General features: G+C 48.7%; 51 protein-coding genes and 2 tRNA genes. 20 read left to right on the top strand and 33 right to left on the bottom strand.

Features of this window, described 5'->3' with window-relative positions:
* Positions 1 to 284 precede the first annotated feature (284 nt).
* Together B0475_RS16275 and B0475_RS16270 are read left to right on the top strand one after the other, a co-directional pair.
* The gene (locus B0475_RS16275; RefSeq protein ID WP_077412950.1) at positions 285 to 2,891 is read left to right on the top strand and encodes a TonB-dependent receptor plug domain-containing protein; all 2,607 of its coding nucleotides are present in this window, start codon (positions 285 to 287) and stop codon (positions 2,889 to 2,891) included.
* Between the two features lie 286 nt (positions 2,892 to 3,177).
* Positions 3,178 to 4,131 (top strand): winged helix-turn-helix domain-containing protein, encoded by a 954-nt coding sequence (locus B0475_RS16270; protein ID WP_077412949.1) that lies wholly within the window; start codon positions 3,178 to 3,180, stop codon positions 4,129 to 4,131.
* A 150-nt stretch (positions 4,132 to 4,281) separates the two neighbouring features.
* On the opposite strand, the gene B0475_RS16265 is transcribed toward B0475_RS16270, so the two are convergent.
* The 4 genes from B0475_RS16265 to B0475_RS16250 all read right to left on the bottom strand — a co-directional run bounded on the left by B0475_RS16265 (position 4,282) and on the right by B0475_RS16250 (position 9,522).
* Positions 4,282 to 6,177 (bottom strand): DUF885 domain-containing protein, encoded by a 1,896-nt coding sequence (locus B0475_RS16265; protein WP_077412948.1) that lies wholly within the window; start codon positions 6,175 to 6,177, stop codon positions 4,282 to 4,284.
* 71 nt (positions 6,178 to 6,248) lie between these two features.
* Complete coding sequence (locus B0475_RS16260; protein WP_077412947.1) at positions 6,249 to 7,547, bottom strand: NCS2 family permease; 1,299 nt, start codon at positions 7,545 to 7,547, stop codon at positions 6,249 to 6,251.
* Positions 7,548 to 7,561: 14 nt separating this feature from the next.
* Positions 7,562 to 8,914 carry an MATE family efflux transporter gene (locus B0475_RS16255; protein WP_077412946.1) on the bottom strand — a complete coding sequence of 451 codons (1,353 nt, stop codon included), beginning with the start codon at positions 8,912 to 8,914 and terminating at the stop codon, positions 7,562 to 7,564.
* Between the two features lie 77 nt (positions 8,915 to 8,991).
* On the bottom strand, positions 8,992 to 9,522 hold the full coding sequence (locus tag B0475_RS16250; protein ID WP_077412945.1) for a hypothetical protein: 531 nt from the start codon (positions 9,520 to 9,522) through the stop codon (positions 8,992 to 8,994).
* A gap of 101 nt (positions 9,523 to 9,623) precedes the next feature.
* Here B0475_RS16250 and B0475_RS16245 point away from each other — a divergent pair, with 101 nt between their 5' ends.
* Complete coding sequence (locus B0475_RS16245) at positions 9,624 to 9,908, top strand: DUF1244 domain-containing protein (protein WP_077412944.1); 285 nt, start codon at positions 9,624 to 9,626, stop codon at positions 9,906 to 9,908.
* Between the two features lie 352 nt (positions 9,909 to 10,260).
* Here B0475_RS16245 and B0475_RS16240 read toward each other — a convergent pair whose 3' ends face one another.
* From B0475_RS16240 to B0475_RS16220, 3 genes are all read right to left on the bottom strand, one after another.
* Positions 10,261 to 11,451 (bottom strand): slipin family protein, encoded by a 1,191-nt coding sequence (locus B0475_RS16240; RefSeq protein WP_077412943.1) that lies wholly within the window; start codon positions 11,449 to 11,451, stop codon positions 10,261 to 10,263.
* Positions 11,452 to 12,642: 1,191 nt separating this feature from the next.
* Positions 12,643 to 12,715, bottom strand: a tRNA-Ile gene (locus B0475_RS16225).
* 566 nt (positions 12,716 to 13,281) lie between these two features.
* Entirely contained in the window at positions 13,282 to 14,490 is a 1,209-nt protein-coding gene (locus B0475_RS16220) for an FG-GAP repeat protein (RefSeq protein ID WP_077412940.1), read from the bottom strand.
* Positions 14,491 to 14,647: 157 nt separating this feature from the next.
* On the opposite strand from B0475_RS16220, the gene B0475_RS16215 reads away from it, so the two are divergent.
* From B0475_RS16215 to B0475_RS16205, 3 genes are read left to right on the top strand one after another with little or no spacing between them, the layout of a single operon-like run.
* Positions 14,648 to 15,514, top strand: a complete 867-nt coding sequence (locus B0475_RS16215; RefSeq protein ID WP_077412939.1) for an alpha/beta fold hydrolase — start codon at positions 14,648 to 14,650, stop codon at positions 15,512 to 15,514.
* Positions 15,515 to 15,519: 5 nt separating this feature from the next.
* Positions 15,520 to 16,572, top strand: coding sequence for a sensor histidine kinase (locus B0475_RS16210; protein ID WP_157893031.1), 1,053 nt, complete (start codon positions 15,520 to 15,522; stop codon positions 16,570 to 16,572).
* On the top strand, positions 16,565 to 17,278 hold the full coding sequence (locus B0475_RS16205; RefSeq protein ID WP_077412937.1) for a LytR/AlgR family response regulator transcription factor: 714 nt from the start codon (positions 16,565 to 16,567) through the stop codon (positions 17,276 to 17,278). Before B0475_RS16210 ends, B0475_RS16205 begins: the two co-directional genes overlap by 8 nt.
* A gap of 3 nt (positions 17,279 to 17,281) precedes the next feature.
* Here the strand turns inward: B0475_RS16205 and B0475_RS16200 are convergent, their stop codons facing one another.
* The 3 genes from B0475_RS16200 to B0475_RS16190 all read right to left on the bottom strand — a co-directional run bounded on the left by B0475_RS16200 (position 17,282) and on the right by B0475_RS16190 (position 19,999).
* The gene (locus tag B0475_RS16200; protein WP_077412967.1) at positions 17,282 to 17,749 is read right to left on the bottom strand and encodes a GNAT family N-acetyltransferase; all 468 of its coding nucleotides are present in this window, start codon (positions 17,747 to 17,749) and stop codon (positions 17,282 to 17,284) included.
* Positions 17,742 to 18,494 carry a TerC family protein gene (locus B0475_RS16195; RefSeq protein ID WP_077412936.1) on the bottom strand — a complete coding sequence of 251 codons (753 nt, stop codon included), beginning with the start codon at positions 18,492 to 18,494 and terminating at the stop codon, positions 17,742 to 17,744. The genes B0475_RS16200 and B0475_RS16195 overlap by 8 nt, the downstream gene beginning before the upstream one ends.
* 62 nt (positions 18,495 to 18,556) lie before the next feature.
* On the bottom strand, positions 18,557 to 19,999 hold the full coding sequence (locus B0475_RS16190; protein WP_157893030.1) for a right-handed parallel beta-helix repeat-containing protein: 1,443 nt from the start codon (positions 19,997 to 19,999) through the stop codon (positions 18,557 to 18,559).
* 240 nt (positions 20,000 to 20,239) lie between these two features.
* Here B0475_RS16190 and B0475_RS16185 point away from each other — a divergent pair, with 240 nt between their 5' ends.
* On the top strand, positions 20,240 to 20,710 hold the full coding sequence (locus B0475_RS16185) for an SET domain-containing protein-lysine N-methyltransferase (RefSeq protein ID WP_077412934.1): 471 nt from the start codon (positions 20,240 to 20,242) through the stop codon (positions 20,708 to 20,710).
* Here the strand turns inward: B0475_RS16185 and B0475_RS16180 are convergent.
* Together B0475_RS16180 and B0475_RS16175 are read right to left on the bottom strand one after the other, a co-directional pair.
* Complete coding sequence (locus B0475_RS16180; protein ID WP_157893029.1) at positions 20,704 to 21,192, bottom strand: GrpB family protein; 489 nt, start codon at positions 21,190 to 21,192, stop codon at positions 20,704 to 20,706. The genes B0475_RS16185 and B0475_RS16180 overlap by 7 nt on opposite strands.
* Entirely contained in the window at positions 21,189 to 21,761 is a 573-nt protein-coding gene (locus tag B0475_RS16175; RefSeq protein ID WP_077412932.1) for a PhnA domain-containing protein, read from the bottom strand. Before B0475_RS16175 ends, B0475_RS16180 begins: the two co-directional genes overlap by 4 nt.
* Before the next feature lie 131 nt (positions 21,762 to 21,892).
* On the opposite strand from B0475_RS16175, the gene B0475_RS16170 reads away from it, so the two are divergent.
* Both B0475_RS16170 and B0475_RS16165 read left to right on the top strand, forming a co-directional pair.
* Complete coding sequence (locus tag B0475_RS16170; RefSeq protein ID WP_077412966.1) at positions 21,893 to 24,304, top strand: zinc-dependent metalloprotease; 2,412 nt, start codon at positions 21,893 to 21,895, stop codon at positions 24,302 to 24,304.
* Between the two features lie 24 nt (positions 24,305 to 24,328).
* A complete protein-coding gene (locus tag B0475_RS16165; protein WP_232781902.1) occupies positions 24,329 to 25,213 on the top strand; it encodes a GNAT family N-acetyltransferase in 885 nt (294 codons plus the stop codon).
* Between the two features lie 35 nt (positions 25,214 to 25,248).
* Here B0475_RS16165 and B0475_RS16160 read toward each other — a convergent pair whose 3' ends face one another.
* Positions 25,249 to 25,731, bottom strand: a complete 483-nt coding sequence (locus B0475_RS16160; protein ID WP_077412931.1) for a glutathione peroxidase — start codon at positions 25,729 to 25,731, stop codon at positions 25,249 to 25,251.
* A 137-nt stretch (positions 25,732 to 25,868) separates the two neighbouring features.
* Between B0475_RS16160 and B0475_RS16155 the strand changes: the two genes are divergently transcribed.
* The 5 genes from B0475_RS16155 to fghA all read left to right on the top strand — a co-directional run bounded on the left by B0475_RS16155 (position 25,869) and on the right by fghA (position 30,029).
* Entirely contained in the window at positions 25,869 to 26,459 is a 591-nt protein-coding gene (locus B0475_RS16155; protein ID WP_077412930.1) for a carboxymuconolactone decarboxylase family protein, read from the top strand.
* 6 nt (positions 26,460 to 26,465) lie between these two features.
* Entirely contained in the window at positions 26,466 to 27,404 is a 939-nt protein-coding gene (locus B0475_RS16150) for a cation diffusion facilitator family transporter (RefSeq protein ID WP_077412929.1), read from the top strand.
* Positions 27,401 to 27,976 carry a GNAT family N-acetyltransferase gene (locus B0475_RS16145; protein ID WP_077412928.1) on the top strand — a complete coding sequence of 192 codons (576 nt, stop codon included), beginning with the start codon at positions 27,401 to 27,403 and terminating at the stop codon, positions 27,974 to 27,976. Before B0475_RS16150 ends, B0475_RS16145 begins: the two co-directional genes overlap by 4 nt.
* Before the next feature lie 73 nt (positions 27,977 to 28,049).
* On the top strand, positions 28,050 to 29,162 hold the full coding sequence (locus tag B0475_RS16140) for an S-(hydroxymethyl)glutathione dehydrogenase/class III alcohol dehydrogenase (protein ID WP_077412927.1): 1,113 nt from the start codon (positions 28,050 to 28,052) through the stop codon (positions 29,160 to 29,162).
* A 27-nt stretch (positions 29,163 to 29,189) separates the two neighbouring features.
* The gene (fghA, locus tag B0475_RS16135) at positions 29,190 to 30,029 is read left to right on the top strand and encodes an S-formylglutathione hydrolase (RefSeq protein WP_077412926.1); all 840 of its coding nucleotides are present in this window, start codon (positions 29,190 to 29,192) and stop codon (positions 30,027 to 30,029) included.
* Here fghA and B0475_RS16130 read toward each other — a convergent pair.
* Positions 30,020 to 30,436: a hypothetical protein gene (locus tag B0475_RS16130; protein ID WP_077412925.1), complete on the bottom strand. Its 417-nt coding sequence runs from the start codon at positions 30,434 to 30,436 to the stop codon at positions 30,020 to 30,022. The genes fghA and B0475_RS16130 overlap by 10 nt on opposite strands.
* A 332-nt stretch (positions 30,437 to 30,768) precedes the next feature.
* Here B0475_RS16130 and B0475_RS16125 point away from each other — a divergent pair, with 332 nt between their 5' ends.
* Positions 30,769 to 31,776 carry a DUF11 domain-containing protein gene (locus tag B0475_RS16125; protein ID WP_157893028.1) on the top strand — a complete coding sequence of 336 codons (1,008 nt, stop codon included), beginning with the start codon at positions 30,769 to 30,771 and terminating at the stop codon, positions 31,774 to 31,776.
* A 90-nt stretch (positions 31,777 to 31,866) separates the two neighbouring features.
* Here the strand turns inward: B0475_RS16125 and katG are convergent, their stop codons facing one another.
* The 7 genes from katG to B0475_RS16090 all read right to left on the bottom strand — a co-directional run bounded on the left by katG (position 31,867) and on the right by B0475_RS16090 (position 39,167).
* The gene (katG, locus tag B0475_RS16120) at positions 31,867 to 34,083 is read right to left on the bottom strand and encodes a catalase/peroxidase HPI (protein WP_077412923.1); all 2,217 of its coding nucleotides are present in this window, start codon (positions 34,081 to 34,083) and stop codon (positions 31,867 to 31,869) included.
* Positions 34,084 to 34,205: 122 nt separating this feature from the next.
* Positions 34,206 to 35,003 (bottom strand): DUF817 domain-containing protein, encoded by a 798-nt coding sequence (locus tag B0475_RS16115; protein WP_077412922.1) that lies wholly within the window; start codon positions 35,001 to 35,003, stop codon positions 34,206 to 34,208.
* Positions 35,004 to 35,042: 39 nt separating this feature from the next.
* On the bottom strand, positions 35,043 to 35,489 hold the full coding sequence (gene ybeY / locus B0475_RS16110; protein WP_077412921.1) for an rRNA maturation RNase YbeY: 447 nt from the start codon (positions 35,487 to 35,489) through the stop codon (positions 35,043 to 35,045).
* A gap of 13 nt (positions 35,490 to 35,502) precedes the next feature.
* Entirely contained in the window at positions 35,503 to 36,426 is a 924-nt protein-coding gene (locus B0475_RS16105; RefSeq protein WP_198538356.1) for a PhoH family protein, read from the bottom strand.
* A gap of 34 nt (positions 36,427 to 36,460) precedes the next feature.
* The gene (gene miaB / locus B0475_RS16100) at positions 36,461 to 37,792 is read right to left on the bottom strand and encodes a tRNA (N6-isopentenyl adenosine(37)-C2)-methylthiotransferase MiaB (protein ID WP_077412919.1); all 1,332 of its coding nucleotides are present in this window, start codon (positions 37,790 to 37,792) and stop codon (positions 36,461 to 36,463) included.
* Complete coding sequence (locus tag B0475_RS16095) at positions 37,782 to 38,375, bottom strand: NUDIX hydrolase (protein WP_077412918.1); 594 nt, start codon at positions 38,373 to 38,375, stop codon at positions 37,782 to 37,784. Before B0475_RS16095 ends, miaB begins: the two co-directional genes overlap by 11 nt.
* Before the next feature lie 63 nt (positions 38,376 to 38,438).
* Positions 38,439 to 39,167, bottom strand: coding sequence for an FKBP-type peptidyl-prolyl cis-trans isomerase (locus tag B0475_RS16090; RefSeq protein WP_198538348.1), 729 nt, complete (start codon positions 39,165 to 39,167; stop codon positions 38,439 to 38,441).
* 278 nt (positions 39,168 to 39,445) lie between these two features.
* Between B0475_RS16090 and B0475_RS16085 the strand changes: the two genes are divergently transcribed.
* Positions 39,446 to 40,222 (top strand): enoyl-CoA hydratase/isomerase family protein, encoded by a 777-nt coding sequence (locus tag B0475_RS16085; protein WP_077412916.1) that lies wholly within the window; start codon positions 39,446 to 39,448, stop codon positions 40,220 to 40,222.
* A gap of 86 nt (positions 40,223 to 40,308) precedes the next feature.
* Positions 40,309 to 42,261, top strand: a complete 1,953-nt coding sequence (locus B0475_RS16080; protein WP_456298905.1) for a propionyl-CoA synthetase — start codon at positions 40,309 to 40,311, stop codon at positions 42,259 to 42,261.
* A 2-nt stretch (positions 42,262 to 42,263) separates the two neighbouring features.
* Here the strand turns inward: B0475_RS16080 and B0475_RS16075 are convergent, their stop codons facing one another.
* Together B0475_RS16075 and B0475_RS17740 are read right to left on the bottom strand one after the other, a co-directional pair.
* Positions 42,264 to 43,316 (bottom strand): hypothetical protein, encoded by a 1,053-nt coding sequence (locus tag B0475_RS16075; RefSeq protein WP_077412915.1) that lies wholly within the window; start codon positions 43,314 to 43,316, stop codon positions 42,264 to 42,266.
* A complete protein-coding gene (locus tag B0475_RS17740; protein ID WP_157893027.1) occupies positions 43,316 to 43,492 on the bottom strand; it encodes a hypothetical protein in 177 nt (58 codons plus the stop codon). The genes B0475_RS16075 and B0475_RS17740 overlap by 1 nt, the downstream gene beginning before the upstream one ends.
* Before the next feature lie 157 nt (positions 43,493 to 43,649).
* Between B0475_RS17740 and uvrA the strand changes: the two genes are divergently transcribed.
* From uvrA to B0475_RS16060, 3 genes are all read left to right on the top strand, one after another.
* Positions 43,650 to 46,487: an excinuclease ABC subunit UvrA gene (gene uvrA, locus B0475_RS16070; protein WP_077412914.1), complete on the top strand. Its 2,838-nt coding sequence runs from the start codon at positions 43,650 to 43,652 to the stop codon at positions 46,485 to 46,487.
* Complete coding sequence (locus B0475_RS16065) at positions 46,474 to 47,232, top strand: TMEM175 family protein (protein WP_077412913.1); 759 nt, start codon at positions 46,474 to 46,476, stop codon at positions 47,230 to 47,232. The genes uvrA and B0475_RS16065 overlap by 14 nt, the downstream gene beginning before the upstream one ends.
* 78 nt (positions 47,233 to 47,310) lie before the next feature.
* Positions 47,311 to 48,543: a hypothetical protein gene (locus B0475_RS16060; RefSeq protein ID WP_077412912.1), complete on the top strand. Its 1,233-nt coding sequence runs from the start codon at positions 47,311 to 47,313 to the stop codon at positions 48,541 to 48,543.
* 73 nt (positions 48,544 to 48,616) lie between these two features.
* On the opposite strand, the gene pruA is transcribed toward B0475_RS16060, so the two are convergent.
* From pruA to rpmI, 10 genes are all read right to left on the bottom strand, one after another.
* Positions 48,617 to 50,245: an L-glutamate gamma-semialdehyde dehydrogenase gene (pruA, locus tag B0475_RS16055; RefSeq protein WP_109862416.1), complete on the bottom strand. Its 1,629-nt coding sequence runs from the start codon at positions 50,243 to 50,245 to the stop codon at positions 48,617 to 48,619.
* 82 nt (positions 50,246 to 50,327) lie between these two features.
* Positions 50,328 to 51,416: a GGDEF domain-containing protein gene (locus B0475_RS16050; protein ID WP_157893025.1), complete on the bottom strand. Its 1,089-nt coding sequence runs from the start codon at positions 51,414 to 51,416 to the stop codon at positions 50,328 to 50,330.
* A gap of 127 nt (positions 51,417 to 51,543) precedes the next feature.
* Positions 51,544 to 52,518 carry a malate dehydrogenase gene (locus B0475_RS16045; protein WP_077412910.1) on the bottom strand — a complete coding sequence of 325 codons (975 nt, stop codon included), beginning with the start codon at positions 52,516 to 52,518 and terminating at the stop codon, positions 51,544 to 51,546.
* Between the two features lie 75 nt (positions 52,519 to 52,593).
* A tRNA-Pro gene (locus B0475_RS16040) sits at positions 52,594 to 52,670 on the bottom strand.
* Between the two features lie 83 nt (positions 52,671 to 52,753).
* Positions 52,754 to 53,107: a MerR family transcriptional regulator gene (locus B0475_RS16035; protein ID WP_077412909.1), complete on the bottom strand. Its 354-nt coding sequence runs from the start codon at positions 53,105 to 53,107 to the stop codon at positions 52,754 to 52,756.
* Positions 53,088 to 53,393, bottom strand: a complete 306-nt coding sequence (locus B0475_RS16030) for an integration host factor subunit alpha (RefSeq protein WP_077412908.1) — start codon at positions 53,391 to 53,393, stop codon at positions 53,088 to 53,090. The genes B0475_RS16035 and B0475_RS16030 overlap by 20 nt, the downstream gene beginning before the upstream one ends.
* A complete protein-coding gene (gene pheT, locus B0475_RS16025) occupies positions 53,390 to 55,765 on the bottom strand; it encodes a phenylalanine--tRNA ligase subunit beta (protein ID WP_077412907.1) in 2,376 nt (791 codons plus the stop codon). The genes B0475_RS16030 and pheT overlap by 4 nt, the downstream gene beginning before the upstream one ends.
* Before the next feature lie 12 nt (positions 55,766 to 55,777).
* Complete coding sequence (pheS, locus tag B0475_RS16020; RefSeq protein WP_077412906.1) at positions 55,778 to 56,776, bottom strand: phenylalanine--tRNA ligase subunit alpha; 999 nt, start codon at positions 56,774 to 56,776, stop codon at positions 55,778 to 55,780.
* A gap of 117 nt (positions 56,777 to 56,893) precedes the next feature.
* The gene (gene rplT, locus B0475_RS16015; protein ID WP_077412905.1) at positions 56,894 to 57,250 is read right to left on the bottom strand and encodes a 50S ribosomal protein L20; all 357 of its coding nucleotides are present in this window, start codon (positions 57,248 to 57,250) and stop codon (positions 56,894 to 56,896) included.
* 16 nt (positions 57,251 to 57,266) lie between these two features.
* Positions 57,267 to 57,461 (bottom strand): 50S ribosomal protein L35, encoded by a 195-nt coding sequence (gene rpmI, locus B0475_RS16010; RefSeq protein ID WP_077412962.1) that lies wholly within the window; start codon positions 57,459 to 57,461, stop codon positions 57,267 to 57,269.
* Positions 57,462 to 57,671 lie beyond the last annotated feature (210 nt).

The following is a 57,671-nucleotide window of genomic DNA, read 5'->3' as shown; positions in this document are numbered from 1 at the left end:
AATCTGATTCAGAGGCTTTTAACCTGCTCTTTTTTAATAGAAAAATTAATTTTTATTAACATTTTCTTGATCTACTACAATTTTAGTACTAAACTTTTACTACTTGTTGGATTATTCAGTTTGTCGCCATTCTGAATATCAGACCCCTGCTTGCAGAGTCCTTAAACAAGTATGAGTATAAATGAACGAGCCAATCTACGAAACATGTAATAGGTAATGGATTAGGCCACTCAAATAACATCAGCCGATGGCAAAAGACCATTAAAAAAATTGGAGAACCATAAATGACATTTAAATACAACCCAATGACCCTGGCAGTGAAAAGAGCCTTGATTACAGGTGCCGTCATCACCCTCGGATTCGGGCCACAGGCTTCGGCCCAGGAAAACAATAGCGATGCCATTGAAGAACAAAGTAAACTGGTGGTCACTGGATCCAGAATCAAACGTTCTGACGTTGAGGGTGCCCTGCCTGTCACCGTTTATTCCCGTGAAGACCTCGAACTCAGTGGCGAAAGCAACGCTGCAGACTTTTTAAGAAACACCACTTTTAACAGTTTTGGCTCATTCAGACCACAGTCGGGCAGTTCACAACAAGGGGTATCAACCTTATCATTGAGAGGGCTTGGAGCTGCCCGTACCCTGGTACTGATTGATGGTCGCAGATTACCCAAATCACCTTCAACCGGATCTTCACAGGATTTGAATACATTACCCATGGGAGCCATTGAACGCATTGAAGTCCTGTCAGACGGGGCATCAGCAATATACGGCTCAGATGCCATTGGTGGCGTGATCAACATCATCACCCGTTCTGATTATCAGGGTGCTGAAGTGATGATAGGCGGAGCAGAAGTAAGCATACCCGCCAATGGTGGAGAACGTGAAGAAGGTTATGTGTTATTTGGTTCAGCCGGTGACACCACCAGCATCATTGCAGGCATATCCTGGAATGACCGGGAAATCATATATCAAAATGACCTGCCATGGAAAGTAGCCGGTGCATCCACCTTCAGTAATAATTTTCGTGCGGTCTCTCCTTCCGGCAATGAAACTGGCAGCTATTTCCCAGTGGCTGATGGATGTGCCTTTCCGGACACAGGATTTTACATCCTCCAATCCACAGGTCGATGCGCCTATGACTTTGACCTGGCAGCTGCAGATGAAGCTTCTACCGAGAATAAATCATTTTTTGCCAGAGCAAAACATGAAATCAATAATGACTGGATGTTTTGGGCAAACGCTGGTTTTTATCAAACCGAATCATTTGGTCGGTATGCACCTGTTCCAGATGGCAGTGTCAGAGCTGCCGGCGGTCCTGCACCACTGACTCTGGACAGCCCCAATAACCCCAGTAACCCTTTGAGCCCGGTTTATGACCCGGTGAACTTCCCTGAACCACAACTGGTACACTGGAGACATCGCTTTGATGCGCTGGGAAACCGCGACAGCAACGTCACCAACCAAAGAACCAATTTTGAAATTGGTGTGACTGGACAAATCGGTCGGGCCGAAGTGGAATTGGGTATGAATACGTCAGATAACCGCACATCTGATGTGGGCCGCAATTACCTGCTCAGATCTGCAGCTTTTGATGCCATACAAAATGGCACTTACAACCTCCAGGACCCATACAATGCAGACCCCAGTGTACTGAATGCCATGCGCATCACAATTTTCCGTGATGGCCGGTACGATCAGGACGAGGTTTTTGGTTCAGTGTCATTTGATTTATTTGACATGGCCAATGGGCCGGTTTCGGCATACGTTGGAACAGAGTACCGCAAAGAGAAATTTGCCGACCTGTATGATCCGCAATCAGAAGCCGGTCAGGTTGGCGGGTCTTCCGGAAACAGTGCGGTGGGAACCCGGGATGTGACCTCCCTGTTCTTTGAAACCCTGATTCCATTGATGGATAACCTGGAAATGAGCCTGGCTGGAAGGTACGATGATTATTCAGATTACGGCAATGATTTTTCACCCAAATTGTCCTTCCGCTATCAGCCAATGGATAACCTGACTTTACGGGCATCTTATGGTGAAGGGTTCAGGGCGCCATCATTGGATATCCTTAACCAGAAACCATCCACATCAGCGGACACCATCACCGACGCACAAACCTGTCAGGCAGAAGGTTTGGCTGCAAATTGCCGGACTCAGGTTCAGGCCATCGTCATCGCCAATCCAAATCTGGAATCTGAGCAATCACAACAATTTTCATTCGGCCTTGCATACGAACCTGTTGATTGGTTTAACTTCACAGTTGATTACTACAACATTGAGATTGAAAACCGCATCCGTTCATTTCTGACGCAGTTTCTGATCAATCGCGACATCAGCGGAGATCCGGTACCGGCCGGGCTGGGATGTCAACGGGATTCAGCCACAGGTGGCATCATTCAATGCACCAGGGGCTTTGGTAACGAAGGGGTGATTGAAACATCTGGCCTGGACCTGAATGCCCGCTTCAATTATGCGGCGCTGGGCGGCAGGTTTACACACAATCTGCAGTGGAGTCACGTACTTGATCAGTCTGTTGATGGCGGAAGAAACCAGATCGGTGACCCTGGGGCACCCGCTGATCGCATGGTTGTGTCCAATTTATATACCCTGGGAAATTGGTCACTGGGTTACAACCTGAATGTGATTGGCGACCAGGCCAATTCGGTGGTTGATGGCCAGCAGCAAGGGCATGTACCCACTTGGGTTACGCATGACTTCCAGGCCAATTACCACACATCCTGGGACGGTAGATTTACCCTGGGCGTGCGCAATGCCGGAGAAAAATACCCTCCATTGGGTCTGGGTAACATTGGCAGCCGGCAATATGACTTTAATTTGTATGACGGGTATGGCCGGGTAACGTATTTTCGATATACCCAGTCTTTCTGATAAACCCTCAACCGATGGGGCCTGATTGACCTGACACACACTCAGGCTTCATTAAACTAGACAGGAAAACAGTTGTTCCGCCCACTTATGTTGTAAATAAACACATCGTTCTCTGAACTGAATTGCATCTATATAGTGAACGACAAAGGGATTGGACAACTCCTCGCCACCAGGGAAGGTGGCTTTTTTTTTACCTGATGTTAAATTTTTGCCCCGTATTTCATTTAAAATTGTTGTTACTTTGGCATCCTGCATGCAAAACACACCAATTTGACCGGAGCAACAGATGGACAACACCACATATCAGCTCAAACACCTGAACATCAATTTCAATGACCACACCATCACTTCCAATGGGGTCGGGCTCAGCATCGATCACAAAGCCGTTGAAGTGTTACAATTTTTAATCAGCCAGGAAGGTCAGACTGTTTCCACAGAATCTTTCATGAATCAAGTCTGGCGGGACAAACCCAGTGCCCCGGAAGTCGTTCCTGCAGCCGTGGCACGATTGCGTAAACTGTTCAAAATGGCAGGCATCACAGACGAGTTGATAGTGACCGTCCATAAAGTGGGTTATCGCTTTGAACCACCCAACAAAGAAACAGCAGAAACGGGTCACTACACGATTCGCAAAAGTCGCATCAACCCAAAAGTTGAAATCGGTTTGATTGTGCTCTTTGGAATAATGGTGATCAGTCTATTGATCAATTGGATTAACCAACCCAAATCCAGTAAACCATCAACTGAACTGACACAACTGTCATCAATAAAACCGAAATCAAACACTGAAGTGACACAGATTTATATCCTCAGACATGCAGAGAAAGTGGATGATTCAGCGGATCCTGATTTATCAGCAGCGGGTATAGAGCGAGCTAAATACTGGAAAAAGGTACTGCAACACACTGAATTTGATCAGGTTTTCACCACTGACTTCAAGCGAAACATACAAACCGCTGAACTCATCGCAGATGAATCGTCTGTCAAACCCGAACTGTATCACCCGATGTCATTTGAAGTGCTGAAATTTTTGCAGTTGATTCAGGGGCAGAAGGTATTGATCATAGGCCACAGCAACACCATCCCTGACATGGTCAACCGACTGATCAATGACACCCGGTTCCCACCGATGAGTCACGAAAACTATAACATCCTCTATGTGGTAACCCTCGACAAGAACGGTGCAGCCAGCACGGTGAAACTGCACATAGAAAAACCTGAGAAACTGATGCCGGAATGACTTTCAGATCACCAGCAAAAACGATCAGAAAAACATCACCTGGTAAACCAACAACATACGTAAACATTCAATCTGATCAACAGTGACGATGAAAAGACCCGGGTAATACCTAACGGCAACCCGGGCACTGTTCTTATGCAATGATTCAATTCACTGGCTGACCGGGCTGACCGGATAGTCTGCAATCCACTGCTCAATTTTATCTTCCAGCACCGACATGGGTACGGCACCACCCAACAACACCAGGTCATGGAATGCTTTGATGTCAAATCGCTCGCCCAGGGCCTGACGAGCACGGTCACGCAATTCAACCAGCTTGATCATACCCAGTTTATAGCCAAGCGCCTGGCCTGGCCACACCATGTAACGTTCAATTTCAGCAACCACATCGGATTCAACGGTGCCAGTGGACCCGGCCATGTATTCAATGGCCTCCTCACGGGTCCAACGCTTGTGGTGCAAGCCGGTATCAACCACCAGTCTGACCGCCCTGAACAATTCCGCTTTCAACCGCCCCAGATCACTGTAAGGGTCATTTTCATACATCCCCATCTCTTTGGCCACCAGCTCTGAATACAAGGCCCAACCTTCCACATAGGCATTGTAAGGAGCGATCCTTCTGACCATTGGCAAACTGTCCTGGGCCAGATTCAAAGCCACTTGCCAATGATGACCGGGATTGGCCTCATGATAAGTCAGGGTTTTCAAATCAAACTTTGGATTGGCTTTGATGTCACGCAAGTTGATCCAGTAAATACCAGGTTGTGAACCATCCAATTTGGGTGATGAATACATGCCGCCGGGTGCCGATGCCTGTCTGGCTTTGGGAAACGCTCGAACCTCCACCTCATAAGGCGGTTTTGTGGCGAATTGCTCAGGCATGCGAACATTGATCTCATCGATGTAGCGGTTGAGGTCAGCGATCAGCGCAGCGCGGCCCGCTTCAGAATCTTCATACAGAAACTGTGGATCATCATTGATGGCCAACATGCGTTCACCAACGGTTCCATCGGTGTGCCCATTGGCCACCAGAATGGCATCCATTTCAGCACTGATGCGTTCCACTTCGGACAGCCCCAGGTTGTGTATCTGCTCAGGAGTTAAATCCGTATCACCCAGCATCTTCACTGCATCGGCATAAAAAGCTTCACCATTGGGTTGGGCCCAGATACCGGATGATTCTGTGGCCTTGGGCAACAATTGATTCATCGCGTCAATGAATAAACCATAACCACTGTATACCCCGTCTTTGATGTGGGTGGCAGCTTCCTGAACCATACGCTTCTTGTCTTCTTCCGACACCCCTTCAAGGACATTGAGTTGTTGTTCGAACTGTTGATACAACGGATGTTCACTGACTTCAGGCGCAATGAATGCCTCAAGTCCGGCAATGGTCTTTTCAATGATCACTTTGGGTGGAATCCAACCCTTGCCGGTATCGGCCGATAGTTTGGCCATCACTCCTTGCAGAAAGGCATCATAACCATCCAGTCTGGCCAGATAATCTTCGGCGTCTTTCAGGTTGTTGATCTTTTGGTTACTGACCATGTAATTCGGCACATCAATCAATGGGCCGTTGATTTGATTGACCACAAAAGGTGACAAACCCATCCACAGATCGATGTAACCAATGTCAAAGTCTTCATGACCGCTGAAGTAGCGGTTCAGATTCATCATCACCAGCTGATTAGCAGCATCGACCTTATTGGCGGTTTCCAGAGTGGTCAGCTGGGCATTGATTTGCCGCATGCGGTTGCGCATTTGTGCCTCAGATTCTGGTGAATAATCATCCAGGCGGTGGTTGTAAGCGCCGCCTGCCAGTTCCTCATCCACCCCCAACACGGTGGCGTAATGCGGCCTGGCATGAAACAGCACCTGGGCACTGGCTTTGAAATTGGCATCCAGCGGAGATACCGGGATGGCGGTATCGGTCACCACCACCTCAGGTTCAGCAACCGATGTTTGGCTGCTGTCTGCAGGTGGTTGTTCCTGACAGGCAGTCAGAACGGTGAGTAAGGACAGGGTTAACAGGGTTTTGTTTGGCATCGGGTCTTTCCAAATGAAAACCTACATGATACTGATCCGCGCAACAAAATGCACCTGCCAGATGCTCTGGCTTATAAAAAGCTGTACTTCAGTACGAAGCAGCTGGCAATCACCCAGACACTCAATGGTACATGCTGGTGCTGACCCGTGAGGATTTTGATCAGTACATAGCTGATAAAACCAACCGCAATGCCGTCAGAAATGGAAAAACTCAGCGGCATGATGATTGCGGTGAGTACCACAGGTGCATATTCTGTGAGGTCATCCCAAGGCACTGATTTCAAGGCTGATAGCATCATCACCGCCACGAACAACAAGGCCGGCGCAGTGGCATATGGGGGGATCATTTGTGCCAGGGGTGAAAAAAATAAAGCCAGTACAAACAAAACCGCGGTGGTCAGTGCGGTCAGACCGGTTTTGCCACCCACCGCCACCCCGGCACCACTTTCGATGTAGCTGGTGGTGGTTGAGGTGCCCATCACCGCACCTGCAATGGTGGCCGAAGAATCAGCCAACATGGCTTGGTCGGCCCTGGGCAAATGGCCTTGTTCATCCAGTAAACCGGCTTGCCGTGACACCGCGATCAACGTGCCAGAGGTATCAAACAGATCCACCAGCACAAACGACAGGATCACCGGCAGTAAAGTCAGGTCCAGAATGGCCCGCCATTCCAGTTGTGCCAGCGTCGGCGCCAATGATGGTGGTGTTGACAACACTCCCTGGAACTGTACTTTTCCAAGCATCCAGGCCACCACCGTGACCAGCAACACCCCGATGATGATCGCCGCGGGCAATTGACGGTGGTACAAAGCAATGATCACCAGAAAGCCCAGTAAAGTAAGCAACACTTCAGTGGAGCCAACCGAGCCAAGAGACACCAGGGTCGCCTCATTGTTAACAATCACCCCGGCATTCTGTAAAGCAATCATGGCCAGAAACAAGCCGATCCCGGCCGCAATGGCGGTTTTCAGGCTGGTCGGCATGGTATTGATCAGCCAGCTGCGTAAGCGACACAGGGACAACAGGAAAAAAATCACCCCAGACCACAACACACAGCCCAATGCCACCTGCCAGGTATACCCCATGGTACCAACCACCGTGAAGGTGAAAAAAGCATTCAGCCCCATCCCAGGAGCCATGGCGATTGGATAATTGGCCAACAAACCCATCAGTGCAGAACCCAAAGCAGCAGCCAAACAGGTCGCAACAAACACCGCCCCGGCATCCATGCCGCTGATGGCCAGGATGTTGGGGTTAACCACAATGATGTAGGCCATCGCCAGAAATGTGGTCAGTCCGGCTACCAATTCCTGTTTGACGGAGGTCTGGTGTTGTTCCAGTTGAAACCAACGGTTAAGGAAATCACTCATATCAAAAAGCCTGGTTATTCTGAATCATCGGATAAAGGAACTGTGAGGCGGGTCAATTGTCTGCGGGTATAGAAAAAGGCCAGTATGGCACTGAGCAATACGATACAAACAATGCTCCAAAAAATGGCATACAAGCCATAATCAAACACATGAATCAACACATAAAATGCGACCCCCGGCAACACCATCTGTCTGAGGATACCAATGACCATGGGAAAAATGGGCTGTTTGACCGCTTGCAACACTGCATTGGAACAAAACAGCGTCATGTAGCCGAAAAAAGCCAGGGCGTCCACCCGTAAATAATACACACCCACATCGATGATGGCTGAAGTGTCGGTAAATTGGGTCATCATCAGTGGCGACAAAAAGATCATCGTGGGTATAAACAACAGGGAAACCAACAAAGCCAGGGTCAGTGATTTCTGATAGGTTTCCCTCACCCGGTTCAACTTCCCTGCCCCAAAATTTTGCCCAACCACTGCCATCACCGAAGCATTCAACCCCAATGCTGGCATCAATAATAATTGTTCGATGCGGATTCCAACTGAGTAACCGGCCACCGGATCATCACCGAATTGAGAAATGAAGTAAATGGTGATGAATCCTCCGATGATGATGGTCAGCATGTTCATACTGGCTGGCAGAATTTGCTGCAACAATTGTTTCCAGTGATCCAGGTTGTATTGAGGGACCGACCAAGCCCTGACCTCATTTTTCAGCACCATCAGCAGATACAACGATGAAGCCAGTTTGATCACCAGGGTGGAATACGCCAGACCGGCAACCCCCAGATCCAAAACATAAATAAACAAGGGGTTAAGCACCCAATTGGCAAAAAAGCCTGCCATCAGCACATTGCGGTAACTGCGGGTATTGCCATGAGCGATTAATGCCCCTGCTGCCATTGATGTGAGGTTAAAAAACACATTGCCATACAGAATCACTGAGGTGTAATCCCAGGCCATTGCCACCACCTGTGAATCATCACTGAGGGTGTTCAGTAAATCATCAGCAAACAACAGTCCCAAAACCAAAATCAACAACGAAAAAAACCAGGTGATGCCGTGGGAACAATTGATCCATGCCCTGACCTTTGCCGGCTTACGGGTCCCTAAATCAGTTGCCACCATGGCCGATGTGCCGCTTTGCAGGCCCATACCCAGTGCCAGGAATAAGGCAAACACAATGCTGGCTATGGACAACCCAGATAAAGCCACATCGGATATGCGTCCGGCAAACCAATTATCAGTGAGGTTATACAAAGTGTTGAACACCATGCCCAGAGCGGCCGGAATGCCAATGCGGATCATTTGTTTGTAGACCGATCCTTTGGTCAGGTCCCGGTCATCAGCAGCTGCTTGCATGGTGTCAATTTAATTGGTAAACAGGCATTGTATCAAACCCGACCATGCTACAGCTGAACAGAATGGTGCCGCCGGCTTCAGCGGTGGCGATACCAATCTATGATGCGCAAAGCTGATTGTTGCGCTGATAAGCGGCCACTGTCCAGGGACAGCACTGGCTGACAAAACCGGGGGAAACTAAACCCGCCATCGGCTTTGATCTGTTGATAAAGCGCCTCATCAGTGAGTTTTCCAAAACGCCTCCGACTTTCATTATTCAGGCGCTGAATCAAATGCTTATCATTACAAATCAACTCAATATAATGCACTTCGCCACCTTGTGAGGTGATGGCCTGTTCAAGCTCAGAAATAAGCTCCGGATCAACCGTGCGCTCAGGGCTAAAGGTAAAGACAAAAGACTGCTGGTGTTCAGCAGCGGTTTGAAAAGCACTTTGCCATAACTCAGCCCGCAATTGACAAAATCCCGGTGTCCCGAAATCAAACAATGCCCGCACCGCATCCACCACCAGATGGTTGTGAAACAGCGGCATATTCAGTATTTCGCCGACCCGATGTCCGATGGTGTATTTGCCGGCTGCAGCCGGGCCATAAATAAACAACACATCCATACTCCGATTGTCATGGTAAAAGCACATAAATACAAGACATCTGAGGGATGGATTGCCTGCGATGACGTGTTAAAATATTCTCCTTTTAACCCACATTTACCATGGAAAAAGAAACCGAAATCAAAGCCCGTGTACTGGACCGCCTGATAGAACATTTTGATAACCACAAAGAAGTGCAGAACATTGATTTAATGATCCTGGCCCGTTTTTGCCGCAACTGTCTGTCAAAATGGACCGTACAGGAGGGTCAGGAATTGGGTGTGGATATCGATATTGATGAAGCCCGCCGGATGATCTACAAAATGGATTACCCAGAATGGAAAGCCGAGCACCAACCAGAAGCAACCCCCGAACAACTGGAACGGTTTAAGCAGCTCAGCCAATAAGCCCCTGGCAGAACCAGCTTCAGGAGATCCCTCGGCTGTGCCCGGGATGATAGACTTGTCCAGTCATTGCGAGGGAGCAACGATCGTGGTCATTCCCGCCCGATGACCCCAAATGCAAACCAAAAAAAACCCACGACATCAAAGACACCGTGGGCCACAGGTGGACACGCATCAAACGTTCAGTTTGATGCTGTCTTAATTGGAATGCATCAACCATCTCAGTATCACCGTTGGCTCACACCTCTAAGAGCCAGTCTGAGGTCATTCACTGCTTTGTTGTCATCGTTGCCAAGGACCTGGCCATTGGCTGCCAATGACGTCGCGCATTGAATGACCTCAGAACAGGCAACGGTCACACTGATTTGGTCAATGCATTCCGCAAGCCTTCCAAACCACCGAACACGGTGATGTTGTCGACTTTGTCGGCCACTTTTTCCAAAGTTTCCAACTCTTTCAATCGTCTTAAGGTGGCGCTTTCGTCCATCAACTTCGCGGTGTTCAGCAAAGAGCGGGTCGCAGCGGTTTCCTCACGGCGTTTGATGATGTTGGCTTTGGCGGCTTTTTCCGCTTCAACCACTTGATTCAAAATGGTTTTCATCTCGCCAGGCAAGATGATGTCTTTGACACCCACTTCGATCAGGGTTAAACCAAAAGCAGCCACTTTTTTCGCCACAAAGTTCATCACAAATGTGTCAATGGCTTCTTTGTCAGCCAGCAAAGCATCCAGCACTTTGGTACCGATGGCTTTACGCAAGGCCAGCTGCAGGGCGTTGTACAGGAACTCCCTGAAGTTCGCCAGTTCGGTGACGGCTTTAACCGCATCGGCCACTTTAAATGTGGCAGACAGGTTCACCCGCAGGCTGACTTTGTCTTTGGTCAGGATTTCCTGACCAGCCACTTCCAGTTGTTGCGCGCGGGTCTCAACCACCTGCACTTCGATGCTTTGGTTGAAGTTCCAGAAACCGAATTTACCGGCTTTCAAAACCCGTACCAATTGGCCATCGATGAACAACAGGCCGACCTGTTGGTTGGCCACTTCCTTGATCACCAAACCCTGATCCAAAGCAGAAGCCCTGGCGGCTTTGGCCAGCACATTGATGTCTTTGGCAGACACTTCGACCTGCTCGGTGACATTGATGCGTCTGACCGTGACTTTGGCCTGGGTGTTCCAGAACCATTTTTCAGCTTGTGGGTTCACCAGGCCATCAAACTGACCATCCACAAAGATCAGTGCCACCTCGTTTTCGTCGGTACTGATCACGGTGTAATGCGCGTTGCTACGAAAGTCACTTGCTTCCCTTCTTTCATCCTGCGGCTGAAAACCGGCTTCGCAAGTGTTATTTGATTTCATGTTGCGCAGTAATGCTTTGACGTCTTTCTGTACAATTTCAGTGTTGGTGATGTCAAACACCCGAACTTTCAGGCGGTTACCGACATCCCAGAACTGGTGTACACCAGCAGTCAAAACATCAATCAATTGTCTGTCGCGAAACAACAAAGCCCGTTCGTTGTCCGCCACCACGATTCTTTTTCTTAAAATCATTTTCTTTCGTCCTGTGCAATCCTTACTTGCACCGTTATGTGAACTCAGTCATTAAAACCTCGTTGATTAAAATTACCCCGAAGGGCGTTAAATAGGGTTGGCTCATGAGCCAGATACCGGCGCCAGGACCTCCTGACACCGGTTTTTAGCTTCCTTTCTCTTACTTACCTGTAAACCTGCACCAGGCCATCCTGGTACAAGCGATCCTTTTCTCTCTTCCCTGCCGCAGCCGCACAAGCCATCCTGTGGCGGCCTGGTCACCCATCAGCAGCGAGACACCGCCTTTGAATGACCCTGTGGTGACCAATCCTTGTCACCGTATCCACTGCCGCGTGAGTACCGCAACGGACACCTTCCTTGTCTGATTCACCAACAAACAACCATCCTGGCTGCTGTCGGCAATAAAATGAATGATCTTGGGACTTCATTCACTTTTGTTCATGACAAAAGTGAAAGCGGCCACGGCGATCATGTCGAGGGTTCAAACGCATGACTTTCTGATTCGCTATGCGCTCACCAACCAAGTCAGCGGGTCGAGCTGATCATCAGCTCTCCACCGATTCAGCACACGGCTCAACCGCACTGAATGGTGCAAACCTGCCACTCCACAATGGAGCAGCTGGTTTGACCTCCTGATGAGTCTGAGCCTTTGAAAAAAGAATTGCGGGGCTGAAGTTCAAGGCAGTGAACGTAATTAATAGCACCGCTATTGATTCAGTTCACTCACGCAGAAATTCAGTCACTCAAACTTTTTTTTCTTGGCTCAAGACCCGTCAAGAGGTCAAGAATAAATAAGGTCAATCTCACGGCCACCCAGTGGCCTGTGTGGGGTTGCTCCGGTTCCGCCGGATCGGCCCCTGCTCCACCTGCCTGTGGAAAAGGCACATCCTGTGCCGGCAAAGGCGTCATCGGTTTCTCAGCCTGTTTTTTACCCCAAACAGACTGCGGACCAATGCCACACGGGCATAAAGGTGGGTGCGTCCCTGCTTCCGGGCCTGGGCCCGGAATTCGGGTGGATGTTGCCATCCATCCAAACGCCACCTTCCTGCGCGGCCGCTGTGCGCCAACTGCCTTGTCGCTGCCACCGATTGCTGACAGGGAGCCTTGCTCCACGCACAGAGACTGACCTGTGATGTTTAAAGACGTCACGCGTCTTGCATTAAAAGGGGCTTTCGCCCGGTACCTTTCGGCTGGTTTCTTGAGCAGGAGTCGAACCTGCGACCGACAAATTATGAGTTTGCTGCTCTACCTCTGAGCTATCAATCTTAGAGAAGGACTCGAACCTTCATGTACTTACGTACGGTCATACCTAAAATGACTGCCTATACCAATTTGGCCATCTAATGCATCCAATCACCAGGCATACACGCCAGCAATGCTGGGGGCACCGGCCTGCCATGCAGAGACAGGACCCCTTGGGATTTGGATTCGGTTGCCTGATTGTCTTGTGAACAATCAAAGCTGTTTATTTCGGGCATAAAAAAACCCGATGTGGATAACCAATCGGGCTTTACGAGAAAGTTTCCTGAAAGGCCATCCAATGCCTTCCAGAATAAAAAGGCATTAAATCAACGCAGACTGCGCAGCACGTTCGAGTCATGACCCGGACATGTCGCTTGTGTGTTTATGTTGAAATAAAGTTGTTTCATGTGCTTGTTTTTGCTTTCGGCCCAGGGGCCTGTTTCAATAAAGGTGTCGCATTCTACGCCGATGTTTTTCAGAGTCAAGCATTTATTAATGTTTTTTTAACAATAAGGTTTGTTCACTGTGTGTGGAAATTTGTAATGAGTCGTGCATTAAATATTTTTTTTAAACATCAATGAAAAAAACTTATGGTTCATTTAACTGGTTGAAACCACTAGCAAAAATAAAATCATTATCAAAAAAATAAGCCGCAAATGCTTGTTCATCCTCATCAAATGCACCTGTGGCTGTTACCAATACCTCACTTCCTCTTTGGGTAACTTTTGTACCAAATCTGTCTTGTGGGTCCACATTACTGCTTTGGTAAACAGCAGTCTGAATCCATGTCGAATCCACTAAATGAAACTCAAATACGTAACTGTTAGCATCCTCTATTGCGTTACCAGGCGCACCAACCAATAATTTATTTTCATCCAAAAACAGGGAAAAGCCAAAAAACATGTGTTCTTCAGGAACTGCAGGGTGAATGATATTAGTCTCAACCCAATTACCGTTTACTTTCTCAAATATGTAGACTGATCCTGATTCAGGACCATTGATATAACTCCTTATGGCACCAACCGCAATTCTGTCTCCATCAAAAGCTACACTGTAACCAAAACTAATATCTTCTTGCATTACACTTGGAAACAACTGCTCTGTATTGACCCAACTATCATTCTTTAATTCAAATAAATAAACAGAACCATTCCTATATCCCAAAGTTGAGTCAGACATATCAGCAGTTACCATTACATTATCTTTGGCGTCAAATGAAAAAAAATAGGAATCAGATGGGTTTGATGATGACAAAAAATCACTCATAGTCCAAACACCATCATTGACTCTAAATTCGTAAATACCTTTGGTACTTCCAACCATGATACGATCATTATTCTCATGCACAGTATGCCCAAAAAACTCATATCTAATAGGCAATTCTGACTTTAATTTCGAAATCTGAATCCATTCATTTCCATTGTGCTGAAAAACATAGGCAGCTCCGGAAAAGACTTCCACATTACTTTCTTGGGGCGCCCCAACTATCATCAAATCAGAAATTTTGCTGATTGAATAACCAAAAAAATCACCTCTTTGAACATCAGATGGCCAAAAATGATCTGTTTGCACCCATTGTTCATTCAATTTATTGAAAACATAAACCGCACCAGTATTGATTGAGCTATCTGTATTTGATCTGATTGAGCCCATGAATAATGTATTCTCTTCCCATAAAACAGAATACCCAAAAGTTGGTAAAGTGCCCACTTCGTATAAATATAGCTTGGATCGCTCAGTAACGACACCAGAGACAGTGTTAATTACTAAGACCAGAATTGAAACAATAATTTTCATATCCCTCTGACAATTAATTAGTTGTTTGGATTATACAACACTGCCATATCTCAATGGAAAAACCACTCATCATCCGATCTGACCGCTCATACAAAACCACCACCCATTTTTCAGCCCATCCGTACACTGGAACCATTCACACAACACAGGAAACAGCATGAAACACCGAACTTTTACCCTAATGGCTTTTTTATTCACCAGCTTGACGGCCCTGGCCGGGGACTTTGATTTCAAAGTCACGGTGCACGGCGAAGGGCAACCCATGCTGCTGATCCCCGGACTGAGTAACGCTGCTGAAGTCTGGGACAGCACCGTTGAGCAATTCAAAGGCCAATATGAAATGCACACCGTGACCCTGCCGGGTTTTGCCGGTCAGCCACCCTTACAAAACACCGAGGGCTTCCTTAACCAGGTGCGTGATCAATTGTTGGCCTACATTGATCAGCACGGCTGGCAACAACCGGTGATCGTGGGCCACAGCCTGGGCGGTTATGTGTCTATGCTGATGGCCATCGAACAACCGAACCTGTTTGAGAAAATCATCATCGTTGATGCGGTGCCCTTCATTCCGGCTCTGACCATGCCAGGTGCCACTGAAGAAAATTCCAAAGCCATGGCCAATGGCATGAAGGCCCAAATGTCATCTCAATCCGAACAGATGCGTGCGGCTTCACTGGACATGATCCTGGCTTCCATGATCACCAATCCTGAACACATCAAACTGGCCAAACAGTGGGGCATGGACTCGGATCCTGCATCGGTTAATCAGGCCATGTATGAGATGATGACCCGTGACATCCGTGATGAAATCGCGGTGATCCAAACCCCCACCCTGGTGATGGGCTCCTGGGTCGCTTACAAAATATATGGCATGAGCCGCGAGCGGTTACAACAATCCTACGGAGCCCAGTATGCAGCCATGCCAGATCAAAGGCTGGCGGTGACCGACACCGGTAAACATTTCATTATGTGGGATGATCCTGAATTTTATTTTGCTACAATGACTGACTTTCTGAATCAGTGATCATCATGCGCACAGGCACCCTCTTCTGGATCGTTAACACAGCAGGTTGGTTTACCTTCCTGCTGTTAACCGGTGTGTTCTTTGGCTGGATGAGCGGTCAGCTGAACCAGAACACCCTGGTCCTGCAAATGACGGCATTTATGTATTACCTGCCGGCTTCCGGCTTGTTGCGCCACCTGATTCACCGCCTGGGCTGGTTTGAACAACAAAAACATGGCTGGCTGATGCTGCAATTGTTGCTGATCACCTTTCTGCTGGCCCTGACCGGTCAGTTCATCGTCTCAATGGTGATGATGTATGGTTTGAACATGATGAACTGGGCGGCTTATTCGGTGCCCATTTTGTTGATGACCACGGTGCAAAACTGGATTGTGCTGTGCCTGTGGACCCTGTTGTATCTGGTGCTTAAACAATTTCGCATCAACCGCCGGCAACGCATCCGCGAACTGGAACTCGAGCGTTCGGTCAAAGAAGCTGAACTGATGGCCCTCAAAGCCCAGTTGAACCCGCACTTCATTTTTAACTGCCTGAACAACATGCGCGCCCTGGCATTGGATGATGGACCCACCACCCGGCAAATGATCACCCACCTGTCGGAGATCCTCAAATACTCCTTTCAGTATGAGCAACAAACCCAGGTCACAGTAGAACGGGAGATCCAGCACGTCAACAACTACCTGGCCCTGGAAGCCATTCATTTTGAACAGCGACTGCAGACCAATATCGAGGTCGAGCCGGCAGTGGCCCATACGATGATACCGCCCTTGTCGGTTCAATTGCTGGTAGAAAACGCCATCAAACACGGCATCAGCCTGTTGCCCGGCGGTGGAGAGCTGTCCATCTGTGTGGATCAACATGACAACCAACTGCGCATCCGGGTGGGTAACCACGGACGCATACAACCAGACAATGACAGCACCGGTATCGGCCTGAACAACCTGCGTCAACGCTTGCAGTTGTTGTATGGTACCGATGCTCAATTTCAGCTTGAACAGGTCAAAGACAACTGGGTCGCAGCCACCATCACCATGCCCCTGGAGAACAATCAACATGAGTAAACACCTCAAAGCCCTGATCATTGATGATTCCAGGCTGGCCCGCAAGGAACTACAGCATTTACTCAGCGCCCATCCACAGATCATGGTGGCTGGTGAAGCCGAATCCGGGCAACAGGCACTGGAATGGCTGCAACAACAATCAGCCGATGTGCTGTTCCTCGACATTCAGATGCCGGGCATGGATGGCTTTGAACTGCTGCAACAACTGGACCGGGTGCCACAGGTGGTGTTTGTCACTGCTTTTGACCAGTATGCCATCCGTGCCTTTGAACACAATGCCCTGGATTACCTGCAAAAACCCATTGAACCATCGGACCTGTCAAGGGCCGTCGAGCGCATCAACCAGCAGATCAGCGAGGCACCGGCCAAACGCTTGACCGCCGGTGACCGGGTTTTTCTCAAGGATGGTGATGACTGTTGGTTTGTGGATGTGGCCGAAATCGAGCACATGGAGGTGGATGGTAATTACACCACTGTCTGCTTCGCTGGCCATCGGCCGATGCTGCCGAAAACCCTGAATCACCTGGCCGAACGCCTCGATGAATCCTTGTTCTTCCGGGCCAATCGCAACCAGCTGATTAACCTGAAACACATCAAAAACATCGAACCCTGGGTTCAGGGCATTCGCATTGAGCTCAGCAGCGGCGCGCACATTGAACTGTCCCGCCGACAAACGCAGAAATTCAAGGAATTGATGAGCCTGTGAGGCTCAGAGCTTCAGTGACATGAAGACGTTGTTAGGGTCTTCCCTGTAGTGACCAAAAGGCTCACAATACACAAATCCATGGTTCTGATACAACTGCCTGGCGGGTGCAAAATACGCCATGGAACCGGTTTCCAACTTTAAACACTGATAGCCGCGCTCGCGGCATTCAGCGATCACCTGATCCAGTAAATACCGCGCCACACCCTGGCGCACGAAGGCATTTGCAGTCTTCATGGATTTGAGTTCACCATAGGTATGATCCCAGTGTTTCAGGGCCACACAACCGGCCAGTTGCTGTTGTTTCCACAACGTCCAGAAATCAATGTCTGGTTGTCTTAAACCATCCAGATCCAGCACATGCCGGCTTTCAGGGGGTGAATTGGCCGCCATGTGGTCCAGATGGGCCTGCAGTAACTCATGCACTTCCGGGCGTTCAAGCCCACCTTCGGTGAACCAAAAAGAATCACTCATGACCTGCACCGCTGGCTTTGCTTCTGGCCCGGCGGGCCATGATATTCAGGCCTTCAATGAACACCGAAAAGGCCATCGCTGCATAAATGTATTTCTTCGGAAAATGCACCCCAAAACCCTCAGCAATCAGCACGGTTCCAATCACCAGCAGGAAACCCAGGGCCAGCATCAGCACACTGGGGTTACGTTCGATGAAACGTGACAGTGGTTCTGCTGAAATCAGCATCACCACCACCGCGACCACCACCGCAATCACCATGATCGGCAGATGCCGGGTCATGCCAATGGCGGTGATGATGCTGTCAATGGAAAACACCATATCAATCAGGATGATCTGGGTGATGGCAGCAGCAAAGGTCAGTTTCATGGCACTGTAGTTGTTGGCCTGATTCACCGCATCCGGATCCACATGTTCATGAATTTCACTGATCGCTTTCCACACCAGGAACAAACCACCGGCCAGCATGATCAGGTCACGCCAGGAAAAAGCCTGATCACCAATACTGAACACCGGTTCGGTCAGTGACACAATGAAGGCAATGGTGGCCAGCAAACCCAGTCGCAACACCAGTGCCAAAAGAATGCCTATTTGCCTGGCCAGGCGTTGCCGCGCTTTGGGCAGTTTGTTGGTGATGATGGAGATGAATATCAGGTTATCAATGCCCAAAATCACTTCCATCAGGATCAGGGTCATTAAAGCCAGCCAGGTTTGCGGCTCCGAAAATAAAGCAATGAAAGCTTCCATGAATACAGGTGCTCAGTCAAAGCACATAGTGTAACCAAAAATCCTGACTGTGGCTGTCAGTTTCAATCAAATCCATCCATAAATATCAAATCACAGCCCAGTTCATCACACCGTTCAAACGCTCCAATGTCCAGACTTCCCTGTATCGGTCGGTTGTCAATGATCTGATGACGGTGATACTGGCGGTATAAATCATGATCAGGTATCAGGTTGACTGGTAACGACATGCCACCATCCTGTAACTCATTTGAAGCAGCCAAACTGAAATCCTGGTTGTTGAAATCATTAAAACCAGGTACAGTGCCCACCACATTGTTACCCAGGTTAATCACGGCCCCAGTTGGTGAACAATGACAATCGTTCCAACCACTTTTCAACCAGTTGTGTTCGAACTCAAGGGTGCCGGCCCCACCCACCAACGCCAATGTACCACCGTTGCTGGTACCGTAATACACGTTGTTGAACATGTGTGCAGTTTCATCATTGGTCGACAGCCCCATCAGGGTGGTGTTACCGCTGCGGGTGGAGATCACCGTGTTGTTGTAAAAGTACAAGTCGCCTTTGCGGTAATCAGCAGTGGTGCCACTGTCGCCCCCATAATGCAGAATCTGTGAGTTACCTTGCCCGTCAGATTCAATCAACACATTGCCATAAACATGGGTGGTGGAATAACTGGGATGGTTGACCAGCACTGCCGAATCTTCGGCATCCACCAGATCCAGCTGACGGTTACCATCTTCAATCCAGTTATAACGCACCACCAGGCCAGCTGAACGGTCTTTGAGGTTGTTACCACCTGCACCATCGCGCAATGCTCCAAACCGATTGCCTTCATAGATGATACCGATGGCCGCGGTGTACGTATTGTGTTCAAAAATCCGCCCCACTATGCCATTGTCATAAATGTGATTATTCTGGATCAAAATATCCTGCGTTTCACCGCCATTGGCACCAACAAAGATGCCATTGCCACTGTTATGAATGATGTTGTTTCTGAAGGTGATGTGCTGACCGATCTCTACATACAAACTGGCGGCATTGTTGCTGTAAGTTTCGGTGCCACCACCATCATTGGTGAATTGAAACGGAGGCCGGGCCGATCTGAGGTCCAGATGTTCCACGATGATGTGTTGTGGAATCGGGTTACTGGGTGTATTGGAACCACCAATTTTAATCAATCCCCGCCGCTCATTCCAGAAGTTGACGCCAGGAACGGTCTCCGCATCTTCCGCATCTATCACCGGTAATTGTCCCTGAGGACCAGGCACACCTTGCACCACAATCGGAGCCATCGCCGTTCCCACGGCATTGATCACCCACTTTTCCCGGTAGGGCGTCGAGCGCCAATGAATGCGCACCAGATCACCAGCCTGCAGTGATGCCCAGGGCACTTCCCCAATCCTTGACAGGGCTTGATTCGGGCCCACTTCATATACCGCGGCCTGCAAAGGTCTGGCCCCAAAGGCAAAACACAACACAGCTGAAAAGGTTAACAGTGATTTCATGGCACCAAAAACATAGGGGGAATCTGAAAGTTTACCGCTCAACACCCATTGAAAATGTTAATTGGATCATGATTTATCCAATGGGTTGAATGATTTATTGCAAGGCTGATGATTTTTTATTTCAGGGTAAAAATTCATTGTGCAAAACCATGATTTAATAGTATAAATGCAAAAAAGAGGCGGGTCCGGTCATCAACGGTCTCGGCCATTCAATCAGCTAGATTATGAGGGTTTCTGGTGATGATTTATCCCAAAGAGTACGGTAACGACCCACTGTTTCCACAGTCTTCGGATTTCCGCGTTGAATTTAAAAATCACGTGGCAGGTAAAGGGGTGGTTTGTTTAAAACCATTTAAAAAAGGCCAGACACTGGCCAGACTGGCTGGAGAAGAAATCAATGCCATGCGTGAACATTCATTTCAGATAGGCAAAAACAAACACCTGAATGATGAGTTTTTCACAGGTTTTTTTCTGCATGCCTGTGACCCCAACACCAGTATCAACACCAAAGAACACATTGCCACAGCCATCAAAGACATCCAGCCCGGGGATTACATCACCATCGACTACAGTGACACCGAAGATTACCTCTTCAGACAATTCAAATGCAATTGCGGTGCGAAAAAATGCCGTGGAGTCATTGCTGGAAAAAAAGAAATGCCCCGCTCATCACTTTCAGTCACTGGCTACTACGATGACGATGACTATTGAATCTTGCAGCGATCCAATTGTTGATAAAAACCGGCTTTGGCCCGTTGATATGCTTGTTTGTCATTCGGATATCGCTGTTGCAAGCGTTGTTTTAACTGATTGAATTCTTTTATTTTTTCCGGCGCATGACTCATTACCCGGACAAAATTCAGGTGTTGTTCAATCGCTGGGTGACCAGTGGCAAATACATGTAAATGGCACTTGGTTTCAGTTGCCCGGCTGAAATAAATCCGCCCGGCAATTCCATAAGCTCCCCGACAGGTGAATCCAAGCTGTTTGATCAAGGGAATGGCGGGGTTCAGGTGACTCAGGGATGACACCTGACCCAGCACATCAATACAGGGTTTTGCCATCAATCCCTCAATCGCTGTGCTGCCAATGTGGTCAAGCCTGATGGTCAAACCTTCAATCGCCAGGATGGCCCGTCTGATTGTCAGGTAGTCTTCTGCCCAACTGGCCTGATGGGAGCTCAGGTAAGTCAATGCGACTTTTTCACATATTCAGTCAATATCACAATGCGCTGGCCTTCCACTTTACCTTCGATGTGTTGCGGATTATCCTGGACCAATGAAATGTTGCGCACTGCCGTGCCTTGCTTGGCGGTGAAACCACCGCCCTTGACTTTCAGGTCTTTAACCAGAGTAACAGTGTCTCCGGCCACAAGTTCAGCGCCGTGACAATCCTGATGCAGTAACCGCTCCTGGCCTTCTCCCGTGGCTTTTGCCCATTTAAGCAAATCATCTTCAAGGTACATCATATCCAGCAAATCCCGTGGCCACCCTTCGGCTGATAAACGGGTCAACATCCGCCAGGCAAGCACTTTAACAGCAGGCACTTCACTCCACATGCTGTCATTCAAACACCGCCAGTGATTGGGGTCTGAAAGTTCAGGATCTGCAATCTGTTGCCGGCAAGTGGTACACAACATGGCTGTGTTTTCTGCGTCCGGCTGATCAACGGGGGGAACCTGATACAATGCCAGATCATCGGCAGCTCCACACAATTCACATTGACCGGCTGAACGGTCTCGTAATATCAATTCAATGTTCATACCGGTATTATAATGGAGTTAACTCAGGCAGCGATCGGCAATCTCGACTGATGGGCATTTTTTAGATGACAACCCCGCTTCAGCTTGGCAAAATGGATCGTCTGACTGACACCACCAAAAGGAGAATCCCCATGACCAGAATGTCTCTGCTGATGCTTTTGCTGTGCATCCAGCCCACCTTTGCCAACGACGACACAACCAAAAACATTGCCGAATTCACTGCCCAAATGGAAGCTCATGAGGGTTTTGTCGATTTTTTCCGGGACCCAAGTGAAGGTAAGATTTACCTGCAACTGGAACAGTTTGATCAAGACTTGTTGTACATCTGGTATTTACAGTCTGGTGTCGGCTCCAACGACATCGGCCTTGACCGGGGACAAATAGGTGGCCAGGCATTGGTGCAATTTCAGCGTTTTGGCAACAAAGTCCTGATGGTGGAGCCAAATCAGTCATTTCGCGCCCATTCTGATAATCCTGCCGAACGTCAGGCAGTTGAAGATGGCTTTGCCAGATCGGTGCTATGGGGAGGCACTGTGGTGGCTGAATCAGAGGGCTCTGTGTTGGTGGACTGGACCGGTTTTCTGTTGCGTGATTCTCAAGGTATCAGCCAACGCCTGTCGCAACTCAAAGAAGGTCAGTTCAGTGTCGACAACCAACGTTCTGTGATATACCCGGAAAACACCAAAAATTTTCCTCGAAATACTGAGTTTGAAGCACTGATCACCCTGCAGGGCAATCAGCCGGGCAAACATGTGCGTTCGGTGGCACCAACCAACGACGTACTCAGTATCCGAACCCACCACTCACTGGTTGAGTTACCTGAACACCCCTGGAAAACCCGTGATTTTGATCCCCGCAGTGGCGGCATACCCATGTCATTTAAAGATTACGCTGCGCCATTGGGTGAATCAATGAACCGCCAATGGCTGATACGCCACCGCCTGGAAAAACAACACCCCGAACTGACTGTCAGTGATCCAGTTGCTCCCATTGTTTATTACCTGGATCCGGGAACACCTGAACCGGTGCGATCGGCATTACTGGATGGTGCGCGTTGGTGGGCAGATGCTTTTGAAGCTGCTGGTTTTTCCAATGCCTTTGAAGTCAAACTGCTACCGGCCGGTGCCGATCCGCTGGACATCCGCTATAACACCATTCAGTGGGTACATCGATCAACCCGCGGCTGGTCATATGGCGCCAGCATCGTCGATCCCCGCAGTGGTGAAATTCTCAAAGGTCATGTCACTCTGGGGTCATTGCGGGTCCGGCAGGACATGCTCATCGCACAAAGCCTGCTCTCACCTTTTAAACCGGGTGAATCCACGGTGGCAGTGGAACAGGCCATCAAAGACATGGCCCTGGCACGCCTGCGACAATTATCTGCTCATGAAGTGGGTCACACCCTGGGGCTGATTCATAACTTTTATGCCAGCAGCCTGGACCGGGCATCGGTGATGGACTATCCACACCCCCTGGTCAAAGTCACCTCCTCAGGCGAACTGGATTTGAGTGATGCCTATGATGTGGGCATAGGCTCATGGGACACCCTCTCACTGAGGTATCTGTATCAGCCATTTGCTCCGGAAGAAGAAGCCAGCCAACTGCAGCAAATGCTGACTGAAGCCCGGGCAGATGGTCAGGTGTTCATAGCCGACCGCGATGCCCGTATGCCAGGTGGTAGCCACCCAATGGCTCATTTGTGGGACAATGGCCGCGATGCCGCTCAAGGGTTATTGGATGTGCTTCATGTCAGACAACAGGCACTGAATAACTTTGGCCTCAACACCATCAAAAGCGGTGAGCCAGTGGCCAGCCTGGAACGTCACCTGGTCCCCGTCTATTTGTTCCACCGGTATCAGACCGAAGCAGCTGTTAAGCTGATCGGCGGGGTGAATTACCGCTATGCCATCAAAGGTGAGGATCAGGTGTTTGCCACTGTGGTCAGCGCAGAACAGCAACAGCAAGCCCTCGATGCTGTTTTACAAACCCTGAGTGTGAAGCACCTGGCTGTCAATGAAGCGCTGTTGCCCCTGTTGTTGCCTCCGGTTGAGGGCAGTTACCGGGACCGCGAACACTTCAAACACCGCACTGGTCTTAACTTTGATGCCCTGGGTGTGGCTGAAACCGCAGCCCTGCACAGTTTGCAGTTACTGTTAAACCCGCAACGCCTTAACCGGCTGGTCGAACACCATGCCCGTGACAACCAGATGCCCGTATTGAGCGATGTTCTGCAACAGTTGTGGCAATCAACATGGGAACAAAAGCATCAAAACTCATACCACAATGCAGTACAGCAAGGCATCAACTGGGTGACCCTACAACAATTACTGAATAAGGCCACTGACCCTCAATTGGCCGCCATCACCAGGGCTGAAATCCATGCTTTTCTTGACAGAAAGCAACGCTGGTTGACAAAACAACGAAACAAAAACCCTGTCAATGCCATGGCATTGACAGCCATAAAACAACATTTTCTTCAGGCCACAGAAGCCATGCCCTACCAGGCACCAACCATACCACCAGGATCACCCATTGGTAACTAACCTGACACCACGAGCAGCGAACAGATGAATAAAGACCTATTGATCACCGGCATCAAACCAACTGAAGCAGTCAATGACATGATCATCAGAACGGCCACTCCTGAGGACATCATCCAAATGATCGACTGGGCGGCAGCCGAAGGCTGGAATCCCGGACTGAATGATGCCCATTGTTACCAATTGGCTGATCCCAATGGTTTTTTTGTTGGCATGATTGATGACCAGATGGTGGCTTGTATTTCTGCTGTCAGGTATCAGGGGTTTGGCTTCATTGGCTTTTATATGGTAAAGCCTGAATACCGCGGCCGGGGTCTTGGGATGCACATTTGGTACCATGCCATGGAATACCTATCTGGTTGCCAAATTGGACTGGATGGGGTAGTGGCACAGCGAAAAAACTACGAGAAATCAGGTTTTCGCATGGCCCATAAAAGTATCCGTTACGCCTGGCAACATCAATCAATCGCTGATGCTGTTGCGATGAAACCACCAGCTGATCACAATGAAGACACCTTGCTTTCCTATCTTGATGACTTTTTCCCAGCGAGCAGACACGCATTCAACTCAGCCTGGCGCAGCCAGGACAATGCAAAGGAATTCCTTGTCAGTGAAGCCGGAAAAATCAAAGGCTATGGGGTCATCAGGGCTTGTCTGGAAGGCTACAAAATTGGTCCCCTGTTTGCCAGCGACCTGGCCACAGCGCAATGCATCCTTGAGCAATTAACGATTGAATTAACCGACGGCTGTCAGGTGTTTCTTGACGTACCCAAGGTGAACAAAAAAGCTGTTCAATTGGTTACCCAAATGGGTGCTGAACCGGTCTTTGAAACCGTGAGAATGTACATCGGTGGCGCGCCAAGAATCCACGTCTATAACACGTATGGGATCACTTCATTTGAAATAGGCTGACCGGACAACTCAGAGGGATCCGGTCAGCGGTCAAATCAAGCGGCCAAAGCCGCTTCGATGTGTTTTTTGATGTCAGCAGGTTTGGTGGTAGGGGCAAATCGCTTGATCGGCTTGCCGTCTTTACCAATCAGGAATTTGGTGAAATTCCATTTGATTTTCTTGCCAAGGGTTCCCGGCAATTCATCTTTCAGGTATTCAAAGACTGGATGAGTGTCTTTCCCGTTCACATCAATTTTACCAAACATGGGGAAACTGACACCGTAATTGATTTCACAGAATTCACTGATCTGATCTGCATTTCCAGGTTCCTGTTTTCCAAACTGATTGCAAGGAAAACCCAGGATCACCAAACCTTCGTCTTTGTACTCATTGAATAAGGCCTGTAAACCTTCGTACTGGGGCGTGAGGCCGCATTTGCTTGCGGTATTCACCACCAACACCACTTTGCCTTTGTAATCAGCCAGTGACTGTTGCTGACCAGTCAGGGTGTCAGCTGATAATTCGTAAAATTCTGTCATGTTAACCGTAACCAATTGGAAAACCCCATTATGGTGATGAACGTGTGAAATTTAAAGCAAAGCCAGACAATTAACACTTGAATTTTTAAGGCCATGACTTTAGCCTTAAGCCTTCTTTATACGTAGCCACAACAAACATGCCACTCATCAAACCCCTCGATCAATTTGCCAATCCAGAAGTCGAACGACTGGTTAAATTTTTCAATGAAACCCTGGGATTTTGTCCCAACAGTGTACTGACCATGCAACGGCGCCCTGCCATTGCTGAAGCTTTTGTAAACCTGAATATGGCGGTGATGGCCAATAAAGGACGGGTGACTGCAGAACAAAAAAGACTGGTGGGCTATTTGACCAGTGCGCAAACCGGATGCAGGTATTGTCAGGCTCACACCATCCTGGCTGCTGAACGTTATGGCGGCTCTCAGGAACGCCTGGACAGCATTTGGGAATTTCGCTCAAGCGGGTTATTCAGCGATGCTGAAAAAGCCATGTTTGAATTTGCCCTGGCAGCATCCAGTGTACCCAATGCAGTAGACCAGGCCATTGAAGCCGAGTTAAAAAAACACTGGGATGAGGGTGAGATCGTTGAAATCTTAGGTGTCATTGCGCTGTTTGGCTACCTGAACCGTTGGAATGATTCAATGGGCACCTCACTTGAAACCGGTGCTGAATCGGCCGGCATGAAGTATTTTGGCGCACAGGGCTGGGACAAAGGCAAACATCAATAACATATCATGAGTCACGACCACAGCCATCACGACCACAGCCATCACGACCACGGTCACCATGACCACAGTGTCGATGTGAATGAGGACAACAAAGCCCGCGTTTTGTGGGCCATGATACTGACCTTTGGCTTCATGTTCGCCGAAATCATCGGCGGATTGTTGTCTGGCTCACTCGCTTTACTGGCAGATGCCGGGCACATGTTCAGCGATGGTCTGGCACTGTTGTTATCCTGGCTGGCTTTTGCTTACAGTGACAAAGGTGCTGATAAAACCCGTAGTTTTGGTTGGCACCGATTTCAGATTCTGGCGGCTTTTGTCAATGGACTGAGCCTGTTGCTGATCGCCACCTGGATTGTGTTCGAGGCGGTTAAAAGGTTCATGATGCCGGTTGAGGTCATGCCCACCCCTATGCTCATCATTGCTGTTTTGGGATTGGTCATCAACCTGGTGGTTTTCAAAATACTCAGTGGCGGAGATCATGACAATCTGAACCTTAAATCTGCCATGATTCACGTTATGGGTGACTTACTGGGCTCAGTTGCGGCGATTGTTGCAGCATTGCTGATCTGGTTTTTTGGCTGGTTCTGGGCAGACCCGGTGCTGTCGTTGCTGGTCGCCCTGCTGATTCTAAAATCTGGTTGGCAGGTGGTAAAAAAATCCGCACACATCCTGATTGAAGGCTCGCCGGATGACATCGATGATACCGCCGTAAAAAAACAATTGATGAAAGACATCCCATCGGTCACCGACGTGCACCATATTCATGTCTGGTCACTGACCAATGACATCAACCTGATGACCCTGCATGTCCAGGTGGATGAGGTGATGCACGAAACCGATGTCCTGAAACTGATCAAAGCCTCCATTGCCACACACTTTGACATCCAGCACACCACCATACAGGTTGAGCACCTGCCCTGCCCAGATGAAGGCTGTCAAATGTGAAGACTGAAAACCAGCAGTCACCTGTCATCACCCTGGCCAGCACCGATGAAGAGTTACAAGGCATCCTCGTTTTGCAAGAACACAACCTCAAGTCTCAGCTGTCAGCGGATGAACAAATGAGCGAAGGGTTTGTGACCCTGAAACATGACCTTGCATTACTCAGGCTGATGAATCAACCACACCGGCATGTGATTGCCAAACTGAATCAACAGGTGGTTGGATATGCCCTGATCATGGTGCCACAAATGGCCAGGCACATGCCCTTGCTGAAGCCTATGTTTGAACGCATTGAGCAATTGACACTGCATGATCAGCCCATCACCAATGACCGTTATGTGGTCATGGGTCAGGTGTGTGTGGCCAAAGCATACCGCTCATCCGGACTCTTTGCCGGGCTGTATGCCAGATTGGCAGAAACCATGAAACCACTTTGCGATTGTGTGATCACTGAAATTGCTACCCACAACACCCGTTCTGTCAGAGCCCATGAAAAAGTGGGTTTCAAAACCGTTAGCTGCTACACCAGCAATGCAACGGAGTGGCAAATCGTGTTGTGGGAATTGCAGACCTGAAAACTGCCACCAATCACACGAATTTCATGGTTCTTTGTGTTATGATCTTTGCCTTTTAAAACATCAGATAATCATGAAAATGCGTGCAGCTGTGGCCTGGGAAGCAGGTCAGCCATTATCCATAGAAACTGTTGACATTGCGGGTCCCAAAGCCGGTGAGGTATTGATCAAAATGGTTGCCACCGGGGTCTGCCATACCGATGCATACACCCTGTCAGGCGATGACCCGGAAGGTTTGTTTCCATCGATTTTGGGCCACGAAGGCGGTGCTGTTGTGGTGGAACTTGGTGATGGTGTGCATTCGGTGGCAGAAGGAGATCATGTGATTCCACTGTACACCCCGGAATGTGGTGAATGTAATTTCTGCACCTCTGGAAAAACCAACCTGTGCCAGGCCATCAGAACCACTCAGGGCCAGGGGCTGATGCCGGACGGCACTTCACGGTTATCCATCAATGGCAAACCCTTGTATCATTATATGGGTACTTCAACCTTCGCGGAATACGCGGTGGTGCCAGAAATCGCCCTGGCAAAAATCAATCAGCAGGCTCCGCTGGATAAGGTTTGTCTGTTGGGCTGTGGTATCACCACTGGCGTCGGCGCGGTGTTGAACACCGCCAAAGTTGAACCAGGTTCCACCGTGGCTGTGTTCGGCCTGGGCGGGATTGGTTGTGGCGTGATTCAGGGTGCCGTGATGGCTGGAGCCAGTCGCATCATCGGGGTTGACATCAACCCGGATAAATTTGAATTTGCCCGACAAATGGGGGCCACTGAGTTTGTCAATCCCAAAGAATACGACCTTCCCATTCAGGAGGTGTTGGTTGAGCTCACCGATGGAGGGGTTGATTATTCATTTGAATGTGTTGGTAATGTTGAACTCATGCGCTCAGCACTTGAATGTTGTCACAAAGGCTGGGGAGAATCTGTGATCATCGGAGTGGCTGGTGCCGGCCAGGAAATTGCAACCCGACCATTTCAGCTGGTTACCGGGCGGGTCTGGCGTGGCTCTGCTTTCGGCGGGGTCAAAGGTCGCAGTCAGTTACCGGGCATGGTTGACCAATACCTTGCCGGAGCACTGAAAGTGGATGAGTTTGTATCGCACACCATGCCATTGGATGAGATCAACAAAGCATTTGAACTGATGCATGCCGGCGACGGCATCCGCAGCGTCATTACCTTTGACTGACAACAGCATTATTCGGAGCACATAGCGATGCAATTAAGCAGCCAACATACTTTGCATGATGGACAACTGTCATTTTACCGGCATGAATCAACCGTTAATCAGGCCTCCATGGGGTTTGCCATATACCTGCCACCACAATCAACCAGCAAGCCAGTTCCCGTGCTTTATTTTCTCTCCGGGCTGACCTGTACCGAAGAAAATTTCATGATTAAATCAGGGGCACAGCGTTTTGCTGCCAAACATGGGATCGCCCTGGTAAGTATGGACACCAGCCCAAGAAACCTTGGATTACCAGGCGAAGATGACAGTTACGACTTTGGCTCTGGTGCCGGGTTTTACCTCAATGCCAGCAAAGAACCATGGAGCAGGCATTACCGGATGGAAGACTATGTGGTCAAAGAATTACCCGGATTGATTGAAGAACATTTTCCGGTACAGCCTGGTAACCGATCGGTCTTTGGACACTCAATGGGTGGTCACGGGGCCTTGACTCTGGCATTGAAAAATCAGGATAAATTTCGTTCGGTGAGTGCCTTTTCACCCATTACTGCCCCCACTCAGAATGAATGGGGAATCAAGGCATTTACTGGATATCTGGGTGATGATCGAACACTTTGGCGTCAGTACGATACGGTTGAGCTGATAAAATCGGGCGTAGCACCGATGCCTTTACTGGTTGATCAGGGCTTGGCCGATGAATTTTTAACGGAATACCTGCAGCCGGAAAAACTGCTTGAAGTCTGTGAGCAACATAAGCACCCACTGACTATGCGCCAGCATGCCGGATATGATCACAGCTATTATTTTATCAGCAGTTTCATTGAAGACCACATCAGCTACCATGCAGGATACCTTCATCAGGACTGAATGGCGCTGTCAGCGAAAGCCTTTGTCAACCTTCCGTAAATGGTGATTTTGCTGCCAAAAGTGGTTTTGATGATGACTTTATTGAAAAACCAACAGGACTTCTTGGATACAACTGAAACAAGTTCATCATGCCTGACAATCAGCTGACCACCACCCATGATCGCAGCTGTGGAGAACACATACCCTCCTTCATATTGTGATAATGTCAGGCAATGGTTGTGATTGATGCCGTTGATCCGGCCTGAACCCAAGCCATGCTTGATGATCAGTTTGCCCAGGGAAGTGATGTTCACTTCCTGATTCATGCCTGAGGCTTTCTTTAACAGTCGGGTAATCACCCACCAAAACAATGGGAACAGAATCATAAATACCACCACAATGGCAGTGATCAGTACCGGTTGACTCACCTTTCCCCCTGTCTTAAAGACGCTTCAAATACACATTGTAACGCCAATGATGGGCTGATGAAATACTGACTTTTGATGAGAACATACATCTGAACTAAAGGTGATGCTGTAAACCGCCCGGCATCAAATCATCAAACAATGCTTAGTGTCACGAAGACTCATTTGTGTCACTTGAGGGTCACAAATGTTCGCATTGGGATTAATTCATATATATTTCGGACTAAATGGTACATTTTTTAATTATTTTCTGGTGAACAGGCATGTCTTGTGTCTCAATGGAGGGGTCGGCCTTAACTGGGTAAGTGTGTGTTAACAACAACCGGGAGGCACACATGAAACAGAGATACTTAACAGGTACCATGTTGATCATGGCTGCACAGTTCACTGCAGCCACAGAAATAACCATTCAAAATGATTCCTTAACTGACTTGAGCAGTGGCGCCATTCAATCCGGCTTCGTTGCTGGTGAACGGGCGGCTGTCTGGCTGGAAGCACCTTGTGATGGAGACCTGATAGCAGTTCAGATATTCTGGCGTTCGGCCAGTGGCACCAACCCACCCAGTATAGAACGCTCGGTCAGTGTTCATCAGGCTGGCACACACCCCATTCCAGGTATCGAACTGGAAACCATAATCGGGCCTGTTTTAACCGATGGCTTGTTGAACGAATTCCGTTACCTTGATGAAAACAACGTCATCCCTTTGGTGGTTCCGGTGACCGAGGGCACAGAATACGTCGTTGCTTTTGAATTTGAAAACTCACCCAACGTAAACACCCCCAGTGTGGTTACCGATGCAGATGGTTGTCAGGCAGGGAAAAATGCTTTGTTTGCCATTCCGCCAGACCTTTGGTTTGACAGTTGTTTGTTAGGGTTGTCTGGCGATTTTGTGATCCGGGCAGTGGTGGAATGTCCGGTTTCACAAAACGAGGTGGACCTGTCTGTCACTCAAACAGCAGATCCTGTGGCCTATTTACCGGGCACCGACCTGAGCCTGCAAATCACTGTAAGCAACGCAGGACCGGTCACCGCCAATGCCACCACCCTGATCGATTTCTTTCCACCTGAACTGACCCAGGTTGACTGGCTGTGTACCCCAAGCAATGGCGCCTCCTGCAACAATGCAACTGGCAGCGGCAACATCACTGAATCGATCAGTCTGCCCCCCAATGGTCAGATCGTCATTGATGCAGTGGGTACTGTTGATATCAACAGCATACTGACTTTGAGTAACACGGCTCAACTCGTGGTCCCGCAGGGTTTGATTGATGTGAATCCTGGCAACAATCAATTTACCCTTGAAATCACCAATGACCTGATTTTTAAAAACGGATTTGAATAACTAAAAAAGCGACAACTTAAACAGAAGTTGTCGCTTTTCACGATCAGCAAACCGTCAGACTGAGTCAACAGTCATCGGGTCTGATCAGCTTTACAGGTCAAAACGATCCAAGGTCATGACTTTGCTCCATGCGGCCACAAAATCATCAATGAATTTCTGCTGGCCATCATTGGCTGCATAAACTTCCGCTATGGCGCGTAATTCGGCATGAGAACCAAACAATAAGTCGACTGGTGTAGCGGTCCACTTAACGGCCCCATTTTGACGGTCCCGGCCTTCATAAACACCAGCCTGGTCTGCCGCTGGACCCCATTCGGTAGACATGTCCAGCAAATTCACAAAGAAGTGGTTGTTCAGTGTGCCAGGACTTTCTGTCAATATCCCGTGACTGATACCACCAGTGTTGGCATCAAGTGCCCGTAAGCCGCCCAGCAGCGCAGTCATTTCAGGTACACTCAAAGTCAACATATCGGCCCGTTCGATCAGCATGTCAGTGGGTGACCGGCGGTTGTCAGCAGCGAAATAGTTCCTGAAGCCATCGGCTTTGGGCTCTAACACAGCGAACGATGCGGCATCAGTCTGCTCAGCCGTGGCATCGGTACGACCTGGGTGGAAAGGCACATTGACCTCAAAACCACCTTTTTCAGCAGCTTGTTCAATAGCTGCAGCTCCACCGAGGACAATCAGATCAGCCAAAGAAACCTGCTTGTTACCTCGTTGAGAATCATTGAACTCCTGTTGGATTTTGCCCAGGGTTTGAAGGGCTTCTGACAACTCTTCAGGGTTGTTGGCTGGCCAATCTTTCTGTGGCGCAAGACGTACCCTGGCACCATTGGCACCACCACGCATGTCGGTACCTCGGAATGAAGCGGCCGATGACCAGGCCGTTCTGATGAGTTCAGCCTGAGACAAATCACTTTGCAGGATCATTTTCTTCAGCTTTTTCACATCACGGTCTGTAATCAAATCATGATCCACCGCGGGAACCGGGTCTTGCCACAATAAATCAGTTGCTGGCACATCATCACCTATGTAACGACTGCGGGGCCCCATGTCACGATGAGTCAACTTAAACCAGGCTTTGGCAAAGGCCAGTTCAAATTCTTTGGGGTTTTGCTGAAATCTTTTCGAAATTTTTCGGTATTCAGGATCAAATTTCAAAGACAAGTCGGTGGTGAACATGATCGGCGCATGGCGCTTGTTGGGATCATGTGCATCAGGCACCAGATTGGCTGCCTGCCCGTCTGCTGGAATCCATTGAGTGGCACCTGCAGGGCTCTTACTCATCACCCATTCAAAACCAAACAGGTTATCCAGGTATTGTGTGGTCCAGGCAATCGGATTCACTGACCAGGCACCTTCAAGGCCACTGGTGATGGTATCAGCGCCTTTGCCACTGCCACACTTGCTGGTCCAGCCAAAGCCCTGCTCTTCGATATCAGCTGCAGCAGGTTCCGGGCCCACACAACCTTCCGGCTTTTTAGCCCCATGTGCTTTACCAAAGGTGTGTCCACCAGCAATCAATGCCACGGTTTCTTCATCGTTCATCGCCATGCGGCCGAAAGTTTCACGGATGTCCTTGGCAGCCAGTAGTGGATCTGGGTTGCCATTCGGACCCTCAGGATTCACATAGATAAGGCCCATTTGAACTGCAGCCAGCGGTTTTTCCAATGTTCGGTCACCGGAATAGCGCTCATCAGCCAGAAACTCTTTTTCAGGTCCCCAGTAAACCATATCGGCTTCCCAATCATCTTCCCGACCACCGGCAAAACCAAATGTGCTGAAGCCCATTGACTCCAAAGCCACATTCCCAGTCAAGACCATCAAGTCAGCCCAAGAGAGGCTTTTGCCATATTTTTGTTTGATGGGCCATAACAAGCGTCGGGCTTTGTCCAGGTTGGCATTATCAGGCCAGCTGTTAAGAGGTTCGAATCGTTGCTGGCCACCAGCGGCACCACCACGGCCATCAGAAATCCGGTAAACGCCGGCACTGTGCCAGGCCATGCGAATAAAGAACGGACCATAGTGACCATAATCGGCTGGCCACCAGTCTTGTGAATCAGTCATCAAAGCTTCGATGTCTTTTTTAACTGCCTTCAAATCAAGTTGCTCAAAGGCTTTTGCATAATCAAAATCATCTCCCAGAGGATTCGACTCTGCTGCGTGTTGTCTGAGTGGACCAAGATCGACCCTGTCCGGCCACCAGAATTGATTGGATTTGGCTTCCCCGGCGGATGCCGTATCTGTGCCAATTTGACTCAGAATAACCGCAGCTGCAGTTACCCATGGCAATGCTTTCTTGTTCATGTTTATACCTCTCTGATTCATGTCATGTGATGTGTCAATAAAACACAATCCCAGTATACATCGATAAATCAGATGGCAAACACCAACTTCATTTCAATTTATAGATTATGGTATTCGTTTTTTTAAACAATCTTTGCTGTGCTTGCCGTAGAGTGCTTCCGATTGATCAGTGAAACCAGAACGAAACTGAGCAACATCAGCAAATACCATGAACTGAGCTTGGTCAGAGACACCATTTCCCACTGCCCGGTCTGATTGGGGTAGATCCAGACATGGGTGAACGTGGCAATGTTTTCTGCCAACCAGATGAACATCGCCACCAGAAACCAGCCGAGTAACAATGGCATCTGGCGGTATGCACTGATGACTCTGAAATGAATCGTCGTCCTGAAAAACAAAAGACCGGTGATGGCCAGCAATACCCACCTGAAATCCCAGATAAAATGATGGGTGAAAAAGTTTATGTATATACCAATGACAAGCAACACAGTCCATGACACAGGAGGATATTGACTGTATCTGAATTCAAATATCCGCCAAACGCGGGCCAGATAGCTGCCCACTGCACTGTACATAAAACCAGTGAACAGCGGGACATTGGCGATCCCAAAGAAGTAGGCTTCAGGATAAACCCAGGAACCAATGGCATCTGAAGTTTTGAACAACTCCATCACTGTGGCCACCAAATGAAAAACAATGATGACCAGAAACTCCCTGGGTGTTTCCAGCCGGGTGAGCAACAACAGGAGCTGAAATGCAATGGCCGCCAGAAAAATAAAGTCATAACGGTGTAATGACTCAAGCGGGTACCAATAACGGGTAATGACCATGATGCCCAGCAAAAAACCACCAAATAAACAGGCATAAGCCTGCTTCAATCCAAAAACCCAAAATTCATGAATGATGCTTTTGAGAGTCATGACCTGAAGGTATCGTTTTCATGACATAACTGCCACCGGTTAAATTTGATAAGGATTGGGTATCTCAAGTGAGGCCAACAGCTCAATTTCCAGTTGTTCCATGATGGCCGCATCCGCAGCATTGATGTGATCATAACCCAGCAAGTGCAGACAACCATGGATGGTCATGTGGGCCCAGTGGTTGGTGAGTGGTTTGCCCTGTTCGCGTGCTTCGCGGATCACCACTTCAGCACAAATAGCCAGATCACCCAGGTGGGTTGATTCGACGAATTCTGGCAAGTCTGCTGGAAAAGAAAGCACGTTGGTCGGCTTGTCCTGCTGACGATAGGTCATATTCAGTTGCTGACTTTCTGCTGCATCAACCACATTGATACAGACTTCACCTTCCACCTCAACCGCGGTTGACACCTGACTCAGCCACAAACGAAAGGATTGTTCATCAGGGGCGTCCAGAGCTGCTTCATTGATCAGTTCCAGCTCAATCATACGCCGCAATCATTCAGTTTTTGGGTTTGTCGTAGGCTTCTACGATTTTCTGCACCAAAGAATGTCGCACCACGTCTTTTGATTTAAACCAACTGAAACTGATGCCTTTGATGTCCTGTAATATATCCATGGCATGTTTCAATCCTGATTTTTCACCTGGTCTCAGGTCAACCTGTGTGATGTCCCCGGTTACCACCACTGTGGTGTTAAAACCAGTTCTGGTAAGGAACATCTTCATTTGTTCAACGGTGGTATTCTGGGCCTCATCAAGAATCACGAATGCATCATTCAATGTACGCCCCCGCATGAAAGCCAACGGCGCCACTTCGATTTCAAATTTTTCCAACATTTTCTCGACTTTGTTGTGCCCCAGCATTTCATAAAGGGCATCGTACAACGGTCTGAGATAAGGATCGACTTTGTCGCTCAGATCACCGGGCAAAAACCCCAGCCGCTCACCGGCTTCTACAGCAGGCCTGACCAGTACCAGGCGCCTGACCCGGTCGTGCATATAAGCTTCAACCGCACAGGCCACAGCCAGATAGGTTTTACCGGTTCCTGCCGGACCAATGCCAAAATTGATGTCATGGGTGACGATGTTGTGCAGGTATTCTTTCTGGTTGTCAGAACGACCAGTGATCACGCCGGCTTTGGTTTTGATCGCCACTTCCTGCGGCTCATAATCTGGCTTACTGGCGTTGCCAGCCAGTATCACGTGAACAATTTCAGGGTTCAGTGCTTCATTACGGGCTTCCTTGACCAGTAATTGCAACATTTTAGCTGCCTGGTTGACATTGGCCTCACTGCCTTTGATCTGAAAATTGTGCCCTCTGGCGTGTATGTCGGTATTGGTATGCTCTGCGAGGAGCTTTAAATGAATGTCCTGTTGTCCGTACAGGTTAACCAGGCTTCCGTTGTTAACGTCCGGGAAATCCATGTTACGAACGCTTTGAGTTGGCAATTGTTCTATTTTATTCATTGATCAATACACGACCTCTCAGTGAGTTTCTTAATGCTTCAGTGATGACCACATCAACCATTTGGCCAATCAACCGCTTGGAACCGGCAAAATTTACCACCCGGTTGTTCTCTGTTTTACCAGAAAGTTCTTCATCTGACCACTTTGATGTGCCTTCAACCAGAATTTTTTCTGTTCGCCCCACCATCTGCTGACTGATTTGTGCTGCCATTTCATTGATGGTCGCCTGTAAGCGTTGCAGACGGGCTTTCTTTTCTTCCAGTGGTACCAGATCCGGCATTGACGACGCCGGTGTGCCAGGGCGAGCCGAGTAGATAAAACTGAAAGACTGGTCAAAGCCTATGTCTTCAATCAGCTTCATGGTGTCTTCAAAATCTTTGGCCGTTTCACCCGGGAATCCAACAATGAAATCAGAAGACAAACTGATGTCAGGTCTTGCTTCACGCAATTTGCGGATCTTTTGTTTGTATTCCAACGCAGTGTGGCCACGTTTCATCATTGACAAAATTCGATCTGAACCACTTTGCACCGGCAAATGCAGATAGTTGGCCAGTTCAGGTACATCACGGTACGCATCGATCAGTCCATCTGTGAACTCCACCGGATGTGAAGTGGTGAAACGAATTCGCTCAATGCCATCAATGGCTGCCACGTAATGGATCAGCAAAGCCAGATCTACCGTTTCACCCTCGTGTGAAATACCACGATAAGCGTTCACATTCTGCCCCAGTAAATTAACCTCTTTGACGCCTTGTTCAGCCAACTGCATGATTTCAGCCAACACCGAATCCATCGGCCTGGAAACTTCTTCACCACGGGTATATGGCACCACACAAAACGAACAGTATTTGCTGCAGCCTTCCATGATGGATACAAATGCCGCCGGTCCATCTTTTCTTGGCTTAGGCAGGTTGTCAAATTTTTCTATCTCTGGAAACGAAATGTCAATTTGTGGCTGTTGAGACTCTTGCCTTTTATTCAACAAATCAGGCAGGCGGTGAATGGTTTGTGGGCCAAACACCAGGTCTACATAAGGCGCTCGCTTGATGATGGCATCTCCTTCCTGTGAAGCCACACAACCGGCCACACCTATGATGACATCAGGGTTTTTTTCTTTGATTTTGCGCCAGCGACCAAGCTGAGAAAATACTTTTTCCTGGGCCTTTTCACGAATTGAACAGGTGTTGATCAGGATCACATCTGCCTCTTCTTCCACATCAGTGATGCTCATGCCGTGAGATTTTTTCAACACGTCCTGCATTTTGTCAGAATCATATTCATTCATCTGACAACCGTGGGTTCTTATAAATACTTTACCGCTCATGATTTTGCTGCTTAATTCTGTCTACCAATTGTACAATGATTTGTGCTGTGAGACCCCAAATCACATCACCTTTATAATCAAATACGTAATAATGTCTGCGACCAAATGGGGTTTTGACATGGTTTTTAACTCGGTTCGCATCATCTTGAAAAAAACGAAATGGCACCCCAAAAGCCCTGGCCACCTCATTGTGGTCCAATTTCAAGTCATGCACATCATCAATGGCACCGACAAAAGGGGTAACATGAAAGCCACTGATTGACGGCAAGCCATCAAGGAACCCCCACAATTCAACCCGATCTCTGCTGACACCTATTTCCTCGTGGGTTTCACGCAAGGCCGTGTGTCTGATGTTTTTATCCTGAGACTCATAACCACCACCCGGAAAACTGACCTGACCGGAATGATGCCGAAGCTCAGCATTTCGCTGAGTGAACAGCACCCAGGGCTCTTCATTTTTCCAATAAAAAGGGAACAACACCGCGGCAGCCCGATCCATGGATCCCGCGGCCCCCTGCCAAACAGATTCTTCAATCAGATCCTGATTGAGGTGGGGAGTGATTATTTGGCGAAATTGATGCATGCTGAGAACCAAAAAAGGCAAGTATCAAACTTGCCTCTTCAATCCTTTCAAGGGCTGTGTGAGTTACAGGATTTCCAGTAAATGGACATCGAAAACCAACACTTCGTTCGGGCCAATCGGGCCCTGGCCTTTTACACCATATGCCATTTCGGGTGGCAAAAACACCTGCCATTTGTCACCGGATTTCATCATCGGAATGATTTCTCTCCAGCCAGGCAAACCAATTTTGGTCATGTCCATTTCCAATGGTTGACCATTTTTATAGGTGCTGTCAAATTCCTGATAGTTGTCGAATACGTCGGTACCGATCAACTTACCACTGTAATGAACTTTAACTGTGTCATCCAGCGTGGCATTTCTGCCTGAGCCGGCTTCGATCACACGGTATTGAATACCGGATGCCAGTTCCTTGATGCCTGTTTTACCGCGGTTCTGAGCCAGAAACTCATCGCTGCGTGTTTGGTTCTTCTCAGCCATTGCCAGGTATTCCTCACGTTGGAACAACTGCAGTTTTTGCTGATATTTACCGTATTCCTGAGCCATGGTCTCCTTGTCAATTGTGGGATCTGACTGAACTGCTGCTTCGCGCAACCCTTTGACAGCCTGCTCAATATCAACTTCAAAATCACTGCCAGAACGACCTGCCATTTGCAGACCCATGCGGTAGCCAATGGCATAAGATGCCGCAGCCTTATCAAAAGTGATGTCTGAACTTTTTGGAATTTCCTGTTCAGTCTGTGCCAGGGCACTGAAACCCAGGGTCAAAAACATCAATGTCGTTATTTTTTTCATTCGTAACCTCTTAACAAAATCAGCCGCGTATTGTAAGCCACAGCTTTGAGTTAAACAAGACACGAGGGTCACTAATAAGTTCATTCAATCAATGAATTTAACTGAATTGTCACTTGATTTAACAAAATAATAATCATTAGAGGGCCTGACAACCACAACCCCGTTGCGGCCAGGCGTCTTGGCGGGATCTGTATTCAAACCGTATTCTCCAGATCTGCGTTGAGGCCTGGGTAATTTTGTTGTTATAATTCCGCTTCTCATTAATACCGGAAACGACCATGCCCAACGTCTTAGCAAACACCGAAAACAACGTTTTGACCATCACCATCAACCGGCCGGACAAGTTAAATGCCCTCAATCAGGCCACTTTGAAAGAGCTGGAAGACATTGTTGAACAAGCACAAAATGACGACGCCACCAAAGTCATCATCATCACCGGCTCTGGTGATAAAGCCTTCGTTGCCGGTGCTGACATTTCCGAATTGGCCACCACCGATGCCATGACCGGAATGAAATTTGCCCGGTACGGTCAACAGGTGTTCAATCGCATTGAAAATTGTGGTAAACCGGTGATTGCTGCGGTCAACGGGTTTGCCCTTGGTGGGGGCTGCGAACTGGCCATGGCCTGTCACCTGAGAATCGCATCTGACAATGCCAAATTTGGTCAGCCTGAAATCAAGCTCGGGGTGATTCCCGGTTTTGGCGGCACCCAACGCCTGACCCGTCTGGTCGGTAAAGGCAAATCCATGGAAATGAACCTGCTGGGTGACATGGTCTCTGCCGACAAAGCCGAACAAATCGGCCTGGCCAACTGGGTGGTACCCCAAGGCGAATTGTTGCCCACCGTGAACAAAGTAGCTGAACAGCTGGCCAATTCGGCCCCGATCGCATTAAGCATGACCATAGATGCAATCAACAAGGGCCTGGAATGCGCCCTACCCGACGCGCTGGATTACGAAGTCAAAGCCTTCGGTATCTGCTGTGCCTCTGAAGACAAAAACGAAGGTACCTCAGCCTTCCTGGAAAAACGCGCCGCTCAATTCACCGGCAAGTGATCCAACACCGCAATCCAACTAAAAAGGGCGCGACGGCGCCCTTTTTTTTGGCCATTGAGCGTGTAAGGCACCCATGCTAAAGTCGTATGGCTTATATCGCTGAACAAGTGGATAATCAGAGTCCCTCACTGACCGGTAGGCCGATGACTTCAGAGATCAACAGACTGCAACAACAAGCCACAGAACATCCCGAAGATTATTGGGCCAAAGCGGCTGAGGCCATTGACTGGATCAAACCATTTGATGAGGTGCTGGATCAGTCCAGCCCGCCGTTTTACCGCTGGTTCAGGGGTGGTCAGCTGAACACCTGCTTTAATGCACTGGACCGGCATGTGCTGGCGGGTCATGGTGAGCGCACCGCGTTGATTTATGACAGTCCTGTCACTGGGCAGCAAAATTCATTCACTTATCATGAGCTGCTGGATCAAGTCTCACGTTTAGCTGGCGTGTTGGTCAACCTGAGGGTGGTCAAAGGCGACCGGGTGATCATCTACATGCCAATGATTCCCGAGGCCATCATGGCCATGTTGGCCTGTGCCCGCATCGGGGCCATTCATTCGGTGGTGTTTGGCGGATTTGCGGCCAAAGAGCTGGCCACCCGCATAGATGATGCCCGTCCCAAAGTGGTGATGTCGGCCTCCTGCGGCATTGAAGTGAACAAGGTCATTGCCTATAAACCCCTGCTTGATCAGGCCATTGATCTGGCCAGCCATCAACCTGAACATTGTCTGATCCTGCCCAGACCTGAGTGTCAGGCAAGCTTGCAGGCACCCCGGGATGTGGGCTGGAAAGCCGCACTGTCGGTGGCTGAACCGGCCGCCTGTATACCGTTGGCTGCCACTGATCCGCTGTACATCCTCTACACCTCAGGCACCACCGGTCAGCCCAAAGGGGTGGTCAGGGACAATGGTGGCCACGCGGTGGCCATGCAGTGGAGCATGCAACACATTTATGACATCGGCCCTGGTGAGGTGTTCTGGGCGGCTTCTGATGTTGGTTGGGTGGTCGGTCACTCCTACATTTGTTACGCGCCATTGATCAATGGTTCTACCACCCTGGTTTATGAAGGCAAGCCTGTGGGCACGCCGGATGCCGGGGCGTTTTGGCGGGTGATTGCTGAGCACCAGGTCAAAGCCATGTTCACCGCGCCCACCGCTTTTCGGGCCATTCGCAAAGAAGATCCTCAGGGCGATTTACTCAAGCAACATGACCTCAGTCACTTCAAAGCCCTGTTTCTGGCCGGCGAACGTTGTGATCCGGACACCCTGCGCTGGGCCGAAGCGCAATTGCAAGTACCGGTGATTGATCACTGGTGGCAAACCGAAACCGGTTGGGCCATCGCCGCCAATTGTCTGGGCATTGAGCGGTTACCGGTCAAACCTGGGTCACCCACCCTGCCTGTACCTGGCTATCAGGTCGAAGTGATCGATCAGCATGGTCAGCCGGTGCCTTCCGGCGAGATGGGCAACATTGTCATCAAACTGCCACTGCCTCCTGGTACCCTGCCTACCCTGTGGCGGGATGATGAGCGCTTCATCGCCTCTTACCTGAGCGCCTTTCCTGGGTATTACCTGACCGGCGATGCCGGCTATCAGGATGAGGACGGCTACCTCTACATCATGAGCCGCACCGATGATGTGATCAACGTCGCCGGGCACCGTTTGTCCACCGGTGCCATGGAGGAAGTGCTGGCCAGCCATCCGGCAGTGGCTGAGTGTGCAGTGATGGGGGTGTATTGTCCGCTCAAAGGTCAGGTACCGCTGGGGCTGGTGGTGGTCAAAGACGGTCAGGCTGAACAAACAGCTGATTTACAGCAGGCCCTGATCCAAAGGGTACGTGACATAATCGGCCCGGTGGCTGCCTTCAAACAAGTGGCGGTGGTGGCCCGCCTGCCCAAAACCCGCTCCGGTAAAATACTTCGTGGCACCATGCGAGATCTGGCCGATGGCAAAGCCATCAAAGTCCCGGCAACCATTGACGATCCTGCGATTCTGGATGAGGTGACAGTAGCTTTGAAAGCATTGGGTTACCCGGTCTGACGTCAACGTTTTTTAAGGTAATAATCAAGCACCTGACTGGCTTGTTGTGTCAGGGATTCATTTGACTGATACAAGGCAGCCAGCATCAGGGCTTCGATGGTGTGCCCCACATCCACATCTTTCTGACGACCCATGAATGATTCACCCTGCCCTCCGGCTTTGACCCGGCTGTTACCGGCGGCATTGATTTCACCAGATGGCAATAAACGGGTCTGTTGCCAGCTCAGTGCACCGGCACACACGTCAGGCAAAGCCGGATGGGGATGACCCAGCAGCAGCAAACGGTAGCATAAAGCGGTGGCCACACCATTGTAACTGGAGTCATAACCACCGGCTTCGATGAAATAGCCATCATCATGCACCTGAGCCAATGCCTGCTCGATGAATGCATCAGCGACGCTCAGAGCGGTGGCATCTTTCAGCCAATGACCCAGGGTATAAAAAGCCAGTGCATTGAACAATAAACGGTTGGGGGCCAGGCTGTCGGCCTGCTGCAGAATGACTCTGTTGTGTAACAAAAAAGTCAGGGTATCAGGCAGTTGACTTTTCAGCGAGGCCAATTGTGCCCGCTGAACCGCCAACTCTGCTGATTCAGCAAACCACTGATTGGACTCCAGGGCCATGGCAGCAGAGCCCAGCGAATACATGAAAAACGCCACGCCGCTGGTACGGTCAGCAATACCCACAGCCTGCCCCCGATTCATTTCTGGTGGCAACCGGACCAGGAAATCACCGTCAGCCTGTTGATGATGCATGGCATATTCTGCGGCCCTGAAAAAAGCCTGCAAAGCCCGTAGATCCTGGCTCATCAGGGCATAATCAGCCAGCTGATGAAGCCCCATTTGAAAGCGCACATGGACATAGGCCTGACGGTTGCGACCCATGGCCCCCTTGTTGTCCGGTTGCTGACGTTTTGCCAGTGGCCTGAGTAGTTCAGCAGACAGCCCCGACAGGCGGTCGCCATATCGGTCAGAGGCGGCGCATTGTGATGCGGCGATGGATATACCGATCAAGAACCAGGTGATCCTGCGGCCCGGGTAACCTGCTAAAAGCATCAGTTACCTGCGGGAGGTTCTTTTCGCTTATCCTGAATCAGTAGCTTAAGCCAGAACCACACCTCAACTGCGGCAGCCAGGATAATGACCGCCACTGATCCTGATTGAAATCCGGCAATGTAAAGAATAATGGCAAACAACGCCAGTATAAGTAAAACAATCACCCTTTGGCTCATGACAAGGTCCTCAAATGAAACATTTTAATCATACATATTTGGGGGCACATCTGCCAGAGGTCAATAGCTCACCTTGTGCAGCGAAAATAATCCAATATGTCGACATCTTCATCACGTTTTTTGGTTAAAATGATGGGTTTGATTCTGCTTGACCAACATGAAACACATTTCCCTGCGCGGTGTCAGAACCCACAACCTCAAAGACATCGACATCGATTTACCCCGCGACAAGTTCATTGTCATCACTGGATTATCCGGATCAGGCAAATCTTCATTGGCCTTTGACACCATTTATGCCGAAGGACAAAGGCGGTATGTGGAGTCTTTGTCGGCTTATGCAAGACAGTTCCTGTCGATGATGGATAAACCAGACCTCGATCACATTGAAGGCCTGTCACCGGCGATTTCCATTGAACAAAAGTCCACCTCCCACAACCCGCGATCAACGGTCGGTACCATCACCGAAATCTATGATTACCTGCGCTTGTTGTACGCCCGGATTGGCACGCCCCGATGTCCTGATCATGACATTTCACTGGAAGCCCAGGAAGTTTCAGAGATGGTTGACAAGGTATTGGACCTGGAAGATGGCCGAAAACTGATGCTGTTGGCACCCGTGGTGCGCAACCGCAAAGGTGAGCACTTGTTACTGCTCGATCAATTGAAAGGCAGTGGCTTTGTGCGGGTCAGAATTGATGGTCAGATTTATAACATCGATGACCTGCCCAAATTAAACCCCAAACAAAAACACCACATTGAAGCCGTGGTCGACCGTTTCAAGGTCAAGGAGGGTATCGCCCAACGCCTGGCAGAATCCTTTGAAACCGCCTTGTCCCTGTCGGAAGGACTGGCCATGGTGGTGTCCTTTGATGAGCCTGAGGACAAAGAACCGGTTGAACTGCTGTTCAGTTCCTTGTTCTCATGTCCGGTCTGCAATTATTCTCTGAGTGAACTGGAACCCAGGTTATTCTCTTTCAACTCACCCAATGGGGCATGCGGCGAATGTGATGGCTTGGGTATGAGTCAATATTTTGATCCTGATCGCATCATCACCAACAAATCCTTATCGATGGCAGATGGAGCCGTGCGCGGTTGGGATAAACGCAATGGCTGGTATTTTCAGTTACTTCAGGCGGTTGCAAAAACCTATGATTTTGATGTCAATACGCCTTTGGAAAAGTTAAGTGATGACATCATTAACGTGATCTTTCATGGCAGTGGCGACCGGAACATCCGCTTCACTTATTACAGCGACAAAGGGCAGTATGAACGCAACCACCCTTTTGAAGGCATCGCCAACAACATGAAACGACGCTACCAGGAAACTGAATCTTCCATGGTGCGTGAAGAACTCAACAAATACATCAGCAAAAAACCCTGCCCTGCCTGTGAAGGACAACGACTGAACCGCAGTGCCCGGCATGTGTTCATCAACGATGTACCCTTGCCCAAAATCAATGCCATGTCGATCGCAAGTGCGCTACAGCACTTTGAAGACATCAAACTGAGTGGCCAGAAAGCCCAGATCGCAGAAAAAATCATCAAAGAGATTCGTGAACGGCTGAGCTTTTTGGTCAATGTTGGCCTGAACTACCTGACTGTTGACCGCAAAGCCGATTCTTTGTCTGGTGGAGAAGCCCAGCGCATTCGCCTGGCAAGCCAGATTGGTGCAGGCCTGGTTGGGGTGATGTATGTGTTGGATGAACCTTCGATTGGATTACACCAAAGAGACAACGAAAAACTTCTGAAAACTCTGGTCAACCTGAAAAATCTTGGCAATACCGTGATTGTGGTTGAACATGATGAAGACGCGGTCAGAATGGCCGATCATGTGGTTGACATCGGGCCCGGAGCCGGCGTCCACGGCGGCCACATCGTGGCCCAGGGCACGCCCAAGCAAATCTGTCAGAATAAAAACTCAATCACAGGACAGTACCTGACCGGAAAACAGCGCATTGAAATTCCCACCGAACGCACACCATATGACAAAAAGCAGGTCTTTAAGCTCTATGGGGCCAAAGGCAACAACCTCAAATCAGTGGATGTGGAAATTCCCGCAGGTCTGTTCACCTGTATCACCGGAGTCTCTGGCTCCGGCAAATCCACACTGATCAATGAAACGGTATATAAAGTCCTGGCCAATCACCTCAACCGGGCTTCACATCATGCCCAGCAACACGACCGTTTTGAACACATTGATTTGTTCGATAAAGTAGTGGATATTGACCAGAAACCAATTGGTCGCACACCACGATCAAATCCGGCCACTTACACCCAGCTGTTTGGTCCGATCAGAGATTTGTTTGCCAACACCCCCGAAGCCCGAACCCGCGGTTACAAACCGGGACGTTTCAGTTTCAATGTCAAAGGCGGCCGCTGTGAAGCCTGTCAGGGCGATGGCGTGATTAAGGTTGAAATGCATTTCCTGCCTGATGTCTATGTGACCTGCGACACCTGTAAAGGCAAACGCTATAACCGCGAAACCCTGGATGTACATTACAAAGGCAAAAACATTTATGAAGTGCTGAACATGACAGTTGAAGATGCCCTGCCATTCTTCTCAGCCATTCCCACAATAGCCAGTAAACTGCAAACCTTACTGGATGTAGGACTGAGTTATATCACCCTGGGACAAAATGCCACCACCTTGTCAGGTGGCGAGGCACAACGGGTTAAGCTGGCCAAAGAATTGTCCAAAAGAGACACTGGGAAAACCGTCTACATCCTCGATGAACCAACCACCGGCCTCCACTTCGCTGACATCAAACAGCTGCTCAAAGTGTTACACCGCCTGCGTGACAATGGCAACACCATCATGGTCATCGAACACAACCTGGATGTCATCAAAACAGCCGACTGGATCATTGACCTGGGCCCTGAAGGTGGACACGGCGGGGGCGAAATCATTGCCACCGGTACTCCGGAACAGCTGGTTAAGGTAAAGCAAAGCCACACAGGGGCATTCCTGAAACCCATTCTCAATGCCCAAGCATGAGGTGATCAACTTGCAACCGTTGACTCAGCAATACGTCGATCAGTGTCCGGTGGAAGACGGCTTCCACATGCGCGGCATGGCCATGACCCGCATAGAAGTGTTCACCGATGCGGCCTTTGCCTTTGCGGTGACCATGCTGGTGATTTCCATTGATCAGATTCCGCGCAGCATTCCAGAACTGGTCGCCATTTCCAAATACATCCCTGCCTTTGTGCTCAGTGTGGCTCAAATGGTGTTCATCTGGCACAATCATTCCGTGTGGAGTCGACGATTTGGTCTTGAAGACAGTAAGACTGTGTTTTTGTCGGTGGCGTTGGTGATCACTGTACTGGTGTACATTTACCCGCTGAAGATGATGTTTGAAGGATTCTTTTCATGGATTTCCATGGGTTATTTGCCCAGCCAGTATGACCTGAATAACTATGCAGAATTGCGGTTGTTGTTTTATTATTTTGCAGCAGGTTTTCTGATCATCTGCCTGTTGTTCATTGCCATGTATCGTCATGCCCTGAATCTTCGCACACAGTTATTACTCAGAGAATCGGAAATATACCAGACACAAACCAACATCAAAATCAGAACAGTGATGGCCGGGGTGTGCGTGCTGGCCTTCATTGCGCCTGCTTTGGTGCCTGATTCCTGGGTCCCCTTCACCGGAACCATTTATGCACTGATCTGGCCACTGGTTGCCTGGACAGAGAAGACCCGTTATCAGCAATGGCAACAAATGAACCTGGGATCATGATCAGATTCAGGACTTATGTAACATGCAATTCTGCCAGCTTGCTGGCATAATAATTACAGTTCACAAACATGCTCATTTATGAAAAAAGCGCTCTTTATCAGCCTCAGCCTGATGGCAACACCATTGTTGGCCAACAACCCTGAACCCGTTATTTACGGCACCGTGACCAAACCGAACGGAGAAACCATCACCGGCACCCTTCGCTGGGGCAATCAGGAATCCTTTCTCAGTGATATTTTCAATGGTCGTAAAGTCAAAACCGTTGGCATTGAGCACCTGAGCAAAGATGAAGTGAGTCGATTGGAAGATCATCAGCCAGGACCGCAAGCAAACTTTGGCGAAATTCAGGTAACCTTCAAATCTTTCTTTGGCAAAGACATAGAAGAACCCTATTTCAATGTGCGTTTTGGCGACCTCAAAAGCCTGACTTATGAATCTAACAGTGGTTTGTTCTTTGCCAAACTACATGATGACACCACAATCATCAGTTATCAGAACACCAACGACCTGACAGATGAGGTCAACATCCTGACCCCGGAAGGCGATCGCTATGAATTTGACCTGGAAGACTTGAAATCTGTGACCTTTGAAGCTGCGCCTGAAAATGCCAAAAGCTTTGATCAGGCCATCTATGGTACGGTTACTTCTGAAATAGGCACATTTCAGGGTCGAATCATGTGGGACAAGGATGAACGCATGATCAGTGAAAAACTGGATGGCATCGAAAACGACAAAGAGTACGAAATCAAATTTGCTGAAATCAAAAGCATCGAACGTAAAGACAATCAGTCCTGGGTAGTCCTCAATGACGGTAAAAATCTATTACTGGGTGGTACCAATGACGTCAACAACGGCAACCGCGGCATATGGATTGACCACCCGAATTACGGTCGTTTGGAAATAAAATGGGACCAATTCGAAAAATTTGAAGCCGGTGAAGTCGATGTTGATTGGCTGACTTTTGCTGATTATCAACAAAACGCTGAACCGCTGTCAGGTGAAGTCACATTGGTCGACGGCAGCATACTGAAAGCTGATGCCATGGCCTATGACCTCAATCAACAAAGCGGTGCAGAATTTCTTTATGTGGAAGTCAACAATGCCAACCGGCAAATCCCGTTCTACCTCGTCAAAAAACTGGTCAAACGTGAAGATCAGGCCGCGGTGGTGACCCTGCACGATGGTTCCGAGTTTGTGGCCTATGGCGAACGGGCTGTCAACGTGGACAACAACGGTATTCTGCTGACCCAGGGCAAACAACACCGCTGGGTGGAGTGGAAAGACGTCAAACAAGTGACTTTCAATCACTGAACCGGAAGCAAGTAAGCCGACATAAAAAAAACCACTGCATGGCAGTGGTTTTTTTGATTCTATGAGACTGATTTCAACCCAGGAACGGATATCGATAATCTGTTGGGGGATCAAAAGTCTCTTTGATGGTTCTCGGTGATAACCAACGATACAAGTTCAATGCACTGCCCGCTTTGTCATTGGTGCCGGACGCCCGGCCACCGCCAAATGGTTGTTGACCTACCACTGCTCCGGTTGGTTTGTCATTGATGTAGAAATTGCCAGCGGCATTTCTCAAACGGTCACTCATGTGATTAACCATGTACCGGTCCTGAGCAAAAATCGCTCCTGTCAAAGCATATACCGAACCTTGATCACACAAGTCGAGGGTGTCTTCAAAATCAGCTTCATCATACACATAAATCGTGAGCACGGGCCCGAAGATTTCTTCTTGCATGGTTTTGAATGCCGGGTTACTGGTCACAATCACTGTGGGCTCTACAAAATATCCTTTTGATTTATCACAACCACCACCCACGATAATTTCTGCATCATTGGCAGATGCTGCATGATCAATGTAACCTTTGATCTTGTCAAAAGATCGCTCATCAATCACTGCATTGATGAAATTACTGAAATCACGGGTGGAACCCATTTTGAATGATTTCACATCTTCTACCAATTGTTCCTGAACAGCTGGCCACAGAGCGGATGGGATATATGCCCTGGATGCGGCTGAACATTTTTGCCCCTGATATTCGAAGGCACCTCGAGCCAAAGCTGTGGCTACCGCACCGGCATCAGCCGACTCATGGGCAAAGACAAAATCTTTACCTCCAGTCTCCCCCACCAGGCGTGGGTAACTGCGATAGCGGCCAATGTTGCCACCCACTTCAGCAAAGATGTGCTGAAAGGTCGGCGTTGAACCGGTGAAATGTACACCTGCGAGTTCAGCCCTGGGCAATAATGCAGCACCAGCCACTGGGCCATCTGCTGCCACCATATTGATCACACCATCAGGTAAGCCTGCTGCTTTAAAGACCTGCATGATGACATAAGCAGACAGCATCTGCGTACCGGAAGGCTTCCACACCACGGTGTTACCCAGCATCGCCGGTGTTGCTGGCAGATTGCCGGCAATGGCCGTGAAGTTAAATGGCGTAATCGCCATGACAAAACCTTCCAGCGGACGCCAGTCTAACTGGTTCCAGACACCTGGAGATGACACCGGTTGTTGTTCCATGATTTGCTGATAAAAACAGGCATTGAAACGCAAAAAATCAATCAACTCACACGCCGAATCAATTTCAGCCTGAAAGCAATTCTTGGATTGACCATGCATGGTTGCAGCGTTGATTTGATTGCGGTATGGACCAGCAATCAGATCTGCTGCTTTCAGAAACACAGCAGCACGTGATTGCCAGGGCAAGGCAGCCCAGTCATATTGAGCTTTGATGGCCGCATCAGCAGCCTGATTCAATTCTGTGGATGATCCCATGTGGGCCTGACCAAGCACATGTTGGTGATCATGTGGCATCACCACCGCTTCAGTCTGACCGGTTCTGACCTCACTGCCACCAATGTAGCACGGAATATCCACCTGTTCAGCAGACATCTTATCCATGGTGTGCTGCAAAGCCAGGGTTTCTTCAGAACCTGGACGGTATTCATTGATGGGCTCGTTGCTAACGGCTGGTGTTTGTGGCATGTTGGCACTGATCATGGCTTCACTCTTAAAAAAACCATGAATTATAAGGCTTTATCGATGGATGAGCAAAAGCTGTCTCAGAATCGTTGAACAGACCTCAGTCCAATGCCACACAAATGGCATCATCGGCAGATAATTTAGCCCGGTACATGGCGCGGTCTGCCGCCCTTTTCAAATCCTGAAATTTTTCTCCGTGATTTGGGTAAAGGGCAATACCAATGCTGGCACCGATCGATAATTGTCGCCCCCTGAACATGAAGGGGTCAGCCACAGCAGCCAGTAGACGTTCTGCTTTGGCTTTAATCGCTGCGATCTCCGAAAATCCGGGTAAGATAATCAGGAACTCATCACCACCCAGTCGGCAGACAAACCCTTCATGCTTGAGTTCTCTGGATATTTTATTGGCCACATGAATCAGGCAAATATCTCCTGCATCATGGCCATAATGATCATTGACCAGTTTGAATTTATCTAAATCAAGAAAAAGCACGGCCATGCCAGGCGGTTCACCATCGCTTTGACCGATAAACCTTTCAAAAGTATTGATGGCCAATTGAATCATGGGTAAACCTGTCAGGTAATCATGATTGGCCAGGTGCTCAATTTCAATTTTCTGGCGGGTTATTTCACCGATTAACTGATGATTATATTGTCGGTACTGAAAGATCGCTATGGCCACAAACAACAGAAAAATAGTCAGGCATACCACATATAAGAACCAGTGCTCGGGACTATAAAACAATGTGTTGGCATCTGCTGGCAATTGCCAGTATCCCATTTGAAAGGCGTAGCCACTAAGCGCCACAAAAATCAACACGCCAAGAGACACCAAAATTATCAGGTTATGATGAAAAAACAATGCCAGAATCACCACAATCATGGGTAAAAATATGATCGATGGGGCCAGCAACCCAAACGACATGACCCCAATGACGGCAATGGAAGACTGAAAAACCACAAAAAACATGGCTTTCAGATAAGGAGATATTCTTTTCCTCAGCAAAGTCACCAAAAAGATCAGTACATAAAAGCCGATATGAAAATACTCACGAGCCCCCCATCCGGTAATTTCAGCCCGTGACAGGGAAAACCACAGGCCAAATGAACTGAGCATAACCCACAGCCACAACAACGAATCCATCAACTGGTCAATGAGCTTCATTTCTACCTGGCCGGTTTTCTTCACAGTTTAAAACAACTCCATTGGTTTGTACCAATTATCATAAAACTGTTGACACCTGCAAGGCAACTCTTTAACCAAAAAAAAACCGCCTTAGAAGGCGGCTTTTCGTTCAGATCCCTGATTAATCAGTTCAGAATAAGTGTTCCACTGCCGCCCGTTCTTCACGTAATTCTTCCTCAGTGGCATCGATCCGTTGTTGTGAAAAATCACTGACCGGCAAATCCTGAACGATTGTATATTCACCGTTGGCACAAGTCACCGGATATGAAAATATCACTCCAGGCTCTACCCCATAACTACCATCGCTGGGGATGCCCATAGAAACCCAGTCACCATCAGCTGTACCCAAAGCCCAGTCACGCATGTGATCAATGGCAGAGGAAGCGGCCGAGGCCGCACTTGATGCACCACGGGCTTTAATGATTGCTGCACCACGCTGTTGTACAGTCGGGATGAACTCGTCCACATACCACGTCTGATCAACATCATTCAATTCTGTTTCATTGATCTGTACCTGAGAAACATCCGGATACTGGGTGGAGGAATGGTTCCCCCAGATCGTCATGCGTTTGATTTCATTGGTTTGTACATTGAACTTGCCGGCTAATTGAGCCAGGGCACGGTTATGATCCAGGCGAGTCATTGCTGTGAATTGTGCTGGGTTGATGTCCGGGGCATTTTGTTGAGCAATCAGGGCGTTGGTGTTGGCTGGGTTGCCCACCACCAAAACTTTGATGCCTTTGTTGGCATGATCATTCATCGCCTTGCCTTGCACAGAGAAAATTTTGGCATTGGCTTGCAACAAGTCACTGCGCTCCATACCAGGACCACGAGGCATGGCACCAACCAGCAATGCATAATCAGCATCTTTGAAAGCCACGTTGGCATCATCCGTAGCCACCACCCCATGGAGTAATGGGAATGCACAATCTTCCAGCTCCATCACCACACCTTGAACTGCTTGCATGGCAGGTGGGATTTCGAGTAAATGCAGGATCACTGGCTGATCAGGGCCAAGCATATTACCAGCGGCAATTCTGAACAACAGTTGATAACCGATTTGACCGGCAGCGCCAGTAACGACGACTCTGACAGGTGATTTCATTGATGTCTCCGATAGGTTGTTGTGATGTTTACCTGGACAACTGGAACCACCGAGGGTGGTTCAGTCTCAGGTGTTTGGTCGGAACGAGAGGATTCGAACCTCCGACCCCCACAACCCCATTGTGGTGCGCTACCAGGCTGCGCTACGTTCCGAAAATAACCCGCGTATTCTATCACAATGATGTGCAATGAAAAGGGCTAATGAAATTTTATTGGGCGGATTAAACCAGCAGTGATTATTTGAGTAAATCGAGGATTTCTTCCAGTTCAATTCTGGTTTGTTGAATCACCTGATAGGATTTACTGGCTTCTTTTTCAGAGACTTTACCATTGAGCTTTTGTCTGGCACCCGAAATGGTGTAACCGTGATCATACAACAAACTGCGAATTTGCCTGATCATCATCACATCATTGCGCTGATAATACCTCCTGTTGCCGCGTCGTTTGACCGGATTCAGGTTATCAAACTCATTCTCCCAGTATCTCAAGACATGTTGCTTGACATCACACAGCGCAGAAACTTCACCGATGGTGAAATATCTTTTCGCAGGGATGGGAGGCAGGGTCTTATTATGGCCTTGATCCAGCATATGTATCTATCGTGTTCCTCAATTTTTGACCTGGTTTAAACGCCACCACCCGTCTGGCTGAGATGGGTATCTCTTCCAGCGTTTTGGGGTTGCGCCCAGGTCTTGATTTTTTGTCTCGCAATTCAAAGTTACCAAAACCTGACAATTTAACGCCATGTCCATCAAGTAATTGTTGCTTGATGGTTTCAAAAAACACACTGACAAATTCGCTGGCCTCACGTTTGTTGAGCCCAACTTCCATATATAATATTTCTGCCAGATCAGTTTTGGTGACTGTTTGTGTCATGTCCTTACTTCAGCGTTAAATTGTTCTGCTAAAAAGGATACCGCTTTTGATACCAGTTTGTCCACCTCTTTATCTTCTAAAGTCCGATTTTTTTCCTGAAAAATCATAGCCATGGCGAGACTTTTGTATCCTTTTTCAATATGCTCACCCGTGTATACATCAAATAAACTCAGATCAATCAGACTGTCACCGCCCTCATTCACGCTTTGATACACGACTGCTTTCACCTGCTGCCAACTGATGTCCTGCCTGAGTTTAATAGACAAATCACGGCGCACTTTAGGGAATTTGGAAACTTCCTGCCAATGCGGTATTCCCAGTTGTGAAATACCAGCAACATTGAGTTCAGCAACGTATACTTCTTGTTTGATTTTCATCTTCTGCAGGATGGAAGGATGGACCTGACCCAGGTATCCGATCACGTCATCATTCAACCGCACTGCTGCTTGCCTGCCCGGATGAAGAAACTCATGCCCTGATTCACTCAAAGACACTTCCCCACTGATTCCAGTTAACAACTCAGTCACCACTCCTTTGAGGTCAAAAAAGTCGACTTTCCGGCTGTCACAGGACCATTGTTCCGGATGAGCTAAACCGGTTTTGGCCAGTAATAATTGATCAGTTTGTTCAATCTGCTGGTTGAGACTGAACACTTTTCCCATCTCAAACAGTGATAAATCGTGGTGCTGCCTGGCCAGGTTTGATTTGATGTTGGACAGCACTCCGGCCAATAAACCAGTTCGCATCACGGCCATGTCATGATTCAATGGATTGGCCAGGGCAAACGCATGCTCAGCCATACCGACAGCTGCCAATTGCTTTTCCGCCACAAACGCGTAGTTAATGACTTCCTGAAAACCCAGGTCACACAGTTGTGATTTAATGGCATGATCTTTGCGCAATGCTTCAGGAATAACCCTGATCGCATCACTGGAGTGCAATCGATGAGATGGCATGGCATCATAACCCACCACGCGCACCACTTCCTCAATCAAATCTTCTGAGATGGCCATGTCAAAACGCCAGCTCGGCGAAGTCACGGTCCAAGTTTCGCCATCAAATTCTGTGACAAAACCCAACGCAGTGAAAATCCGGGTCACCTGTTCGTCGGCCACAGCAAAGCCCAGCACCCGTTGTAATTGTGCCCGGCTGAGGTTAATGACCTGTTGGACGGGCAGGCCAGTTGGTTCAGTGACCACATGTACCGGTCCGGGTTCACCCCCACATATCTCCAGAATCAGAGCCGTGGCCCGTTCCAGTGCAACTTCCTGCAACTGCCAGTCAACACCTCGTTCAAAACGCAAGCCAGATTCGGTGTGCACCCCCAATTTTCTTGACTTACCCATGATGGTGGCCGGATCAAAATATGCAGATTCCAGGACGATATCCTGGGTTTGCGCTGTGACTCCACTGTTCAGCCCCCCCATCACACCAGCCACTGCCAGCGCCTGTTGTTCATCAGCGATCAATAAAAATTCGGCATTTAAATTGGCTTCCGATTCATCCAGCAACGTTATTTTTTCTTCATCGTTGGCCATTCTGACCACAATCTGACCATGAATCTGCTGCTGATCAAAAGCATGCATAGGCTGTCCCAATTCCAACATAACATAATTGGTTACATCCACCACCGGGTGAATCGAACGGATACCAGAACGCCGGAGTTTTTCTTTCATCCAGCCTGGTGTATCCTGTGTGTTATTGATGCCTTTGATGACCCGGCTTCCGTATTTCGGGCACTGTGCCGTCGCCTGCAAATTCACAGTCATGACTTCATCATGGGTGGCAGGAATCGTTTCAACGTTTGGTTCCATCATGACCAGGTCATTCATGGTTGCCACTTCTCTGGCCACACCCCGCATGCAGAAGCAATCTGCCCTATTGGGTGTCAGGTCCACATCAATCAATTGATCTTCCAGGTCCAGATATTCCCGCACATCACTGCCCACAGGGGCATCTGCCGGCAGCTCAATGATGCCATCCGACTCTTCACTGATACCCAGCTCGACTTCAGAACACAACATGCCTTGAGATTCCACACCACGCAGTTTTGATTTCTTGATTTTGAAATTGCCGGGCAACACCGCACCAATTTTTGACAAGGCCGTTTTCAAACCAGCTCTGGCATTGGGCGCACCACAAACAATTTGCAGCGTTTCATCTCCGGCATTGACTTCACAGACCTTCAGTTTGTCTGCGTCAGGGTGCTTTTCACAAGCCACAATTTCTGCCACCACCACACCGCTGAATTCACCAGCAGCCGACTCGACATCATCCACTTCCAGACCCAACATGGTCAGTTGAGCCACCAATTGATCAGTACCCAGTTGTGGATCAACCCATTCTTTCAACCAATTTTCACTGAATTTCATTAGTGCTCTCCTTTATCCCTGAAACTGGCGTAAAAATGCCATGTCATTTTCAAAAAAGTTACGTAAATCCTGAACGCCATAACGCAACATGGCAAATCGCTCAACACCGAGACCAAAGGCAAAGCCCGTGTATTTTTCTGGATCAATACCACCTGAGCGCAGCACATTGGGATGTACCATGCCACAACCCAGCACTTCAAGCCAATCAATACTGCCATCGTCTTTCTTCCACTCCACATCCACTTCTGCAGACGGTTCAGTGAACGGAAAATAAGAAGGCCTCAATCTGATTTGCAAATCGTCTTCAAAGAAAGCGTTCACAAACTGATTCAACACACCTTTCAAGGAAGCGAATGTCACATTTTCCCCAATCACCAAACCTTCAACCTGATGAAACATTGGCGTATGAGTCTGATCTGAATCACTGCGATATACTTTACCCGGAGCAATGATTTTAATGGGCGGTTCCATGGTCTTCATGGCCCTGATTTGAACCGGTGATGTATGAGTCCGCAACAAATGGCCGTCTGGAAAATAGAACGTATCATGCATCGCTCTGGCCGGATGATGAGCCGGGAAATTAAGGGCTTCAAAATTATGAAAATCATCTTCGATTTCCGGGCCTGTGACCACTTCAAAACCCACCTGAGTAAACAGTTCAACAATGCGGTTCATGGTGCGGCTGACCGGGTGCAATCCGCCATGAGCCTGTGTACGGCCTGGTAAAGTCACATCAACCGCTTCTGCCATCAGCTTTGCATTCAGCTCAGCCTGCATCAAGGTGCTTTTTTGTGCCTGAATGGCAGTAAACAGCTGTTGTTTGATTTGATTGATTTCTGCGCCAGCAGTTTTTCGCATGGCAGGCTCTAATTGGCCCAATTGTTTCAACTGGGTGGTTACCAGGCCTTTCTGGCCCAGAAAATGCACCCGCACATCGTCCAGTTGCTGTACGCTTTGCGCTGCTTCAATTTGTTGCAATCCATCATCCAGGATTCGTTTCAGATCAGTCACTTTGATTTCTCAGGTTAGTCGTTTATGTGGCTATACGCCCGGCAAAAAAAAAGGAATCAGCTAAACCACTGATTCCTCTTGATCATGTCATTGAATCAGTCCCGCAGGACTCATTCATTAAGACAATGCAGATTTGGCTTGTTCAACAACAGCTGCGAATCCAGCTTTGTCGTGTACAGCCATGTCAGCAAGAACTTTGCGATCCAAAGAGATATCAGCTTTTTTCAAGCCATTGATAAATCGTGAATAGCTCATGCCATTGTTGCGGGCACCGGCATTGATCCGGGTGATCCACAAGGCACGGAAAGCCCTTTTTCTGTTTCTGCGGTCACGGTAAGCATATTGACCGGCTTTGATGACCGCCTGTTTGGCAACCCGGTAGATTTTTCTTCGGGCGTTGTAATAACCTTTAGCCAGTTTCAGTATTTTTTTGTGTCTTTTGCGTGCTTGAACGCCTCTTTTAACTCTTGCCATGATGGTTCTCCATTAATTAAGCGTAAGGTAACAGTCTTTTCACTGATTGCTCATCAGCTTCATGAACCAGGCTGGTGCCACGCAAATTGCGTTTACGTTTGGTACTCATCTTGGTCAGAATATGGCTTCTGAAAGCGTGCTTTCTTTTGAACCCACTGGCGGTTTTTCGGAAACGCTTTGCAGCGCCCTTTTTGGTTTTCATTTTAGGCATAATGCCCTCCTGTATTTTTTTTATATACTCCAGCAAGTAGCCAATTGAATGGCTTTGTTCATACTTGACTCACTGGTCAGCTAGTTATGGTGTCTTCGACAAGGCTTCTTTGTGCTGGGCACAAAACCGCCTTTTCTGCGACTGCATCAAGGAGAAAAACTCTGGTTCGTTGACACTCACCAACCGTTCTCATCGCTTGCGCGGGTTTGA

Source organism: Marinicella sediminis, from assembly GCF_002000055.1.
Taxonomy (GTDB): domain Bacteria; phylum Pseudomonadota; class Gammaproteobacteria; order Xanthomonadales; family Marinicellaceae; genus Marinicella; species Marinicella sediminis.
This window is presented reverse-complemented; position numbering and strand designations above follow the sequence as displayed.

Bases quoted from the DNA above. Each gene is read 5' to 3' on its own strand.
- B0475_RS16275 (WP_077412950.1), top strand. From the start codon at position 285: ATGACATTTAAATACAACCCAATGACCCTGGCAGTGAAAAGAGCCTTG.
- B0475_RS16270 (WP_077412949.1), top strand. From the start codon at position 3,178: ATGGACAACACCACATATCAGCTCAAACACCTGAACATCAATTTCAAT.
- B0475_RS16265 (WP_077412948.1), bottom strand. From the start codon at position 6,177: ATGCCAAACAAAACCCTGTTAACCCTGTCCTTACTCACCGTTCTGACT.
- B0475_RS16260 (WP_077412947.1), bottom strand. From the start codon at position 7,547: ATGAGTGATTTCCTTAACCGTTGGTTTCAACTGGAACAACACCAGACC.
- B0475_RS16255 (WP_077412946.1), bottom strand. From the start codon at position 8,914: ATGCAAGCAGCTGCTGATGACCGGGACCTGACCAAAGGATCGGTCTAC.
- B0475_RS16250 (WP_077412945.1), bottom strand. From the start codon at position 9,522: ATGGATGTGTTGTTTATTTATGGCCCGGCTGCAGCCGGCAAATACACC.
- B0475_RS16245 (WP_077412944.1), top strand. From the start codon at position 9,624: ATGGAAAAAGAAACCGAAATCAAAGCCCGTGTACTGGACCGCCTGATA.
- B0475_RS16240 (WP_077412943.1), bottom strand. From the start codon at position 11,451: ATGATTTTAAGAAAAAGAATCGTGGTGGCGGACAACGAACGGGCTTTG.
- B0475_RS16220 (WP_077412940.1), bottom strand. From the start codon at position 14,490: ATGAAAATTATTGTTTCAATTCTGGTCTTAGTAATTAACACTGTCTCT.
- B0475_RS16215 (WP_077412939.1), top strand. From the start codon at position 14,648: ATGAAACACCGAACTTTTACCCTAATGGCTTTTTTATTCACCAGCTTG.
- B0475_RS16210 (WP_157893031.1), top strand. From the start codon at position 15,520: ATGCGCACAGGCACCCTCTTCTGGATCGTTAACACAGCAGGTTGGTTT.
- B0475_RS16205 (WP_077412937.1), top strand. From the start codon at position 16,565: ATGAGTAAACACCTCAAAGCCCTGATCATTGATGATTCCAGGCTGGCC.
- B0475_RS16200 (WP_077412967.1), bottom strand. From the start codon at position 17,749: ATGAGTGATTCTTTTTGGTTCACCGAAGGTGGGCTTGAACGCCCGGAA.
- B0475_RS16195 (WP_077412936.1), bottom strand. From the start codon at position 18,494: ATGGAAGCTTTCATTGCTTTATTTTCGGAGCCGCAAACCTGGCTGGCT.
- B0475_RS16190 (WP_157893030.1), bottom strand. From the start codon at position 19,999: ATGAAATCACTGTTAACCTTTTCAGCTGTGTTGTGTTTTGCCTTTGGG.
- B0475_RS16185 (WP_077412934.1), top strand. From the start codon at position 20,240: ATGATTTATCCCAAAGAGTACGGTAACGACCCACTGTTTCCACAGTCT.
- B0475_RS16175 (WP_077412932.1), bottom strand. From the start codon at position 21,761: ATGAACATTGAATTGATATTACGAGACCGTTCAGCCGGTCAATGTGAA.
- B0475_RS16170 (WP_077412966.1), top strand. From the start codon at position 21,893: ATGACCAGAATGTCTCTGCTGATGCTTTTGCTGTGCATCCAGCCCACC.
- B0475_RS16165 (WP_232781902.1), top strand. From the start codon at position 24,329: ATGAATAAAGACCTATTGATCACCGGCATCAAACCAACTGAAGCAGTC.
- B0475_RS16160 (WP_077412931.1), bottom strand. From the start codon at position 25,731: ATGACAGAATTTTACGAATTATCAGCTGACACCCTGACTGGTCAGCAA.
- B0475_RS16155 (WP_077412930.1), top strand. From the start codon at position 25,869: ATGCCACTCATCAAACCCCTCGATCAATTTGCCAATCCAGAAGTCGAA.
- B0475_RS16150 (WP_077412929.1), top strand. From the start codon at position 26,466: ATGAGTCACGACCACAGCCATCACGACCACAGCCATCACGACCACGGT.
- B0475_RS16140 (WP_077412927.1), top strand. From the start codon at position 28,050: ATGAAAATGCGTGCAGCTGTGGCCTGGGAAGCAGGTCAGCCATTATCC.
- fghA (WP_077412926.1), top strand. From the start codon at position 29,190: ATGCAATTAAGCAGCCAACATACTTTGCATGATGGACAACTGTCATTT.
- B0475_RS16125 (WP_157893028.1), top strand. From the start codon at position 30,769: ATGAAACAGAGATACTTAACAGGTACCATGTTGATCATGGCTGCACAG.
- katG (WP_077412923.1), bottom strand. From the start codon at position 34,083: ATGAACAAGAAAGCATTGCCATGGGTAACTGCAGCTGCGGTTATTCTG.
- B0475_RS16115 (WP_077412922.1), bottom strand. From the start codon at position 35,003: ATGACTCTCAAAAGCATCATTCATGAATTTTGGGTTTTTGGATTGAAG.
- ybeY (WP_077412921.1), bottom strand. From the start codon at position 35,489: ATGATTGAGCTGGAACTGATCAATGAAGCAGCTCTGGACGCCCCTGAT.
- B0475_RS16105 (WP_198538356.1), bottom strand. From the start codon at position 36,426: ATGGATTTCCCGGACGTTAACAACGGAAGCCTGGTTAACCTGTACGGA.
- miaB (WP_077412919.1), bottom strand. From the start codon at position 37,792: ATGAGCGGTAAAGTATTTATAAGAACCCACGGTTGTCAGATGAATGAA.
- B0475_RS16095 (WP_077412918.1), bottom strand. From the start codon at position 38,375: ATGCATCAATTTCGCCAAATAATCACTCCCCACCTCAATCAGGATCTG.
- B0475_RS16090 (WP_198538348.1), bottom strand. From the start codon at position 39,167: ATGAAAAAAATAACGACATTGATGTTTTTGACCCTGGGTTTCAGTGCC.
- B0475_RS16085 (WP_077412916.1), top strand. From the start codon at position 39,446: ATGCCCAACGTCTTAGCAAACACCGAAAACAACGTTTTGACCATCACC.
- B0475_RS16080 (WP_456298905.1), top strand. From the start codon at position 40,309: ATGGCTTATATCGCTGAACAAGTGGATAATCAGAGTCCCTCACTGACC.
- B0475_RS16075 (WP_077412915.1), bottom strand. From the start codon at position 43,316: ATGCTTTTAGCAGGTTACCCGGGCCGCAGGATCACCTGGTTCTTGATC.
- B0475_RS17740 (WP_157893027.1), bottom strand. From the start codon at position 43,492: ATGAGCCAAAGGGTGATTGTTTTACTTATACTGGCGTTGTTTGCCATT.
- uvrA (WP_077412914.1), top strand. From the start codon at position 43,650: ATGAAACACATTTCCCTGCGCGGTGTCAGAACCCACAACCTCAAAGAC.
- B0475_RS16065 (WP_077412913.1), top strand. From the start codon at position 46,474: ATGCCCAAGCATGAGGTGATCAACTTGCAACCGTTGACTCAGCAATAC.
- B0475_RS16060 (WP_077412912.1), top strand. From the start codon at position 47,311: ATGAAAAAAGCGCTCTTTATCAGCCTCAGCCTGATGGCAACACCATTG.
- pruA (WP_109862416.1), bottom strand. From the start codon at position 50,245: ATGATCAGTGCCAACATGCCACAAACACCAGCCGTTAGCAACGAGCCC.
- B0475_RS16045 (WP_077412910.1), bottom strand. From the start codon at position 52,518: ATGAAATCACCTGTCAGAGTCGTCGTTACTGGCGCTGCCGGTCAAATC.
- B0475_RS16035 (WP_077412909.1), bottom strand. From the start codon at position 53,107: ATGCTGGATCAAGGCCATAATAAGACCCTGCCTCCCATCCCTGCGAAA.
- B0475_RS16030 (WP_077412908.1), bottom strand. From the start codon at position 53,393: ATGACACAAACAGTCACCAAAACTGATCTGGCAGAAATATTATATATG.
- pheT (WP_077412907.1), bottom strand. From the start codon at position 55,765: ATGAAATTCAGTGAAAATTGGTTGAAAGAATGGGTTGATCCACAACTG.
- rplT (WP_077412905.1), bottom strand. From the start codon at position 57,250: ATGGCAAGAGTTAAAAGAGGCGTTCAAGCACGCAAAAGACACAAAAAA.
- rpmI (WP_077412962.1), bottom strand. From the start codon at position 57,461: ATGCCTAAAATGAAAACCAAAAAGGGCGCTGCAAAGCGTTTCCGAAAA.